This is a genomic window from Cryobacterium suzukii (assembly GCF_004403185.1).
In the GTDB taxonomy this organism is placed as follows: Bacteria; Actinomycetota; Actinomycetes; order Actinomycetales; family Microbacteriaceae; genus Cryobacterium; species Cryobacterium suzukii.
This window is the reverse complement of the sequence record NZ_SOHJ01000015.1, coordinates 1-57139: the sequence shown is the minus strand read 5'-3', so window position 1 is coordinate 57139 and position 57139 is coordinate 1. Positions and strand designations below refer to the sequence as shown.

Annotated in this window: 56 protein-coding genes, 4 tRNA genes and 2 pseudogenes (1 of these 62 cut by a window edge); 37 read left to right on the top strand and 25 right to left on the bottom strand. The window is 62.9% G+C overall.

Annotation, left to right across the window (positions count from 1 at the left end; translation table 11 throughout):
* On the bottom strand, positions 1-239 hold the start of the coding sequence (locus E3T39_RS15830; RefSeq protein WP_174845149.1) for a sugar transferase. Its footprint begins 1144 nt before the window's first position; the window shows 239 of its 1383 coding nt (coding positions 1-239); the start codon lies at positions 237-239; its stop codon lies beyond the left edge, outside the window.
* Between the two features lie 651 nt (positions 240-890).
* Here E3T39_RS15830 and E3T39_RS15825 point away from each other — a divergent pair.
* The 6 genes from E3T39_RS15825 to E3T39_RS15800 all read left to right on the top strand — a co-directional run bounded on the left by E3T39_RS15825 (position 891) and on the right by E3T39_RS15800 (position 6471).
* The gene (locus E3T39_RS15825; RefSeq protein ID WP_241979764.1) at positions 891-1940 is read left to right on the top strand and encodes a dipeptidase; all 1050 of its coding nucleotides are present in this window, start codon (positions 891-893) and stop codon (positions 1938-1940) included.
* Positions 1941-2027: 87 nt separating this feature from the next.
* Entirely contained in the window at positions 2028-2927 is a 900-nt protein-coding gene (locus E3T39_RS15820; RefSeq protein WP_134516887.1) for a hypothetical protein, read from the top strand.
* Positions 2920-4593, top strand: coding sequence for a hypothetical protein (locus E3T39_RS15815; RefSeq protein WP_134516886.1), 1674 nt, complete (start codon positions 2920-2922; stop codon positions 4591-4593). Before E3T39_RS15820 ends, E3T39_RS15815 begins: the two co-directional genes overlap by 8 nt.
* Positions 4594-4603: 10 nt before the next feature.
* Positions 4604-5110 (top strand): hypothetical protein, encoded by a 507-nt coding sequence (locus E3T39_RS15810; RefSeq protein WP_134516884.1) that lies wholly within the window; start codon positions 4604-4606, stop codon positions 5108-5110.
* Between the two features lie 151 nt (positions 5111-5261).
* On the top strand, positions 5262-5777 hold the full coding sequence (locus E3T39_RS15805) for a hypothetical protein (RefSeq protein ID WP_134516883.1): 516 nt from the start codon (positions 5262-5264) through the stop codon (positions 5775-5777).
* Between the two features lie 148 nt (positions 5778-5925).
* Entirely contained in the window at positions 5926-6471 is a 546-nt protein-coding gene (locus E3T39_RS15800) for a hypothetical protein (RefSeq protein WP_134516881.1), read from the top strand.
* 61 nt (positions 6472-6532) lie between these two features.
* Here E3T39_RS15800 and E3T39_RS15795 read toward each other — a convergent pair whose 3' ends face one another.
* The 6 genes from E3T39_RS15795 to E3T39_RS15770 form a co-directional block, all read right to left on the bottom strand.
* On the bottom strand, positions 6533-7078 hold the full coding sequence (locus tag E3T39_RS15795; RefSeq protein WP_134516879.1) for a hypothetical protein: 546 nt from the start codon (positions 7076-7078) through the stop codon (positions 6533-6535).
* 69 nt (positions 7079-7147) lie between these two features.
* Positions 7148-7444: a WXG100 family type VII secretion target gene (locus tag E3T39_RS15790; RefSeq protein ID WP_134516877.1), complete on the bottom strand. Its 297-nt coding sequence runs from the start codon at positions 7442-7444 to the stop codon at positions 7148-7150.
* Positions 7445-7707: 263 nt separating this feature from the next.
* Positions 7708-8373, bottom strand: coding sequence for a hypothetical protein (locus E3T39_RS15785; RefSeq protein ID WP_134516876.1), 666 nt, complete (start codon positions 8371-8373; stop codon positions 7708-7710).
* Between the two features lie 170 nt (positions 8374-8543).
* Positions 8544-8619: transfer RNA gene (locus E3T39_RS15780), tRNA-Phe, on the bottom strand.
* A 68-nt stretch (positions 8620-8687) separates the two neighbouring features.
* Positions 8688-8761, bottom strand: a tRNA-Asp gene (locus E3T39_RS15775).
* 85 nt (positions 8762-8846) lie between these two features.
* Positions 8847-8919: transfer RNA gene (locus E3T39_RS15770), tRNA-Glu, on the bottom strand.
* Between the two features lie 266 nt (positions 8920-9185).
* Here E3T39_RS15770 and E3T39_RS15765 point away from each other — a divergent pair.
* Together E3T39_RS15765 and E3T39_RS15760 are read left to right on the top strand one after the other, a co-directional pair.
* Positions 9186-10547 carry a M23 family metallopeptidase gene (locus E3T39_RS15765; RefSeq protein ID WP_241979763.1) on the top strand — a complete coding sequence of 454 codons (1362 nt, stop codon included), beginning with the start codon at positions 9186-9188 and terminating at the stop codon, positions 10545-10547.
* Positions 10540-11937: a C40 family peptidase gene (locus E3T39_RS15760; protein WP_134516874.1), complete on the top strand. Its 1398-nt coding sequence runs from the start codon at positions 10540-10542 to the stop codon at positions 11935-11937. The genes E3T39_RS15765 and E3T39_RS15760 overlap by 8 nt, the downstream gene beginning before the upstream one ends.
* Positions 11938-12103: 166 nt before the next feature.
* Here the strand turns inward: E3T39_RS15760 and ppa are convergent, their stop codons facing one another.
* The gene (gene ppa, locus E3T39_RS15755; protein ID WP_104126063.1) at positions 12104-12595 is read right to left on the bottom strand and encodes an inorganic diphosphatase; all 492 of its coding nucleotides are present in this window, start codon (positions 12593-12595) and stop codon (positions 12104-12106) included.
* A 44-nt stretch (positions 12596-12639) separates the two neighbouring features.
* On the opposite strand from ppa, the gene tilS reads away from it, so the two are divergent.
* From tilS to E3T39_RS15655, 21 genes are all read left to right on the top strand, one after another.
* Positions 12640-13620, top strand: coding sequence for a tRNA lysidine(34) synthetase TilS (gene tilS, locus E3T39_RS15750; RefSeq protein ID WP_134516872.1), 981 nt, complete (start codon positions 12640-12642; stop codon positions 13618-13620).
* Between the two features lie 22 nt (positions 13621-13642).
* Complete coding sequence (gene hpt / locus E3T39_RS15745; protein WP_134516870.1) at positions 13643-14215, top strand: hypoxanthine phosphoribosyltransferase; 573 nt, start codon at positions 13643-13645, stop codon at positions 14213-14215.
* An 84-nt stretch (positions 14216-14299) separates the two neighbouring features.
* A complete protein-coding gene (gene ftsH / locus E3T39_RS15740) occupies positions 14300-16309 on the top strand; it encodes an ATP-dependent zinc metalloprotease FtsH (protein WP_134516868.1) in 2010 nt (669 codons plus the stop codon).
* Positions 16310-16315: 6 nt separating this feature from the next.
* Positions 16316-16885 carry a GTP cyclohydrolase I FolE gene (folE, locus tag E3T39_RS15735; RefSeq protein WP_134516866.1) on the top strand — a complete coding sequence of 190 codons (570 nt, stop codon included), beginning with the start codon at positions 16316-16318 and terminating at the stop codon, positions 16883-16885.
* Positions 16882-17739 carry a dihydropteroate synthase gene (gene folP, locus E3T39_RS15730; RefSeq protein ID WP_134516864.1) on the top strand — a complete coding sequence of 286 codons (858 nt, stop codon included), beginning with the start codon at positions 16882-16884 and terminating at the stop codon, positions 17737-17739. Before folE ends, folP begins: the two co-directional genes overlap by 4 nt.
* Positions 17732-18094, top strand: a complete 363-nt coding sequence (gene folB, locus E3T39_RS15725; RefSeq protein WP_134516862.1) for a dihydroneopterin aldolase — start codon at positions 17732-17734, stop codon at positions 18092-18094. The genes folP and folB overlap by 8 nt, the downstream gene beginning before the upstream one ends.
* A complete protein-coding gene (folK, locus tag E3T39_RS15720) occupies positions 18091-18630 on the top strand; it encodes a 2-amino-4-hydroxy-6-hydroxymethyldihydropteridine diphosphokinase (protein ID WP_134516860.1) in 540 nt (179 codons plus the stop codon). The genes folB and folK overlap by 4 nt, the downstream gene beginning before the upstream one ends.
* A complete protein-coding gene (locus E3T39_RS15715; protein ID WP_134516858.1) occupies positions 18627-19097 on the top strand; it encodes a DUF3180 domain-containing protein in 471 nt (156 codons plus the stop codon). The genes folK and E3T39_RS15715 overlap by 4 nt, the downstream gene beginning before the upstream one ends.
* Positions 19090-19635, top strand: coding sequence for a PH domain-containing protein (locus E3T39_RS15710; protein WP_134516856.1), 546 nt, complete (start codon positions 19090-19092; stop codon positions 19633-19635). Before E3T39_RS15715 ends, E3T39_RS15710 begins: the two co-directional genes overlap by 8 nt.
* Positions 19632-21266, top strand: coding sequence for a PH domain-containing protein (locus tag E3T39_RS15705; RefSeq protein WP_134516854.1), 1635 nt, complete (start codon positions 19632-19634; stop codon positions 21264-21266). Before E3T39_RS15710 ends, E3T39_RS15705 begins: the two co-directional genes overlap by 4 nt.
* Complete coding sequence (locus E3T39_RS15700) at positions 21263-22024, top strand: Rossmann-like and DUF2520 domain-containing protein (protein ID WP_134516852.1); 762 nt, start codon at positions 21263-21265, stop codon at positions 22022-22024. Before E3T39_RS15705 ends, E3T39_RS15700 begins: the two co-directional genes overlap by 4 nt.
* Complete coding sequence (gene panC, locus E3T39_RS15695) at positions 22021-22893, top strand: pantoate--beta-alanine ligase (RefSeq protein WP_134516850.1); 873 nt, start codon at positions 22021-22023, stop codon at positions 22891-22893. Before E3T39_RS15700 ends, panC begins: the two co-directional genes overlap by 4 nt.
* Positions 22894-22942: 49 nt before the next feature.
* A complete protein-coding gene (lysS, locus tag E3T39_RS15690) occupies positions 22943-24466 on the top strand; it encodes a lysine--tRNA ligase (protein WP_134516848.1) in 1524 nt (507 codons plus the stop codon).
* Positions 24467-24472: 6 nt separating this feature from the next.
* A complete protein-coding gene (locus tag E3T39_RS16220; RefSeq protein WP_166784156.1) occupies positions 24473-24619 on the top strand; it encodes a hypothetical protein in 147 nt (48 codons plus the stop codon).
* A 34-nt stretch (positions 24620-24653) separates the two neighbouring features.
* Complete coding sequence (locus tag E3T39_RS15685; RefSeq protein WP_134464705.1) at positions 24654-24833, top strand: hypothetical protein; 180 nt, start codon at positions 24654-24656, stop codon at positions 24831-24833.
* 6 nt (positions 24834-24839) lie between these two features.
* Positions 24840-26303 carry a cardiolipin synthase gene (cls, locus tag E3T39_RS15680; RefSeq protein ID WP_134516846.1) on the top strand — a complete coding sequence of 488 codons (1464 nt, stop codon included), beginning with the start codon at positions 24840-24842 and terminating at the stop codon, positions 26301-26303.
* 192 nt (positions 26304-26495) lie between these two features.
* Positions 26496-29021 carry an ATP-dependent Clp protease ATP-binding subunit gene (locus E3T39_RS15675; protein WP_134516844.1) on the top strand — a complete coding sequence of 842 codons (2526 nt, stop codon included), beginning with the start codon at positions 26496-26498 and terminating at the stop codon, positions 29019-29021.
* 210 nt (positions 29022-29231) lie between these two features.
* Entirely contained in the window at positions 29232-29741 is a 510-nt protein-coding gene (locus E3T39_RS15670; protein WP_134516957.1) for an amino-acid N-acetyltransferase, read from the top strand.
* Positions 29742-29930: 189 nt separating this feature from the next.
* Positions 29931-34655, top strand: a complete 4725-nt coding sequence (locus E3T39_RS15665) for an ExeM/NucH family extracellular endonuclease (protein ID WP_134516842.1) — start codon at positions 29931-29933, stop codon at positions 34653-34655.
* 128 nt (positions 34656-34783) lie between these two features.
* Positions 34784-35431: a hypothetical protein gene (locus E3T39_RS15660; protein ID WP_134516840.1), complete on the top strand. Its 648-nt coding sequence runs from the start codon at positions 34784-34786 to the stop codon at positions 35429-35431.
* Positions 35432-35517: 86 nt separating this feature from the next.
* Complete coding sequence (locus E3T39_RS15655; RefSeq protein ID WP_134516838.1) at positions 35518-35925, top strand: dehydrogenase; 408 nt, start codon at positions 35518-35520, stop codon at positions 35923-35925.
* A gap of 58 nt (positions 35926-35983) precedes the next feature.
* On the opposite strand, the gene radA is transcribed toward E3T39_RS15655, so the two are convergent.
* Entirely contained in the window at positions 35984-37348 is a 1365-nt protein-coding gene (radA, locus tag E3T39_RS15650) for a DNA repair protein RadA (protein WP_134516837.1), read from the bottom strand.
* Positions 37349-37401: 53 nt separating this feature from the next.
* Positions 37402-38181, bottom strand: a complete 780-nt coding sequence (locus E3T39_RS15645; RefSeq protein WP_134516835.1) for an SGNH/GDSL hydrolase family protein — start codon at positions 38179-38181, stop codon at positions 37402-37404.
* A gap of 86 nt (positions 38182-38267) precedes the next feature.
* Here E3T39_RS15645 and E3T39_RS15640 point away from each other — a divergent pair.
* Positions 38268-38357 (top strand) — tRNA-Ser (locus tag E3T39_RS15640).
* Between the two features lie 358 nt (positions 38358-38715).
* Here the strand turns inward: E3T39_RS15640 and E3T39_RS15635 are convergent.
* Together E3T39_RS15635 and E3T39_RS15630 are read right to left on the bottom strand one after the other, a co-directional pair.
* Positions 38716-39528 (bottom strand): tyrosine-type recombinase/integrase, encoded by an 813-nt coding sequence (locus E3T39_RS15635; protein WP_134516833.1) that lies wholly within the window; start codon positions 39526-39528, stop codon positions 38716-38718.
* A 57-nt stretch (positions 39529-39585) separates the two neighbouring features.
* Positions 39586-41021, bottom strand: a pseudogene (locus tag E3T39_RS15630) (integrase core domain-containing protein).
* Positions 41022-41411: 390 nt separating this feature from the next.
* On the opposite strand from E3T39_RS15630, the gene E3T39_RS15625 reads away from it, so the two are divergent.
* Complete coding sequence (locus E3T39_RS15625) at positions 41412-41945, top strand: hypothetical protein (protein WP_134516831.1); 534 nt, start codon at positions 41412-41414, stop codon at positions 41943-41945.
* Between the two features lie 563 nt (positions 41946-42508).
* On the opposite strand, the pseudogene E3T39_RS15620 reads toward E3T39_RS15625, so the two are convergent.
* From E3T39_RS15620 to E3T39_RS15600, 6 genes and pseudogenes are all read right to left on the bottom strand, one after another.
* A pseudogene (locus E3T39_RS15620) lies at positions 42509-42760 on the bottom strand (transposase); the annotation flags it as partial.
* Between the two features lie 31 nt (positions 42761-42791).
* Positions 42792-43874: a hypothetical protein gene (locus tag E3T39_RS16215; protein ID WP_166784155.1), complete on the bottom strand. Its 1083-nt coding sequence runs from the start codon at positions 43872-43874 to the stop codon at positions 42792-42794.
* Positions 43862-44464 carry an ATP-binding cassette domain-containing protein gene (locus E3T39_RS15615; RefSeq protein WP_134516829.1) on the bottom strand — a complete coding sequence of 201 codons (603 nt, stop codon included), beginning with the start codon at positions 44462-44464 and terminating at the stop codon, positions 43862-43864. The genes E3T39_RS16215 and E3T39_RS15615 overlap by 13 nt, the downstream gene beginning before the upstream one ends.
* Before the next feature lie 4 nt (positions 44465-44468).
* The gene (locus E3T39_RS15610) at positions 44469-45470 is read right to left on the bottom strand and encodes a hypothetical protein (protein WP_134516827.1); all 1002 of its coding nucleotides are present in this window, start codon (positions 45468-45470) and stop codon (positions 44469-44471) included.
* A gap of 52 nt (positions 45471-45522) precedes the next feature.
* Positions 45523-46101: a hypothetical protein gene (locus E3T39_RS15605; RefSeq protein ID WP_134516825.1), complete on the bottom strand. Its 579-nt coding sequence runs from the start codon at positions 46099-46101 to the stop codon at positions 45523-45525.
* 11 nt (positions 46102-46112) lie between these two features.
* On the bottom strand, positions 46113-46424 hold the full coding sequence (locus E3T39_RS15600) for a lactococcin 972 family bacteriocin (RefSeq protein WP_134516823.1): 312 nt from the start codon (positions 46422-46424) through the stop codon (positions 46113-46115).
* A gap of 431 nt (positions 46425-46855) precedes the next feature.
* On the opposite strand from E3T39_RS15600, the gene E3T39_RS15595 reads away from it, so the two are divergent.
* The 3 genes from E3T39_RS15595 to E3T39_RS15585 all read left to right on the top strand — a co-directional run bounded on the left by E3T39_RS15595 (position 46856) and on the right by E3T39_RS15585 (position 48885).
* A complete protein-coding gene (locus tag E3T39_RS15595) occupies positions 46856-47074 on the top strand; it encodes a hypothetical protein (RefSeq protein ID WP_134516821.1) in 219 nt (72 codons plus the stop codon).
* Between the two features lie 167 nt (positions 47075-47241).
* Positions 47242-47574 (top strand): hypothetical protein, encoded by a 333-nt coding sequence (locus E3T39_RS15590; protein ID WP_134516819.1) that lies wholly within the window; start codon positions 47242-47244, stop codon positions 47572-47574.
* A gap of 129 nt (positions 47575-47703) precedes the next feature.
* Positions 47704-48885 carry an LCP family protein gene (locus E3T39_RS15585; RefSeq protein ID WP_241979762.1) on the top strand — a complete coding sequence of 394 codons (1182 nt, stop codon included), beginning with the start codon at positions 47704-47706 and terminating at the stop codon, positions 48883-48885.
* Positions 48886-49076: 191 nt separating this feature from the next.
* Here the strand turns inward: E3T39_RS15585 and E3T39_RS15580 are convergent, their stop codons facing one another.
* The 6 genes from E3T39_RS15580 to E3T39_RS15555 all read right to left on the bottom strand — a co-directional run bounded on the left by E3T39_RS15580 (position 49077) and on the right by E3T39_RS15555 (position 54542).
* Positions 49077-49844 (bottom strand): LCP family protein, encoded by a 768-nt coding sequence (locus tag E3T39_RS15580; RefSeq protein WP_134516815.1) that lies wholly within the window; start codon positions 49842-49844, stop codon positions 49077-49079.
* A gap of 602 nt (positions 49845-50446) precedes the next feature.
* The gene (locus E3T39_RS15575) at positions 50447-51553 is read right to left on the bottom strand and encodes an FtsX-like permease family protein (RefSeq protein WP_134516814.1); all 1107 of its coding nucleotides are present in this window, start codon (positions 51551-51553) and stop codon (positions 50447-50449) included.
* Complete coding sequence (locus E3T39_RS15570; protein WP_134516812.1) at positions 51550-52197, bottom strand: ABC transporter ATP-binding protein; 648 nt, start codon at positions 52195-52197, stop codon at positions 51550-51552. Before E3T39_RS15570 ends, E3T39_RS15575 begins: the two co-directional genes overlap by 4 nt.
* Before the next feature lie 2 nt (positions 52198-52199).
* Positions 52200-53279 (bottom strand): peptidoglycan-binding domain-containing protein, encoded by a 1080-nt coding sequence (locus E3T39_RS15565; RefSeq protein WP_134516810.1) that lies wholly within the window; start codon positions 53277-53279, stop codon positions 52200-52202.
* Positions 53276-53839 carry a hypothetical protein gene (locus E3T39_RS15560; RefSeq protein WP_134516808.1) on the bottom strand — a complete coding sequence of 188 codons (564 nt, stop codon included), beginning with the start codon at positions 53837-53839 and terminating at the stop codon, positions 53276-53278. Before E3T39_RS15560 ends, E3T39_RS15565 begins: the two co-directional genes overlap by 4 nt.
* A gap of 307 nt (positions 53840-54146) precedes the next feature.
* Entirely contained in the window at positions 54147-54542 is a 396-nt protein-coding gene (locus tag E3T39_RS15555; RefSeq protein WP_134516807.1) for a hypothetical protein, read from the bottom strand.
* Positions 54543-54773: 231 nt separating this feature from the next.
* Between E3T39_RS15555 and E3T39_RS15550 the strand changes: the two genes are divergently transcribed.
* Together E3T39_RS15550 and E3T39_RS15545 are read left to right on the top strand one after the other, a co-directional pair.
* Positions 54774-55142 carry a PadR family transcriptional regulator gene (locus tag E3T39_RS15550; protein WP_134516806.1) on the top strand — a complete coding sequence of 123 codons (369 nt, stop codon included), beginning with the start codon at positions 54774-54776 and terminating at the stop codon, positions 55140-55142.
* Positions 55132-55962, top strand: a complete 831-nt coding sequence (locus tag E3T39_RS15545) for a hypothetical protein (RefSeq protein WP_134516805.1) — start codon at positions 55132-55134, stop codon at positions 55960-55962. Before E3T39_RS15550 ends, E3T39_RS15545 begins: the two co-directional genes overlap by 11 nt.
* 174 nt (positions 55963-56136) lie before the next feature.
* Here the strand turns inward: E3T39_RS15545 and E3T39_RS15540 are convergent, their stop codons facing one another.
* Positions 56137-56604, bottom strand: a complete 468-nt coding sequence (locus tag E3T39_RS15540; protein WP_134516804.1) for a VOC family protein — start codon at positions 56602-56604, stop codon at positions 56137-56139.
* Here E3T39_RS15540 and E3T39_RS15535 point away from each other — a divergent pair.
* Entirely contained in the window at positions 56525-57007 is a 483-nt protein-coding gene (locus tag E3T39_RS15535; RefSeq protein WP_338145287.1) for a MerR family transcriptional regulator, read from the top strand. The genes E3T39_RS15540 and E3T39_RS15535 overlap by 80 nt on opposite strands.
* The last annotated feature ends 132 nt before the right edge of the window (positions 57008-57139 follow it).

Genomic DNA, 57139 nt, shown 5'->3' with positions numbered 1-57139 from the left:
CCGAAGGTCACAGCGCTGGCATTGATGACCTGCTTATACTCGCTCGCCCCGACACCGACGACGCGGGAGTCCCGAGTATGGAAAAGCTCGAGGGTCGTGAGCCAGGTCGCCACGATGAGCAGCGATACGAGCCAATAGTTGGCACTGAACGATCCAGGCACGGCTGGAATGCCGTCCACGCCAAACCGAAAGACCAGTGCAACACCAACCGCGAGAACAATGACCACAACATCGGTCATCCGCAGCTTGGTGCGGTACCGCCGAGCCCACATCAGCCCTGATGAAGGGGTGTCGACCGCAAGGTCAGCCTGCGCAGGCATCGCTTGGTCAACGAGCCGAAGTTTAGGGGGGCGCTGAAGCGGCCGAGATTGCGGAAAGGACGCGGGCGAATCTGATTCACTCATGCGTTATCCCCCTACAGTCGTACGTGAATGTGATGCCGGGTATGGTCATTGTGGTGCGGCGGTACCGGAGATTCGTGCAGCGGGTTTTGGGAGTGGTTCGGCTGATTGGGGTGGATGTCACGGCTTTATTCCCTGCAGTCGGGTTTACAGGAACAGATGGTCATAGTGACGAGGTGGCGATGCTGGCACCTGTCGTTGGATGGAGCGCGGCGTCGGAAGATGATTCTTTCTCAGCAACTTACTGGCAGAGACTACCCCGATTCAAGTCGGCGGCGCTGTAACCTCAACAGGGGTCAAAATCCCCTGTATATGGGAGCAAGCGGGGCCAGATGCATCCGCAGTCTGGCTACTCCCGTGTCTGGACTCGGTATCGCGGGCATAAATCAGGTTCCTGTCACGGCCGACTCGGTCGGCCGGGGCGCATTCAATGACCGAGGGTGCGGGTCCTAGGCTGGTATTGCGTCTCGATTGCCGGGAAGAGTTCACATGATGGTAAGAAATTCGAAATTCGCCGTTGTCGACGGCCACAACGACCTGGCCTGGCTGTGCCGGGAACACCGCGAATATTCGGTTGCCGGGCTGGACTCCGAGCATGATTCTGCCCTCAGCCGCTTGCAGACGGATATTCCCAAACTGCGTCGCGGAGGGGTGCAGGGCCAGTTCTGGTCGGTATGGGTGCACACCGACCTTGCCGGCACCGATTCGGTGCAGGCCACTCTCGAGCAGATCGATTTCATTCACCGCTTGATTGCCGCGTACCCCGACGACTTTGTGCGTGCCGTCACCGCTGATGACATCGAGGCCGCCCAGCACGGCGGAAGAATTGCGTCGTTCCTCGGGGTCGAGGGCGGCAATCAGATGAACAACTCGCTCGCGGTGCTGCGCGAATACGCCCGACTGGGCGTGCGCTACATGACACTGACCTGGAATTCGTCAACGGAGTGGGCCGACGCGGCCGTCGGCGAGGTGACACACGATGGCATCAACGATCGTGGTCGGGCCGTTATCGCGGAGATGAACCGCATCGGAATGATGGTCGATCTCTCGCACGTCTCCGCTGCCACTATGCAGGACGCCCTCGATGCCACAACGCTTCCCCTTCTGTTCAGCCACTCGTCGTGCTTCGCCCTCAATCCGCACCCGCGCAACGTGCCCGACGCGATTCTCACCCAGCTCGCCGCCAACGATGGTGTGCAGATGCTCACCTTTGTGCCCGCCTTCCTCTCGGCCGACTACCGCAGCTGGGAGGACAACGGGTCGGTGGGGGAGAAGCCGGTGGTGACCGTGGCGCACGTCGCTGACCACGTGGAGCATGCCCGCAGCGTGGCCGGCGTCGATCACATCGGTCTCGGCGGCGACTTCGACGGCTGCCCCGATATGCCGGTCGGACTCGCCAATGTGGCGGAGTACCCCAACCTGTTCGCCGAGCTCGAGCGTCGCGGCTGGAGCGACGCCGACCTCGCCAAGCTGGGCTCCCAGAACGTGCTGCGCGTGCTTCGCGCCAACGACCCCGCCTACCGCGCCTTCGTAGCCTAGGGCAGTTGAACCAGGTCGCATTCTCGATAGGCTGTGAACGAACATACGGGGGAACGCATAGTGACGAGTGAATCGTTGGGGGCGGGGATGTCTACTCCGCGGTTTCTGTTGACTGCTGACGAATTGCATTTTGTGCAGGATCACGTGCCGACGCTGCGATTACCGCCGAGATTTCGTCAGGAATGGGCCAGTGAGCTGGGCCCCGCCGAGGCCGTGGAGCGGGTGCGGGCGGCGCTCGCCAGTCTGATCGCCAAAGGCCTGGTCGCAGCGGATGTCCCGCGCGACCCGATTCCCGCGAACCTGAGCGACTGGCTTCTTGAGCCGTTCATGGTTTTCCTGTCGCTGCACATGGCCCCGGCCTGGGTGTTCGAGGTGTCCGCATGGACCCGAGAGTCGACCCTTTTGCTCGTCGCCTCGGCGCGCGGCGGTTTCGGCTCTTTGCTCGCGCGGGCACAGAACGTCGAGATCGCCGACGGGCGAGGAACGACCGGCGATCTGGCTGGCGTCGAGTTCGCAGTCGTGCCGTTCCCGGACCTTGCCGGCGAACTAGCCCTGGCCATCCCGCGCGGTGGAGAGGCCGGCGACAACGGGCCCATCGTGACGATGTCTCTGACGGATAGCCGCGGCGGCATTGAGGTTCTCCGCGCCCGTGACCCGCTCCTTCTGGAGGAACTTTCCCACCGAATCGGCGGTCCCGGCGCAGTGCAGGCGCTTTCGGGGCTTGCTGGCGACCTCAACGCCGGGTTCGAGCTTCGACTCTCGCGGGAGGACGGCATCCCCGTGCGGGTGCTTCGCTATGTGCGCGGCGCAGCCGGCTGGCGCAGCGTGGACGTGCGGGTGCCTGCAGGCGACGACGGCCTACCGACTGCGGAACAGGTGGTCGACTCCGGAACCATCACAATTGCCGCAGTGACGTACACCGCCATTCGGGCGGAAGTCGCTTCCCTCTGCGCAGAAATCACCCTGAAGGAGATGGCCCATGAGTGACTTCACGGTCACCGGCGGTACCAATACCTCCCCCCTCGTCGCGACTTTCGAAGACATGCGCACGTTCTCGACGGAGCTCGGTCAGGTGCAAAACTATCTCGCCACGGAGAGCCTGCATATCGCGGCCGTGGCGGCCGGCGGTGACTTGCTCGAATCGGCGATTCTCTCGCCGGCCACCTTCGCAGATGCTGAGACGAAGATCCTCCAGGCCGCCGCCGTGTACCTCGTCCAGACCGCCAGGGTCGCGGTGCTGCACCTCTTCATTGACGGCGCCATCGTCACCTACGAGACGGTGGAATCCGCGCTCGCCACGGCCGCAGGCGGCCTCTACTTCGTGGGCGGTTTCGCTGTTGGTGTCGTGGCGGTCGCTGGGGCCACGGTCGTGGCCGGTGGGGCAGCGCTCTACGCGGCCGGCGTTGAAGTTAGCTATCAGCTCACCGAGGTGGCTGACTCGGCCGGAGCAGCGGTGGACGCGATCGGCGACCAGGTAGAGAAGAACCCGTGGCTGCTCGCCACAGTGCTTCTGCCGGGCGGTGCGGGTGCGCTCATCACGCCCGGAGCGAGTGCCTTTGCATCTGCCTATTCACCAGCGGATGCCGCCACCGCTGCCAACCAGCGGCTCGCGGCCGAGTTCGCGGCCCTGCTCGCCAGCGCCCCCGATATGGACGCGATCCAAGCCTGGGCCAGCGAGCATACCGACCTCGTGCAGACGATCATCAACTTCGCTCCCGGGCTCCTTGCCGGAGCGACCTATGCCGTTGGCCCGCTGGCCATCGTCGGAACGACCTCCCTGACCGGTGCACCCTGGCCGCCCCTCAACTACGACCAGCTCGTGGAAGGCATCATCGCCGGCGGTGGCCGCTTCGGCGCATTCGACGACGCGACCGGCCAGCCGACCGTCGCTCCCATTGCCTTCACCGACTCCAAGGGAGCCCCGATCCCCCAGATCGTGCCGACCGACCTAGATACCTTGTTTAAGGGCGCCTGGGACATCGACAGGAACGGGAACGCCCCAGCTGGCTCCCCCAAAGGTTCTCCGGATGTTTTCTCCGACATTCGGCTTGTGGAACGAGTAGGAGTTGACGGCGTGAGTCACTGGATAGTCCAGATCCCCAGCACCCAGAACTGGGGGCTAGCACCCGGCACCGCCACGAACGACGTGCCGAGCGACCTGGCGTCCATGGCGCAGCATCAAACCGTGCTCATGGAGGCCGTCAAGAGAGCCATGGACCAGGCGGATGTGAAATCCCACGATCCGGTCATGCTCGCCGGCTTCAGCCTCGGCGGAATCACCGCGGGACTGATGAGCTCCGACCCCTGGATGAACCAGCACTATAACATCACGAACGTCGTCACCGCCGGTGCGTCGATCGGCAACTTCGACATTCCCGCTGACGTCAACGTGCTCTCCTTCGAACACACGGGGGACCTGGTCCCGGCAGGGGATGGGTCAGACAATCCGGCAACGACCAATCAGGTCACGGTGTACACCGACCCCCCGGGAATGGGCGACAAATCGGAACCGCACGACGCTCTGAAGTACGCGGTAACGGCCGGAAAATTCCAAAACTCCTTGGATCCCAACGCCGACACGTTCACCGCGTCCGCGAAGGGTTTTTTCAGCGGCAAAGAAGCGACAGTTCACGACTATGCAGCAACCCGATGAGGAACAAGAGATGAATATCCGAAAATCTTTGACCGGCGTTGTGATTGCTGTCGTAGCGGCGGCGGTGGTGCTGAGCGGCTGCTCGCTCCTGAAACCCGGCACATCCGCCGTCGCGCCGACCCCGTCCGCTGCGTCCACCGGGATCAGCAGTGATGCCGCTTTCGTGCTCTTGAACGCCGTTCCCGGCCTTAGCGACGCCACTGTTCAGTCCTCAATTTCGGGTTTGTCCACGTCGCTGATCATCGAGGTCTACGTCGATGATGAGGCCGCGATCACGGCCTCCGGGGTTCTTGATTACGTGCTGCGGGTTGGCTGGGCGACGTCTTTTGACCGCCAGCCTGGGAGCGTGATATTGACCGTGCGCAACAATGGCCGAACCCTCGACCTGCAAGCGCAGGCGAACCTGCTCGCCGGAGTCGAATATCCTACGCTCGCACCCTCGCACAGCGTCTATCTCGATGGTCCGGAGTACTTGGGTGCGTGGCCGGGCGTCGTCCCGACGCTGTCGGTAGGCTGAGATTTGTTCCGGGTGCGGGCGTCGTAGCCGCACCGGTTTTAGAGAGTTCTACGGTTCGCAGGCCGACGGCTGTGCTGCGTCCGCGAAGGGTTTTTGTGCGACGGTTCCGCGACCGCTTAGGATTTCGCAGCAACACGGTGAGGACCCAGAGATGAGTATTGGAAAACGTTTGATCGGCGCCACGATTGCTGTCGTGGCGGCGGTTGTGCTCAGCGGTTGCTCGAACCTAATGTTCGACCCCTCCAACAGCACATCCGCTGTCGCACCGACCCCGTCCGCTGCGTCCACCGGGATCGGCAGTGATGCCGCCGTCGTGCTGCTGAATGCTGTAACCGGCCTGAGTGACGCCACTGTTCGGTCCTCAATCTCGGGCTTGTCCACGTCGGCGATCATCGAGGTCTATGTCGATGATGAGACGGCGATCACGGTCCCCGGGATTCTCGATTACGTGCTGCGGGTTGGCTGGGCGACATCTTTTGATCGTCAGCCCGCGAGCGTGAAATTGATCGTGCGCAACAATGGCCGGACCCTCGACCTGCAAGCGCAGGCGAACCTGCTCGCTGGAGTCGAGTACCCCGCGTTTCCGGAACTCTATAGCGTCTATCTCGATGGTCCGGAGTACTTGGGTGCGTGGCCGGGCGTCGTCCCGACGCTCTCGGTAGGCTGAGGTCAGTGCCGATATGAGCGTCGTAACCGCACCGGTTTTGAAGAGCTCTGTGGTGCGCAGGCGATGGGTGGGCTGCGTCCGTGAGGGGTTTTTACGCGGCGGTTCCGCGACCGCTTGCGATTTCGCAGCAACACGATGAGGACCAGACATGAGTGTTCGAAAACGTTTGATCGGCGCCACGATCGCTGTCGTGGCCACGGCAGTTGTGCTCAGTGGCTGCTCGAACCTAACGTTCGACGCCTCCAACAGCACATCCACCGTCGCGCCGACCCCGTCCGCCGCGTCCACCGGGATCAGCAGTGATGCCGCTGTCGTGCTCTTGAACGCGGTTCCCGGCCTTAGCGACGCGACTGTTCGGTCCTCAATTTCGGGTTTGTCCACGTCGACGATCATCGAGGTCTATGTCGATGATGAGACGGCGATCACAGCTCCCGGGATACTCGACTACGTCCTGCGGGTTGGCTGGGCGACATCTTTCCCTCCCCAGGCCGGCTTGGCGAAACACTTCGACGCTGAGCCCGCGAGCCTGCTAATGACCGTGTGGAAAGACGATCACAGGGTCGAGCTGCAAGCTGAGGCGAACGTGCTCGCTGGGCTCGAGTACCCCACGTTCCAAACGTACAGCGTCTACCTCAGCGGTCCGGAATACATGGGCACGTGGCCGGGCGCCGTCCCTACGCTGTCGGTCGGATGAGGCCATGGCGGGAATCGGCGCTGACGCCGGATGGGTAGAAGCCAAAGCCAGACGGACTGGTCTAGCGGCGTGCGCCGCCCAGGGAGCGTTGCACGTCGAGCCAGTCCTGGGAACCGTCTGCCGGACGGTTGGGGACGGCCCGCACGATGTCCTCGGCGCGGGCGACGGCCTCCGGAGCGACGTCCGTGCCGAAGACCCGGAAGACGGAGACCTTGACGTTGTTGACCTGGTCGGGGATGGACGCGAGCACGGTCATGAACCCGGTTACGGCGTTTTCTGCGACATCGTGAACGACCTTGACGACGTTGCCGACGATCGAGCGCGCCTCGTCGAGGCGCTCACCCGCCCACTCCTGGGCCTGGTGGATGAGTGCCTTGACCTCGTCGACGGACCGCGCGTGGTTCGACAGGGCATCCGCTGCTGTGTCGAGTGCGGCAGCTGAACGACCGAGAGTGTCGGCGGTGACGCCGATTTCGGCTCGGAACGCCGTCGCGGCGACGGAGTTCCAGTTCATCGCCTCGGCCCGCGCCTTGATCGCTAGTGCGCGCGCCCGGACGTCGTCGCCGTGGGCGCGCAGGCGCGCCGAGTCGGACCTGACGACTGACATGTCTCCATACATTCGTGCCTCCAAACAGTGGCAGCCGCCGTGCAAGGCCGGCTGCCAGACATCGAGAGGTTAGCGGGAGAGGCGCGCGGCGAGCTGCGCGTCGACCTCGGACAGCGTGGTGGCCGTGGTGCGCAGGTAGTTGGAGAGCCCGTCGAGACCGCTGATCGTGGCGCGCGCACCACTCGTGAACTGCTCATAGGAGGCGTTGAATGCGCCGGAGGACTTGTCGGTGACGAAGCCGGAGCTCACGAGAGAGCCGATCAGGCTCTGCAACTCGGCGAGCTTGGTGTTGATGTCGTCGCGGCCAGCCACGAGGCGGTCTGCGGACGAGTTGAGTTCCTGATACGAGACGTTGATGTTGGCCATTTGATGCTCCCCCATATGAGCTGCATTGTGCAGATAGCCCCACGCTACCAGCCCGGACGCCACGCTTCGAGGATTCTCGACGTCGGATTTACCGATGATCCGATGACTGTTGGATAACCGCCCGGCCACACACATTACGAGCGGCGCATGTTCGTCTGGGGCAAGGCCCTGGGGTTGCGCAAACGTCGGTCCCTGGGCCATGAAAGAGTCCCGTGGAAGGTCGGGTTCGAGGGTCGCTGGGACTACGTCGGAACGAGACGAATTCAGATTTGTATTTCGGGCACCAGAGGTACGTTGGTGGTCGCCCGGCGATTGACGCGGTCGGCGAGAACGATGGCGATTACACCGAGCAGTACTGTGCCGCCGATCCGGGCAACGCCGTCCAGCCCCGTCAGGAGCCATGTCAGCAGATTGGGTCCGTATGCGGTGGCCGAGCCTCCGCCCAGCACTTGCAGTAGCAGCCAAGTCAGGGTCACCGCCGCCACAATCCCGGCTGGCACCCAGTTCCACGGAGCCGGCACGGCGCCGAGCCGGGCGATTTGCATGACCGCGACCAATGCGAGAGCGAATTGCACGAATGAGTCCGCGTAGGCGAAGGCCATGAGCGCGGTCGGAGCGGGGTCGTTCGAGAAGACGTCGCCAATAAGGCCGTACAGTACAGACCCAAGAAGAAGCCAGGCAGCCAACACAGCGAGAGCGGTGGTGCCAACGGGGCGGCGCGCTGTGACGCTGCCCACCCCACGCACGCCGAAGGCGAACACCAACAGAGCGGCGGAAAACAGGGCTGGTCCCACCATCTCGGCGTACGGGAAGAGCGTGGGCTGCGCGATCACCGTGATGACGACCGAGGCAAGCAGTAGCCCACCGCCGATCAACAACGCGAGGGAAGCCGGTGATGCTGCGTGATCACGAAGCTGTGAGTTTGCCATGCGCCCGAGTCTACTCAGAGCACGAGGGGTGTCCACCTGGTCGGTGTGGAGTCGAAGCTCTACGCGCGGGCAACTTCTGCTAGGCACGATCCGAGTGGGGCGTATCGACGTAGCGTTGAGAAAATTGACATAAAAAAAGCCACTCCCCAGTGTTTCCTAGGGAGTGGCGGTGGTGGCCCCGACCGGCGTCGATCCGGTGACCTTTCAATTTTCAGTCGAACGCTCTACCAACTGAGCTACAGGGCCCCGAAGCTGCGCTATAAACGCCTCTTCTAAGAAAAAAGCCCTTCCTTTCGAAAGGGCTATTTTCTTTGCGACCCTGACCGGACTTGAACCGGCGACCTCCGCCGTGACAGGGCGGCGCGCTAACCAACTGCGCTACAGGGCCTCGATGTGAAAATGTGAATCTGTGTGCGAGGCACTTGGTAAGACTATTCTATTTAATTTACTACTCCGTGCACGTACAGTTTGCGTAGCCCCAACGGGATTCGAACCCGTGTTAACGCCGTGAAAGGGCGCCGTCCTAGGCCGCTAAACGATGGGGCCGTGAGCCACAAAGTTCATGGCTGCCGAAGAGTAAGCATACGGACTTGTGGGGCGAAGGCCAAATCGGCGCGCGCAGCATCTGGATGAATGACAATTATTTTTCGACGCCAATTCGCAGCACGCCCGCAAATGGGCGGGCCAGCGGTTGTTTCGCGGGTTAGATTCGCCGTTAAGACTGGGTGAATCCTGCCCACCTTGTTACGCTCAAGAGTCTGCCTCGGCGCACGTGGCGACTGCTATAAGCCTGTTGGGAAACAATGATTCGCATGAGAACCGTGGCCGGCCGCAAAGCTGACCTGCCCACCCGCCGCTTGCGTACAACCAATCGGTGGCCCAGGCACACCCTGGCCTTGACCAGCATCATGGCCGCCATGACCCTGCTGGTCACCCTGATCAGCCCCGTAGCACCGGCGAGCGCCGTTGATTACCCCTCCTGGCAGGACCTGCAAGACGCCAAGGCGAACACGGTCTCGGCAGCGGCGCAGGTGACCGCCATTGAGAATCTGATTGCCGGCCTACAGGTGCAGGTGCAAGAAACCCAGGCCGCTGCCGAAAAAAGCGCCAGCGAACTTGAGGTTGCGCAGCAGGAATTTGACGACGCCACCCGCCGTGCCGAAGATATCCAGACACAGGCCGATACGAGCAAAGCCACAGCGGATGCCGCGACGAGACAGGCCGGTCAGCTCGCCGCCCAGCTCTACCGCACCGGCGGCACCGATCTCAGCGTGAACCTATTCCTGGAGGGCGAAGGGGACGGCGCCGATGCTGACCTGCTGCTGGCCAAACTCGGAAACATGAGCAAGCTCGTTGAGCGCAGCTCAGACGTCTACGAATCAGCGCAATCGGCCACGAATAACGCGCAATCGCTCGGCGACCAGGCCAAAGTCGCCCAAGCCGAACGTGAGACGCTGCGCGTCGCCGCCGAGGCTGCGCTTGCCGCTGCCCAAACTGCGGCCGAAGCAGCAGCGAACGCGCTCGCCGACTCTGAAGCCAAGAGCGTGGAACTCGAACAGCAACTGCAGTTCATGCTCGACGCCCAAGCCACTACAACAGCCGGGTATGAAGCCGGCGTCGCCGAACGCGCTCGGATTGAAGCTGCTCGTGTTGCGGCTGAAGCTGCGGAACGGGCAGCGGCAGCGGCCGCGGCCGCAGCAGCGGCGCGTGCTGGTAGCGGCGGTTCCGGTGGATCCGGTGGCTCGATGAGCAAGACCGGTTGGGCGGTTCCGGCCAGCGGCCGCATCACCGGTGGCTACGGCCCCCGGGCGGTCATCTGTAACGGCGGTGACTGCAGCGGAAGCTTTCATTACGCCACCGACCTCGGCACCGGCTGCGGTGCGCCTATCTACGCCGCCCATGCTGGCGTCGTCACCTGGGCTGGCCGCCTCGGCACGTACGGAAACTTCGTGAAGATCAGCCACGGCGACAACGTCTCAACCGGCTACGCCCACATTCGTAATGGCGGGTACAACGTGAGCGTTGGACAGTCAGTGTCGGCCGGGCAAGTCATTGCCAGTTCCGGCGACACCGGCGCAGCCAACGGCTGCCACCTGCACTTCGAAGTATGGATCGGTGGAAACCGCATCAATCCCGTTCCATTCATGGCCGACCGGGGAGCATCACTTGGCTAAGAGCACCACCTCTGCACACGCACGGGTTCGCACCAAGTCGAAACGACTGCTTTCCGCCGTAGCCCTCGGCGCGGTCTCGGCTGTCACAGCATCCGTTGCCGCCGCGGGCGGGGCCGCTTTCGCCGCCCCCGACTATCCGAGCTGGAACGACGTCGAGAAGGCCAAACAGAACGAGTCGACCAAGCAGGCCGAGATCGCGACTCTCGGAGAACTGCTCGACGGTTTGGCGAGCCAGGCAGCGAAGGCCGTTACGATCGCGCAGATTGCGGCCGAGGCTTACCGCGTGACGCAGGACGCACTGGACGCCGCCACCCTGCGCGAAACCAGCCTCAGCCAGCAGGCAGCAACCGCCGAAGCCACTGCCGCAACATCGAAAATGCGTGCCGGCCTCATTGCCGCGCACCTCGCCAAGTCAGGCGCCAGCGGTCTATCACTCAACCTGTTCCTAAACGGTAACAGCGCGGATAATCTGCTCAGCCAGCTGGGAACGGCCAGCAAGCTGAGCGAACAGTCGGAGCAGATCTACACCGAGGCTGTGCAGGACAAGAATGCGGCGGAGTCTCTCGGCGACCAGGCGGCATCAGCGACCGAGCAACGCGAACGGCTCACCGAAGAGTCCAAGACCACGTTTGACGCGGCTACGGCGAGTTCGAACGCTGCCGAGGTCGCCTATGACTCCCAGCAACGCAAGTCGAGTGAACTCTTCGAACAACTCGCCCTGCTCAAAGACACCACGGCCGAGGCCGAGCGCAGCTTTCACGTCGGCGAGGACGCGGCCGCTGCGGCCATAGCGTTCGCGCAAGCGCAGGCATCCGCCGCTGCAATAGCGGATGCCGCAGCCGCGCAAGCCGCGCAGCCCACTCAGCCCGCGCCTGCTCAGCCCGCGCAACCTGCTCAGCCCGTGCAGCCCGCTCGGGACGCCGGGGCGGCGGCCGGTTCAGGATCTGGTTCCGGGTCGGCCACGCCGGTCACGCCCGCTGCACCGGCCGCGCCAGCTCCTGTACCCAACGCCAGCGTCGTTGACACGGCGCTCGCGTTCGCCCGCGGCCAGCTCGGCGACCGCTACGTCTTCGGAGGCTCTGGCCCCGACGCGTGGGACTGCTCGGGGCTGACCAAGGCCGCCTATGCAGCCGCCGGCGTTTACATCGGCACCCACTCAGCCACGAATCAGTACAACACCATGGCCCAGCAGGGCAATCTCGTCTCTTTCGCCCAGGTTCAGGTGGGCGACCTGGTGTTCTGGGGCAGCCCGGGCAACTATTACCACGTGGCGATCTACGTCGGTAGCGGTCAGGTGCTCGAAGCCCCCAACCCCTCGGCGCGCGTGCGTGTGCACAGTATCTGGTCGTCGTGGGCCGTCGCACCGTACGTCGGCCGACCCTCCGCCTAGCTCCGGTTTCTCACCGCCGATGAGACCGCGCGGCGGCTAATTCGGGAGATCCGCGCGATGGCCGCAAGCCGCCGGTAAAAAAACTGCTGAATTAGCCCCGTCTGCGCGGCTGCAGACAGAACAAAGGCCCCCAGGACAATCCGGGGGCCTTCGTAGGGGGTAAGGGTTAGTGGCCCTCGTCGGCCAGCTTCGCAATGCCGTCGACCACGATCTGGTTGGCTTCGGCGGCGTCGCCCCAGCCCTCCGTCTTGACCCACTTATTGGGTTCGAGGTCCTTGTAATGCTCGAAGAAGTGCTCGATTTCCTTGCGGGTGTACTCCGGAATGTCGAGGACATCTTGAATGTGATCCCAGCGGGGGTCGCCCGCCGGAACGGCGATGACCTTGGCGTCGGAGCCGCCGTCATCGGTCATGTTGAAGACGCCCACCGGACGCACGGAGACACCCACGCCCGGGAACAGCGGGTAGTCGAGCAGAACGAGAACGTCAACGGGGTCGCCGTCGAGGCCGAGCGTGTTCTCGAAGTAGCCGTAGTCGGTGGGGTACATAAAGCTCGTATAAAGCACGCGGTCGAGGTACACGCGACCGGTTTCGTGGTCTACCTCGTACTTATTGCGGCTCCCGCGAGGGATTTCGATGACTGCGTCGTATTCGGCCATGGCTGGTTTCTCCCTTGATCAAAGTCTGCCGCTAACGTTACTGGATGGAATCTGTCCACCGCCCGCGCCTAACCCCGGCCCTGGCCGATATTCGCCGGGCCGTGCGTGGGCTGCTACCGTCGGACGGGCTCGTTCTGGTCGGCCTGAGCGGCGGCGCCGATTCGCTCGCGCTCGCTGCCGCGACCGCCTTTGAAGCCGGGCGGGCGGGCATCCGTGCCGGAGCGGTCATCGTCGATCACAATCTGCAAACCGGGTCAGCGGATGTCGCGGCGCGGGCCGCCGCGGCCGCCCGCGAGCTGGGCCTTGACCCGGTGCTGGTGTTGAGCGTTACGGTCGACAGCGAAGGGACGGGCCCGGAGGCGGCCGCCCGCACCGCTCGGTACACGGCTTTCGACCTGGCCCTCGAACGCACCGGGGCGAGCAGCGTGCTGCTCGGCCACACCCTCGACGATCAGGCCGAAACCGTGCTGCTCGGGCTCGCCCGCGGCTCCGGACCGACCAGCCTGCGGGGCATGGCTGCGCGAACCGGGCCGATTCTGCGCCCGTTGCTCGGCATCCGTCGGGCCCAAACCCGCCAATTCTGCGCCGATGCGGGCCTCGAGCCGTGGAGCGACCCGCAGAATTTCGACCCGCGTTACGCTCGGGTGCGCGTGCGGGAGACGGTACTGCCATTGCTCGAGAACGAACTCGGCCCTGGCGTCTGCCTGGCGCTCGCCCGTACCGCCGACGCGCTGCGCGAAGACTCGGACGCCCTCGACGAGCTGGCGCGCACGATGCTGCAGGAACATTTTGCCAACGGCACGATTGCGACGGCCGTGCTGGCGTCCGTGCCGGCGGCGGTACGGCAGCGAGTGATTCGGTTTGGAGTCGAGGCGATGTGTGGGGTGTGGCTGAATCGAGTTCAGACCCTGGCAGTGACGGCGCTCGTGACGGAGTGGCACGGACAGGGGGCGCTCAGCCTGCCAGGTATTAGAGTTGTACGGAAGGACGGCATTTTGTTGTTTTCCGCGCCTGGACTCACCTAATACAAAGGAATGCTTTTTCCACATGGAACCTCGCGACATTGATGGCGACCTCACCGAGATCCTGATCAGCGAGGAGCAGATTCGGGCTCGACTGGCCGAAATGTCACGCCAGATCGAAGCCGATTACGCCGGCACCGACCTGCTGCTGGTCGGAGTGCTCAAGGGTGCGGTCATGGTCATGGCCGATCTGGCCCGTGAATTGCATCACCCGGTGACCATGGACTGGATGGCGGTCAGCTCCTACGGCTCCGGCACACAGTCCAGCGGCGTCGTGCGCATTCTGAAGGACCTTGACACCGACCTCTCCGGTCGTAACGTGCTCATCGTCGAGGACATCATTGACAGCGGGCTGACCCTGTCGTGGTTGTTGGCGAACCTAAAAACTCGCGGCCCGGCATCCATTGAAATCTGCGCGCTGCTGCGCAAGCCGGATGCCGCGCGCGTCGATATTGACGTGAAATACGTCGGTTTCAACATTCCGAACAAGTTCGTCGTCGGCTACGGTCTCGACTACGACGAGAAGTACCGCAACCTGCGCTCGGTGGGTATTCTCGCCCCGCACGTTTACTCCACCGTTGCCGCGCCCGCGCTCTAATCACAGCCTGCGCACCACGTCTGAGTTTCCCTTTAAGCGAACACACGGCTTTCCCCTGTATTCGAGCGCTAGCCTGAGGTCACCATGAACGTCAAGAAGCTACTCCGCGGCCCGATTCTTTACATTGTGCTCGCCGTCATCGCCGTCTGGGTGGGGTCAAGCCTCATCACCATGAGCGGATTCCGTGAGGTCAGCACGCAAGAGGGCCTCGGTTACCTCAAGTCGGGCAACGTCGCCGAAGCCACCATCGTCGACGGCGAACAACGCGTCGACCTCACGCTGACCAAGGCCAGCGGCGACCTCGGTACCCAGGTGCAGTTCTACTACGTGGCCCCGCGCGGCGAAGAGATCATCACCGCCGTCACTGCGGCGAACCCCAAGGACGGCTTTACTGACGAGGTGCCGCAGCCCAACTGGGTTCTGGGCGTGCTCAGCTTTCTACTTCCCGTCTTGCTCATCGGTGCTTTCTTCTGGCTCATGATCTCGATGCAGGGCGGTGGCAGCAAGGTCATGAAGTTTGGCAAGTCCAAGGCCAAGCTCGTCTCCAAGGAAAGCCCGCAGGTCACCTTCGCCGATGTCGCCGGTGCCGACGAAGCCATCGAAGAGCTCGAAGAAATCAAAGACTTTCTCAAGGAGCCGGCCAAGTTTCAGGCGGTCGGCGCGCGCATTCCGAAGGGTGTGCTGCTCTACGGCCCTCCCGGGACCGGTAAAACTTTGCTTGCCCGCGCGGTTGCCGGCGAAGCCAATGTGCCGTTCTACGCCATCAGCGGCTCGGACTTCGTCGAAATGTTCGTCGGAGTCGGCGCCAGCCGGGTGCGCGACCTGTTCAGCCAGGCCAAGGAAAACGCTCCCGCCATCATCTTCATCGACGAGATCGACGCCGTTGGCCGGCACCGTGGCGCCGGCATGGGCGGCGGACACGACGAACGCGAGCAGACCCTCAACCAGCTGCTGGTCGAGATGGACGGCTTCGATGTGAAGGCCAACGTCATTCTCATCGCCGCCACCAACCGCCCCGACATCCTCGACCCCGCCTTGCTTCGCCCTGGCCGGTTCGACCGCCAGATCGGCGTCGACGCACCCGACATGCTCGGCCGCAAGCGCATCCTCGAAGTGCACTCCAAGGGCAAGCCCATGGCTGAGGGCGTCGACCTCGAAGTGCTCGCCCGCAAGACGCCCGGCTTCACCGGAGCCGACCTCGCCAACGTGCTCAACGAAGCTGCGCTTCTTACTGCCCGGTCCAACGCCCAGCTCATCGACAACCGTGCCCTCGACGAGGCCGTCGACCGGGTCATGGCTGGACCGCAGCGCCGCACCCGTGTCATGCGCGACAAGGAAAAGCTCATCACCGCGTACCACGAGGGCGGTCATGCCCTCGTGGCCACCGCGATGAACTTCACCGACCCGGTGACCAAGATCACCATTCTTCCGCGCGGCCGGGCCCTTGGTTACACGATGGTCATGCCGCTCGAAGACCGTTATTCGGTCACGCGTAACGAACTGCTCGACCAGCTCGCCTACGCCATGGGCGGCCGTGTCGCCGAAGAGATCATCTTTCACGACCCGACCAGTGGTGCCTCCAACGACATCGAGAAAGCCACGGCCACCGCCCGCAAGATGGTGACCGAGTTCGGGATGAGCAGCGTCGTCGGTCCGCTCAAGCTCGGCCAGGGCTCTGGCGAGGTTTTTCTCGGCCGCGACATGGGTCACCAACGCGATTACTCGGAGCGGGTCGCCGAGAGCGTCGACCGCGAGGTGCGCCAGCTACTCGAAGACGCCCACGACGAGGCCTATGAGGTACTCATCAAGAACCGCGTGATTCTTGACGAGCTTGCGACGGCCCTGCTCGAGCATGAAACGCTCGACCAGACCGCCCTCGCCGAGATCTTCGCCAATGTCGAGCAGTTGCCGCCCCGTCCGCAGTGGCTATCCAGTGACAAGCGCCCCGTCTCGGACGTGCCGCCGATTGCAATGCCCGCCCCGAAGGCCCCTATCGACGGCGACGCCGTTGACGGTGGCATCTCCAGCGGCGATGCAGTCCACGCCAAACCAAAACGCGCGCCGGCACTCAATCCCCGCCCCGCGACCGCCTAGGCGCTCGTGGCAGTGGACAGGGCGCGCATCCGGGCGGCCGTTTCGGAGATTCTCGCCGCAATCGGTGAGGACCCCGAGCGGGCCGGTCTGGAGAGCACCCCACGACGGGTAGCGGATGCCTACGGCGAGTTCTTCGCGGGGCTCGACCAAGACCCGCAAGATTTGCTGCGGGACTTCGTTCCGGTCGAAGGTAGTACCGGCGAACTCGTACTGCTGCGCGACATCGCCTTTCGCTCGATCTGTGAACATCACCTGCTGCCGTTTCTCGGCACCGCCCACGTCGCGTATCTGCCGCGGGATCGCGTCGTCGGCCTCGGACGGTTGCCCGCCGTGGTGGAGACGATCGCCGCCCGGCCGCAGTTGCAGGAACGTCTCACCGAGGAGATCGCTGACGCACTGCAGGAGGGGCTCGACCCGCTCGGGGTGCTCGTCGTGCTCGACGCCGTGCACGGCTGCGTCGGCACCCGTGGCCCGCGCCAGGCCGCGAGTTCTACCGTGACCATGGCGTCCCGCGGCACCCTGATGGAACCGACGGCCCGTGCCGAAATTATTGCGCTGATTTCGGCTGGCGGGTGACGCTCATCATGGGTGTGCTCAATGTCACCCCCGACTCCTTTAGCGATGGTGGCCAGTGGGCGTCAACGGATGCCGCCATCGAGCACGGACTGCTGCTGCACGCCCAGGGCGCCGACCTGATCGATGTGGGCGGCGAGTCCACCCGGCCCGGCGCCACCCGTGTCGCGCCGGAACAAGAACAGCTCCGCATCATTCCGGTGGTCACGGAGCTCGCCAGTCAGGGGCTGCGCCTGAGCATTGACACGCTCAATGCCTCCACGGCCCGCGCCGCCGCGAAAGCGGGCGCGAGCATCATCAACGATGTGTCGGGCGGGCTCGCGGACCCCGGCATGGCCGCCGTCGCCGCCGACACCGGCCTGACCTATGTCGCCATGCACTGGCGCGCTCATGCCCAGCAGATGGATGCTCTCGCCGATTACGGTGATGTCGTCACCGATGTCATCGCCGAACTGCGCGCCCGCGTCGACGCCTTGACCGCCGCCGGAGTGGCTCGGGAGCAGATCGTACTCGACCCCGGGCTTGGATTCTCCAAGAAGGCCGAACACAACTGGCAGCTCATCAACCGGCTCGACGCCTTCGCGGAACTGGGCCTCCCGGTCATGGTCGGGGCATCGCGCAAACGCTTTCTCGCCGCTGTGCTGCCGGTCGACGCGCCCGTGCTGGATCGTGACCTGCCAACGGCGGTGGTCAGCGTGCTGGCAGCCCAGGCCGGAGCCTGGGCCGTACGCGTGCACGACGTGGCCGCGACGCGCACCGCCCTCAACGTGCTCGCCAGTGTGCGCGAGTGGACGTCCCCGAGTCCCAGGCAGGTGCCCGGTGCCGCTTCGCGTCCGTCACAATGGACCCATGACTGATTCGATCACCCTCACCGGCCTGCGGGTGAACGCCCACCATGGCGTCTACGACTTCGAGAAAGAAAACGGTCAGGACTTCGTCATCGACGTGACCGTCTGGCTCGACTTGCTCCAGGCGGCCGCGAGCGATGACGTGACCCAGACCATCCACTATGGCGTCCTCGCCGAGGAGGTCACCGCAGCGGCTGCGCACAACCCGGTCGATCTCATCGAAACCGTTGCCGAACGCATCGCGAAGGTCGTGCTGGCCCACCCGCCGGCGCTGCGCGTGCAGGTCACGGTGCACAAACCACAGGCTCCGATTTCGGTTCCGTTCACCGACGTCGCCGTGCAGATCACCCGGTCGCGGCCATGACCGGTCGCAGCGAACGCGTCGTACTCGCCCTCGGCAGCAATCTCGGTGACCGGACGGCGACGCTGGCCGGCGCCGTGCACGATCTCGCCGGCCTAGCCGGTGCGACGCTGGTTGCCGTCTCGCCCGTGTACGAATCCGCCGCCGTGAAACTCGACGGCGTCGACGAGAACGCTCCGCGGTACCTCAACGCGGTGCTCACCATCGACTACAGCGGCGACCCGTACGCACTGCTCGACGCCGTCAACGCCATCGAGGCGGAGCACGGCCGGGTGCGCGCCGAACGGTGGGGCGACCGCACGCTCGACATCGACCTCATCGTGTTCGGACAGCGGATCGTCGATGACGACCGCCTGACCCTGCCGCATCCGCGGGCAGCAGAACGTGACTTCGTACTGGCGCCCTGGCTCGATCTCGACCCAGGGGCCGTCATCCCCGGCCGTGGACTGGTGCGCGACCTGCTCGCCGCAACCGACAACACGGTGCGCCGAGCAGCGGAAACCGCCGCCTTCGCACCGACGTTCGGATCACGGCAATGAAGCGCTCCCAGTCGACCGGGCTGCTCGCAATTCTGCTGGTCGGTCTCGTCGTCGGCTTTCTCGTCGAGATCGCCTTCGCGGCCTCCGGGGCCCCGATCGTTGTCCCGCCGGTGACCCTGCCGTTGACTCTGATTCTGCTGGGCACCGTGATCGTCAGCCTGGCGTGGAAGGTGCGCCAGGGCAGTAATCGTAAGGCGCTGCGCCGCATCGACCCGTTCTGGGCTATGCGGGTCGCCGTACTGTCGAAGGCGACCTCGCTGTCGGCGTCGCTGCTTTTTGGCGCGGCCCTCGGCATCGTGCTGTACATTCTCACCCGATCGGTGGTTCCCGCGGTCACGTCATTGTGGCTGGCGATCGGCACGGCCATCGGCGCGGCCCTCATGCTCACGGCCGGCCTCGTGGCCGAACACTTCTGCACCCTCCCTCCCGACGACGAAACCGACGACTCGGGAGGTACCCGTGCCTGATTACGAACCAAACCCGTCCGCCGGGCAGCAGGCTGAACCGGCACCTGAATCGTCCAATCGGCTCGAACTGGTCGAGACCGGCGAATGGAAGCGCGTCTCCCCGAAGTACGTGGTGGTGGAGATCGTCGGCACCATCGTCAACGCCGTCGTGGTCTGCGGCGGAGCGACCCTGCTCTGGCTACTGCTCGACCAGACCTGGGCGTTGTGGGTCGGAATCGTGGTCCTCGCCGTGTCAATCATCAACCTCGTGTTCGAGCCGCGCCGGGTGCGCGCCATCGGCTACCTGCTCCGCGCCGATGACCTGCTCTTTCGCCGGGGTATCCTCTTTCAACGCTTCGTGGCAGTGCCCTACGGGCGCATGCAACTTATCGATATCACTCGCGGCCCGATCGCCCGCTGGCTCGGTTTGGCCGATCTCAAGTTCGTGACTGCCGCTGCGAGCGCAGGCGTCTCTATTCCAGGGCTGGCCGAGGCCGATGCCGAGAGCCTGCGCGACCGGTTGGTGGAGCTGGCCGAGAGCCGCCGGGCGGGGCTGTGAACGAGGAGCCGGTTGCTCACGCACGGCCAGCCCTCACCGCACCGCGCACTGACCTCACCGACGGCGAGTGGCACCGCCTGCACCCGGCGACACCGCTGCTGCGCGGGGGCATTTTCATGGTGGCCATCATCGGTTTCATCATCGCCAACCTGCGTGAACGCCTCATCGACCTGTTCACCGGCGAAGAGAATTACGGCGGCGATCCGATCGACGCCATCTACGAGCGCGGAGCAACCGGCTGGGCTTTGCTCATCATCGGTGGCGTGCTGGTGGTCATTCTCGTGGTCTTCTATCTGTCCTGGCGCCTGCATACCTTTCGCGTGACCGGAGAGATCGTTGAAGTGCGCAGCGGCCTTGTTTTTCGCAGTAACCGCAAAGCCCGCCTCGACCGAGTGCAGGGCGTCAACCTGACCCGGCCGCTGATTCCGCGGCTGTTTGGCGCTGCCCGGCTCCAAATCACCGTGGCTGGGCAGGACGGCAACGTGGAGCTCGCGTACCTCGGCTCGAAACTTGCGGATGACCTGCGCCGCGACATCCTGCATCTGGCCTCCGGCCTGCGGCAGGCTAAACAGCCCGCCGCCGCACCCGATGCGCCGGTCACCTCAGCGCCGGCCGTAGACGGAATGCCCATTGCTCATTCCGCCCTCGGCGACTTCGCGACCGCGCGATTCAACGAGTTTCGGGCACCGGAACTTGACCCGGATGCCGCGCCGCCGCACTCGGTGGTGCGTATTCCCCCGCGGCGCCTGATCGGGTCGGTCGTGCTCAGCGGCTTCACCGTCTTTCTGCTGTTGGCCGGCATGGGCCTGATTATCAGCGTCATCGCTGGAAGCAGCGGCTGGGTGCTCGTGGCCGTGTTGCCCGGCCTCATCGGCAGCGTCGGTTACTATTTCTCCCGCATCACGAAGACACTGCGATTCAGCATCACGGGCACCCCGGATGGCGTACGGGTCGGATACGGTCTGCTCTCGACCAGCAGCCAGACCCTGCCTCCAGGGCGTATTCACGCTATCGAGGTATCGCAGCCGATTCTCTGGCGTCGGTTCGGCTGGTGGCAGATCAGCATCAACACGGCCGGGCAAGCCTCCGGTCGCAGCTCGACCCCGGTGACGGGAACCACGCTACTGCCGGTCGGCACCCTCGCCGACGTTGAAAAGGTACTGCAACTGGCGTTGCCCGACTTTGACACGGAGACCCATCGTGCCCTGATTGAAAACGGCATGCTCGGCGGCCGCAAGCGTGACGCCGGCATCGCCGATTTCTATAGCAATGCGCCCGCCCGGGCCGTCTGGCTGCGCCCGTTCTCCTGGTGGCGCACCGGCTGGGCCGTCTCGGGCAGCGTCGCCCTGATCCGGCGCGGCATACTCTCTCGTGACCTGATTCTGGTGCCCCTCGCCCGGATGCAGGGGGTGCGCATCAGCCAAGGCGCGATTCGCCGTCGCCTGCGCCTCGCGTCGGCCGCCCTGCACACGGTCGCCGGACCGGTCACCGCCTCACTCAGCGTCATCGACGTCGACGAAGCCCTCGTGCTGTTCGAGTGGATGTCCACCGGGGCGGTACGGTCGGCGCTCGCCGACACCAGCCACCAGTGGAGCCGCACCGCCCCACCAACCCAGGAAGCAACGGAATGAACGTCAAACCGGGACGCCTCGGCGTCGGTATCATCGGGGCCGGCCACGTCGGCCCCATTCTCGGCGCCGCGCTCGCAGGGGCAGGCCACGCGATCGTCGGCATCTCCGCGATCTCGCAGGCCAGCCTTGAGCGGGCCGAAGCTATTTTGCCACTCGTGCCGATTCTGACGGTGCCCGAGGTTGTCGAACGCAGCGAGTTGGTCATTATTGCGGTGCCCGACGCCGAGCTGGATAACCTCGTGAAGGGGCTCGCGGCAACAAATACCTGGCAGCCCGGACAGCTCGTGCTGCACACCTCCGCTCGCTACGGCACCACGGTGCTCGCGCCGGCGCAGGCCGCCGGCGCTATTCCGTTGGCCATCCACCCGGCCATGGCTTTCACCGGTACCAGCCTCGACCTGGCCCGACTCGCCGACAGTTACTTCGCCGTGACCGCCCCGGGCCCGGTACTGCCGATCGGGCAGGCGCTTGCCGTGGAGATGGGCGGCGAACCGCTCATCGTCGCCGAGGCCGACCGGGCCAGCTATGCCGAAGCCATCCAGATCGCTACCGCCTTCTCCACTTCGATCGTCGAGCAGGCCACGCATCTGCTCGCCGGGATCGGTCTGGAGCATCCGGGGGCTATCCTCGGTCCGCTGCTGCGCTCCGCGATGGAAAACGCTCTCGCGCGCACGAGCCCCGAACGGCTGGACCTCGCCGGGTTTGACCAAATTGAGCAGCGGCAGCATCCGCTTGACGACGACCGGGAGGTCGAATGAGCACCATCCAGGTAGTGAGTACCATTACCGAGCTGCACGACAGTCTGGGGCAGGCCCGCGACAGTGCGGCACTGACCGGTGGCGATACGCGCATCGTGCTCGTGCCGACAATGGGCGCCCTGCACGCCGGCCATCTCGCGCTGGTGCGACGGGCGCACGCACTCGGCGGCATCGTGGTGGTGTCAATTTTCGTCAACCCGCTGCAATTCGGCGCCGGTGAAGACCTCGACAGCTACCCGCGCACGCTCGACGCTGACCTCGCGGCCCTCGGAGCCGAGAACGTCTCGTTCGTGTTCGCGCCGAGTGCCCGCGAGATGTATCCCGGCGGAGCGAGCGACACCCGGGTCACCGCCGGCCTGGTCGGCTCGCTCTATGAGGGCGCCGAGCGACCGGGGCATTTCGACGGCATGCTCACCGTTGTAGCGAAATTGCTGGGCATCGTGACCCCGGATGTCGCAGTGTTCGGCCAGAAAGACGGCCAGCAGGCTTTTCTCGTGCAGCGTATGGTCGACGATCTCAACGTTCGCAGCACCATTGAGGTCGTCGAGACCGTGCGGGAACCGGGCGGGCTGGCACTGTCCAGTCGTAACCGCTACCTCGATGAGGCCCAGCACACCGCCGCGCAGGCCCTGTTCGCCGCGCTTACCGCGGCCGTGGAAGCGGCGCCGGCCGGCCCAGCCGCTGCCCTCGTTGCGGCTCACGCGCGCATTGCCGCCCAGCCGTTGGTTAAACTGGACTATCTCGTAATCGTGCACCCGGAAACCCTGCTGGCCGTGCACGACGATTATCGCGGGCCGGCCCGGTTGCTCGTGGCCGCGCGCGTCGGCAGGACTCGGCTGATCGACAACGTGTCGCTCAGACTGGGGTGAGTCGCAGCATCCGCTTTTTTGTGAAACGACAGCACCAACGGAGAACCGCATGAGCCAGAACCCCACGCCAGCCTCGAACGACGAAGGCTTCTCCGACGCGGAGATGAACGAGCAGAAGGCCGTGCGCCTCGGCAAACGGGACCGCCTGAACGCGGCCGCTGCGAGCCCGGCCGGCGGTGCGTACCCGGTGTCGGTTCCGGTCACCCACACCATTCCGGCCGTGCGCGCCGAATTCGGCGCGCTCGAAGCGGATGCCACCAGCGGCGTTACCGTGGGACTGGCCGGCCGCATCGTGCACCTGCGCAACACCGGCAAACTCTGCTTCGCGAGCCTGCAGAGCGGCGATGGCACCCGCATCCAGGCCATGGTCTCCCTCGCTGCCGTCGGCGAGGAATCCCTCGCCGCCTGGAAAGACCTCGTCGACCTCGGTGACCACCTGTTCGTGGCCGGCGAGGTCATCTCCAGCCGCCGCGGTGAGCTGTCGATTATGGTCGCCGACTGGAAGGTCGCCGCGAAAGCCCTGCTGCCGCTACCCAACCTGCACTCGGAACTGAGCGAAGAGACCCGGGTGCGCAGCCGCTACCTCGACCTGATCAGCCGGGAACAGGCCCGCACCAACGTGCTGTCCCGATCCAAGGCGGTGGCGAGCCTGCGCAAGACGTTCACCAACCTTGACTTCATCGAAATCGAGACCCCGATGCTGCAAACAATGCATGGTGGGGCATCCGCTCGGCCATTCCAGACCCACAGCAACGCCTTCGACACCGAACTCTTTTTGCGGATCGCCCCCGAACTGTTCTTGAAGCGGGCGGTCGTCGGCGGCATCGACCGCGTCTTTGAGATCAACCGCAACTTTCGCAACGAGGGCGCCGACTCCACTCACTCGCCCGAGTTCGCGATGCTCGAAGCCTATGAGGCGTACGGCGATTACAACTCCATCGCCGATCTCACCCAGAAGCTGATTCAGGATGCCGCCTTCGCGATTGCCGGATCACACGTGGTGACCTGGGCCGACGGCACCCTGTTCGACCTCGGCGGCGACTGGGATCGCATCGGCATGTACGACAGCCTGTCGACCGCCGCCGGCATCACGATCACCCCCGCGACGCCCCTCGCGGACCTCGTCGCGCTCGCCGAGCGTGAGGGCATCGAGATCGACCATCCCATTCACGGCAAATACGTCGAAGAGCTGTGGGAGCATTTCGTCAAGGGCGATCTGGTGCGCCCGACCTTCGTGATGGACTTTCCCATCGACACGAGCCCGCTCGTGCGCGGCCACCGCTCTGTGGCCGGCGTGGTTGAAAAGTGGGACCTCTACGTGCGCGGCTTTGAACTAGCCACCGGCTACTCCGAGCTCGTTGACCCGGTCGTGCAGCGCGAACGCTTCATCGAACAGGCGAGCCTGGCCGCCGGGGGAGACCCGGAGGCCATGCGCCTCGACGAAGAATTTCTGCGCGCGCTTGAGTACGGCATGCCGCCCACCGGCGGTATGGGTATGGGCATTGACCGCATGCTTATGGCGCTGACGGGTCTCGGTATTCGTGAGACGATTCTCTTTCCACTGGTGAAGTAGGTTGCGATGACGTATCTGCCCGACGATGAGCTCAAGTCCGATGACGGGGGGCGCAAACCGCCGTCGATGAACCGCATCGCGATCTGGGTGATCGTGGGTGGCGTCGGGGTCTATTTTCTCGGAACCGGCATCATTGGACTGCTCAGCAAGTAGCTGCTCTCCCAGTCTTTGCGCGTAAGCTGAGGCCGTGATTGAGAACTTTTGGGGTAACGCGCTTTTTTCGGTCGTGCCCACCATTGCGCTCGGCCTGATGTTCTGGTTGATGCTGCGCTCAATCCTGCGCGCCGATCGCACCGAACGTAAGGTGTACGCCCAGATCGAAGCCGAAGAACGCGCCAGACTCGGTCTCGACAAACCGGTCACCTAAGTACCGATGTTCGGCATCGACGGCCTGACCATCACCGTTCTGCTGGCCTTGATCGTTGACTTTTCCGTTCGTGTCGTGGCCATCATCGTGGTCCCGCGCAACCGCCGTCCGATGTCGGGTATGGCCTGGCTGCTGACCATCTTTTTCATTCCGTACCTCGGCGTGGTGCTTTTCTTGTTGATCGGCTACCGCACCCTTCCGAAAAAACGCCGATTAATGCAGGATGAAATTAACAAGTTCATTCTCGAGAGCACCGAGGGAATGGACCTGGTGCGGCGCGACCATCCGTGGCCGAGCTGGCTCGAATCGGTCGTTGAACTCAACCGCAACCTGGGGGCGATGCCCCTCGTCGGTTACAACACCGCAAGCCTGATCAACGACTATCAGGGTGCCTTTGACACCATGATCGCCGACATCGACCTGGCCAAGAAGTACGTGCACGTCGAGTTCTACATTCTCTCTCTCGACCCCACCACCGCGCCGTTTTTCGACGCTCTGGAGCGTGCACACCGGCGTGGAGTGAACGTGCGCGTGCTGATGGATCACATTCAGACGATGCGCAAGCCCGGCTTTCACCAGACCAAGAAACGGCTGACGGATGCCGGCATTCCGTGGCAACTCATGCTTCCGGTGCAGCCGTTCAAGGGCAAATGGCAACGACCAGACCTGCGCAACCACCGCAAGCTGCTGATCATCGACGGCCTGGTCGGCTTCATGGGATCGCAGAACATCATCGACCGCACCTACAACATGCGGCGCAACATTCGGCGGGGTTTGAAGTGGAAAGACTTTATGACCCGGCTGGAAGGCCCGATCGTGTCCGGGCTGGGCGCGATTTTCATCACCGACTGGTACAGCGAAACCAACGAGCTGCTCACGCGTGACATTGAGCCGGTGCATCCACGGCCGGTGGCCGATGCCCTCGACTGCCAGGTGGTGCCGAGTGGCCCCGGGTTCAAGGGCGAGAACAATCTGCGGTTGTTTCTCGCCTTGCTCTATTACGCGCAGGACCGAATCGTCATTACGAGCCCGTACTTTGTGCCGGACGAGTCGATCATGTACGCCATTACGACGGCCGTGCAGCGAGGCCTCCACGTGGAGCTTTTCGTGTCAGAGATCGGTGACCAAGCCGTCGTCTATCACGCCCAGCGTTCGTACTACGAAGAGCTGCTGACCGCCGGAGTGCACATCTACATGTACAAGGCGCCCTACATTTTGCATGCTAAGCACTTCACGATCGACGATGAAGTCGCCGTCGTCGGGTCGAGCAACATGGACCAGCGCTCGTTCAGCCTCAACATGGAGGTGTCACTCATGGTTCGCGGGCGCTCCTTCGTGCGCAACCTGCGCGTCATGGAGGACGAGAACCGCTTGAACAGCCGCGAGCTGACCCTTGAAGAATGGCGCAAGCAGCCGCTGCGCTCCACGATCCTCGACAACCTGGCCCGGCTCACGTCTGCGGTGCAGTAGAGCGGTAAGCGGATGCTGCGTGCGGGTCCGGAGCGGGGCATCCGTCACGCTGTTCATATAAAAACAACGGCGTGAAGGATGCTGCTCCGCAGCATCCTTCACGCCTACGGCGAACAAACGCCCGGAAGCGGCGCAGGCTGGCTACTCTCGATGTAACGGCACCAACTGCCCTGGCGCCAAGGGAGCGATCACATGTTTGAAAGATTTACCGACCGAGCTCGTCGCGTCGTCGTTTTGGCCCAAGAAGAGGCCAAGATGCTTAACCACAACTACATCGGTACCGAGCACATTCTGCTCGGGCTGATTCACGAGGGTGAAGGCGTCGCCGCCAAGGCTCTCGAGAGCCTCGGTATCTCGCTGGACGCCGTGCGCGAGCAGGTTCAGGACATCATCGGTCAGGGGCAGCAGCAGCCCACCGGCCACATCCCCTTCACGCCGCGGGCGAAGAAGGTTCTCGAGCTGAGCCTGCGCGAAGCGCTGCAGCTCGGCCACAACTACATCGGTACCGAGCACATTCTGCTCGGCCTCATTCGCGAGGGTGAGGGCGTTGCCGCCCAGGTTCTCGTGAAGCTCGGCGCCGACCTCAACCGCGTACGCCAGCAGGTCATCCAGCTCCTCTCCGGTTACCAGGGCAAGGAGCAGGTGGCGGTCGGCGCCAACGAGCAGGCGGCCAACACAGCCGGCAGCCAGGTGCTCGACCAGTTCGGTCGCAACCTCACCCAGATGGCCCGCGACAACAAACTCGACCCGGTCATCGGGCGCGAGAAAGAAATCGAGCGGGTCATGCAGATCCTCTCGCGTCGCACCAAGAACAACCCCGTGCTGATCGGTGAGCCCGGCGTTGGTAAGACCGCCGTCGTCGAGGGCCTCGCCCAGGCCATCGTCAAGGGCGATGTGCCCGAGACGCTTAAGGACAAGCAGCTCTATTCGCTCGACCTCGGCTCGCTCATCGCCGGCAGCCGCTACCGCGGTGACTTCGAAGAGCGTCTGAAAAAGGTCACCAAGGAGATTCGCACCCGCGGCGACATCATCGTCTTCATCGACGAGATCCACACCCTGGTGGGTGCGGGGGCCGCCGAGGGCGCCATCGATGCTGCGTCGATCCTCAAGCCGCTCCTCGCCCGCGGTGAGCTGCAGACCATCGGCGCGACCACCCTCGACGAGTACCGCAAGCACTTCGAGAAGGATGCCGCCCTCGAGCGCCGCTTCCAGTCGATTCAGGTCGACGAGCCGTCGCTGCCGCACACCATCAACATCCTCAAGGGACTGCGCGACCGCTACGAGGCACACCACAAGGTGTCCATCACCGACGGTGCCCTCGTGGCCGCGGCGAACCTCGCCGACCGCTACGTTTCCGACCGGTTCCTGCCCGACAAGGCCATCGACCTGATCGACGAGGCCGGCGCCCGCCTGCGCCTCTCGATCCTGTCGAGCCCGCCCGAGCTGCGCGAATTCGACGAGAAGATCGCCGTGGTGCGCGCCGCCAAGGAACTCGCCATTGAAGAGCAGGACTTCGAGAAGGCCGCCGGCCTGCGCGACGAGGAGAAGAACCTCCTCGGCGAGCGTCTGCGCCTCGAAAAGAAGTGGAAGTCCGGCGACGTCAAGACCACCGCGGTCGTCGACGAAGGCCTGATCGCCGAAGTTCTGGCCCAGGCCACCGGCATTCCGGTGTTCAAACTCACCGAGGAAGAGTCCTCGCGGCTCGTCTTCATGGAGAAGGCACTGCACCAGCGCGTCATCGGTCAGGAAGAGGCCATCTCGGCGCTCGCCAAGACCATCCGTCGTACCCGTGCCGGCCTGAAGGACCCGAAACGTCCCTCCGGTTCGTTCGTCTTCGCCGGCCCCACCGGCGTTGGCAAGACCGAGCTGGCCAAGGCGCTCGCCGAGTTCCTGTTCGACGACGAGGCCGCCATGATCTCGCTCGACATGAGTGAGTACGGCGAGAAGCACACCGTGTCGCGCCTGTTCGGTGCGCCTCCCGGGTTCGTCGGCTTTGAAGAGGGCGGCCAGCTCACCGAAAAGGTGCGTCGTAAGCCGTTCTCCGTGGTGCTGTTCGACGAGATCGAGAAGGCTCACCCCGACATCTTCAACTCCCTGCTCCAGATTCTGGAAGAGGGCCGGTTGACGGATGGCCAGGGTCGCGTGGTCGACTTCAAGAACACCGTCATCATCATGACCACCAACCTCGGCACCAAGGACATTTCGGGCGGACCGGTCGGCTTCCAGCTGGAAGGCGACAGCACCACCGGGTATGAGCGCATGGCCGGCAAGGTGAAGGACGAGCTGAAGAAGCACTTCAAGCCCGAGTTCCTTAACCGCGTGGACGAGATCATCGTGTTCCCGCAGCTGACCAAGCCCGAGTTGCTGCAGATCGTCGATCTGTTCATCAAGCGTCTCGGCGTGCGTTTGCTCGACCGTGACATGACCGTCGAGGTCACCGTTCCGGCGAAGGAACACTTGATCGAGGTCGGTTTCGACCCGACGCTCGGTGCTCGGCCGCTGCGTCGCGCGATCCAGCGCGAGGTGGAGGACCGTCTGTCGGAGAAGATCCTGCAGGGCGAACTCAATGCCGGTGACCACGTGCACGTGGACTACGTCGACGGCGAGTACATCTTCACCACGACGACCAGGGTTGACCCGGTCGGCGTGGGAGTGAACACGTCCGCAGCGATCGGCACCGGTCCGGCTACCCCCGACCTGGCCATCACCAGCGACTAGAGGTTTCGTAGAAATAGGCCCGGCAGATTCATCTGCCGGGCCTTTTCTGTGCCCGGGGCGGCCCTGCGTGTGCACAACTCCGGCAAATTCTGAAGCATCGGGTGAAGTTCCGCGTCATTCCAAGAGTTGCCGGTCGCAGCGAACGCGAATTGCAGGAATTATGCGCGGGGAGAGTCTGTGGAAGGGGATCAATAGACTGGAGGAGTGAATTTGGAAACGGGATACACGGTACGCCGCGCTCGTACGAGTGACGTGCCCGGCATCGAGGCGCTCGTCGAACCGCTCGTGCAGCAGCGCATTCTGCTCGGCAAGGACCGCGTCGTGTTCTACGAGGCGGTTCAGGAATTTCGGGTGGCCGTTGACTCCTTCGGGAAGCTGATCGGCTGCGGCGCCGTCCACGTCATGTGGGAGGACCTCGGCGAGGTGCGCACCCTTGCCGTCGACGCCCAGTGGCTCGGCCGCGGTGTCGGCTACACGATGATGCAACGCCTCGAAGCGGATGCCCAAGACCTCGGCCTCAGCCGACTGTTCTGCCTCACCTTCGAGGTCGGCTTCTTCGCTCGCAACGGGTTCAGCGACATGGGCACCGAAACCGTCGATCCGGCCGTCTACGCCGAGCTCGTGCGCTCGCCCGACGAGGGTGTGGCCGAGTTTCTCGACCTGGCTCGGGTGAAGCCGAACACCCTCGGAAACACCCGCATGGTGAAGAGGCTGAACTAGCGAATTTCGCTCGGATCGGCCGAATCGCGTATTTAAGAGTGCTCATACGAGCAAAATACGCGGTGTTTACCCCCCGGACATGGGCCGTCGCTAGGCTGCGATCAATTGCACCCGCCAAACCGTGGGCCGGGAGATCTTTCGATAGCACGACCCCGGGTGCAATGACACGACCTATGAATGAGGAGATCCATGTCATCCGCCGTTCGCCGCCGCTCCAGGCTGGTTTTCGCCACACTCCTCGGGGTGAGCCTCGCGGCCGCTCCGATCATTGCCCTACCGGCCAGCGCTAACACCGCCGGCACCGGAGTCGTCATCAATGAGGTGTACCTGAACGGGGGAAGCTCGGGCGCGACGTACCTGAACAAGTTCGTCGAGCTCTACAACCCGACTGCCGACAACGTGTCGCTCGACGGCACCTCCATTCAGTACCGTTCAGCCAGCGGATCATCGAACCCGACCGGGGTTGTCGCCCTGACCGGCACGATCGCTGCCGGCGGCTACTACCTCGTGCAAGGCAGCTCGAACGCGGCCAACGGTGCGGCCCTGCCCACGCCGGATGCCTCCTTCGGCACCTCCTTCGCCGCCGGCTCCGGCACGATCTTCTTCGCCAACCAGCCCACGGCACTGACCGCTCCCGCAACCGGGTCGCTCACCGGACAGACCGAAATCCTGGACCTGATCGGCTACGGAACCTCGAACACGTTTGAGGGAACGGCCGCAGCCGCAGGATCCGTTACCGCGTCGGTGAATCGCACGACGTTTGTCGACACCGACGTCAACTCCGCCGACTTCAGCTCGAAGGCGCCCACGCCGACCAACACGGCCGGCGACACCGGAACCCCGGTGGAACCGGAGCCTGACCCCGACCCGACCCCGGTACCCGACGAGCTCACCGCGATCGACGCGATCCAGGGCACGACCGATGCGAGCCCGCTCGCCGGAACCGTCATCAAGACCTCCGGCGTGGTCACGGCCGCGTACCCGACGGGTGGCTTCGACGGTTTCTACCTGCAGACCCCTGGTACCGGTGGCCAACTGAACCTCGCCAGCCACACTGCTTCGCACGGTGTCTTCGCGTACTCCAATTCGGCACGGGCCGACGTGCAGATCGGCGACCACGTGCAGGTAGTGGGCACCGTCGTGGAGTTCTTCGGTATGACCGAGGTGACCTTCGGCACCGTCGGCGATGTCGTCCAACTCACCGACCCCGCCGTGGCGGTGATACCGGCTACGGTCTCGCTGCCGACCAGCACTCAACAGCGGGAAACCCTCGAGGGCATGCTGCTCGCCCCGCAGGGTGACTTCACCGTCACCAATAACTACACGACCAACCAGTATGCCGAGATCGGCCTCGCCGCCGGAACGACGCCGCTCGTCGGCCCCACGGTGACGGCACGGCCCGGGTCGGCGGAGTACACGGCGGCCGTCGCGGCCAACGCCGCACGCGCCGCGACCCTCGATGACGGTGCGAGCACGAACTACCGTTCCAGCATCAACCAGGGAATCCCGGTTCCATACCTGACCGTTGCAGACCCGCTGCGCATCGGTGCGGCCGTGACCTTCACGACGCCCGTGATCTTCGATTACCGCAACTCAACGTGGAAATTCCAGCCCACCGAGGCGCTCACCGCAGCAAACGCCGCCACGGTTCAGCCGGCCACGTTCGCCAATACCCGCGCGCTGGCTCCCGAAGACGTGGGTGGGGACATCCGTCTCGCGAGCTTCAACGTTTTGAACTACTTCTCCACCGTCGGCGATTCCCTTTCCGGCTGCTCGTATTACAACGACCGGGCCGGGAACCCGATCACCGTGCGAAGCGGATGCGACGCCCGCGGCGCCGCGAACACCGTCAACTTTGAACGCCAGCAGGCCAAGATCGTCTCGGCCATCAACGCGCTCGACGCCGACGTGGTGTCGCTGGAGGAGATCGAGAACTCGGCCGCGTTCGGCAAGGACCGCGACGATGCTCTCGCCAACCTGGTGAACGCGTTGAACGCAGCGGCCGGCAGCACGGTCTGGGCCTTCGCGGCCTCGCCCACCGAGCTTCCCGCCAACGAAGACGTCATCCGCACCGCCTTCATCTACAAGGCTGGCACCGTAGAAACCGTGGGAGGGTCGAAGATCCTCACCGGGTCTGCCGCTTTCAGCAACGCACGTCAGCCGCTCGCCCAGGCCTTTCAGCTGGCCGGAGACACGGACAGCTCATTCCTGGCCATCGTCAACCACTTCAAGTCGAAGGGTTCGGGCACCGGCGTGGACGCAGACATGAACGACGGTCAGGGCGCCTCGAACGCCTCCCGGGTGAACCAGGCCACGGCCCTCGTTGACTTTGCAAACGGGCTGAAGACCAGCACGGGCATCGACCGGGTGTTCCTCACGGGCGACTTCAACGCCTACGACCTCGAAGACCCCATCAAGGTGATCACCGACGCCGGCTACATCAGCCAGGGCGCCAAGACCGGTGAGTACAGCTACGCGTTCGGCGGCACGGTCGGCTCACTCGACCACGTCTTCGCGTCTCCCGAAGCGGACGCCACCGTCAACGCCGTCGATGTGTGGAACATCAACTCCGTTGAATCGGTCGCGCTCGAATACAGCCGGTACAACAACAATGTGACCGACTTCTACGTCGCTGATGCCTTCCGATCCTCCGACCACGACCCTGTCATCCTCGGACTCAACCTCGCGGCCCCCACCGCGATCGAGCTCAACCTGCTCAACATTAACGATTTCCACGGACGCATCGACGCCAACACCGTCAAGTTCGCGGGAACCATCGAGCAGCTGCGGGCCGAGTACGGCGACGCCAACTCACTCTTCCTCTCCGACGGCGACAACATCGGCGCCTCGTTGTTCGCGTCGGCGTCGCAAAGCGACCGGCCCACCATTGACGTTCTCAACGCCCTCGACCTCGCAGCCTCCGGCGTGGGCAACCATGAATTCGACCAGGGTTTCGGCGACCTGACGGGTCGGGTGGTCGACGCGGCCGACTTCGACTATCTCGGAGCGAACGTCTACAACGTCGGCACGGAAACGCCCGCAATGCAGGAATACGCCCTCCTCGACGTGGCGGGCATCACCGTGGGTGTAATCGGCGCGGTCACCGAAGAGACCCCCGCACTCGTGTCACCCAACGGAATCGCGACCCTGAGCTTCGGCGACCCGGTCGCGGCTGTCAACCGAGTGGCATCTCAACTGATCGACGGCGACCCGTCCAACGGCGAAGCGGATGTGCTGATCGCCGAATACCACGAGGGCGCCGGCGCGGGAATCCCCGACGGCGCAACGCTCGAGCAGGAGCTCGCCGCCGGCGGAATCTTCGCGAGTATCGTGAACGACACTTCGGCCTCGGTCGCCGCGATCTTCACCGGCCACACGCACAAGCAGTACGCGTGGGACGCACAGGTCCCCGGCGCGGCCGATGGCGTGACTCGCCCCGTGCTGCAGACCGGCAACTACGGCGAGAACATTGGGCAGGTCGTGCTCAGCTACGACATCGCCTCGGGTGACACGACCACCGTGACCAACCGCAACGTAGCCCGCTCCACCGCGCCCGATGCTGACCTCGTGGCCACCTACCCGCGCGCTGCCAAAGTGCAGGCGATCACGAACGCCGCGTTGGCGGAGGCTGCGATCCAGGGCAACGTGCCAGTGGGTTCGGTCACCGCCGACATCACTCGCGCCTGCGTTGGCGGAGTCGCCCCGTGCGCCGAAAATCGCATGGCGCCCTCTTCTATGGGCACACTCGTCGCCAACTCGCTGCGCGAATCGCTGGCCGACCCGACCATCGGCGGCGCCGAGATCGGCATCGTCAACCCCGGTGGTATGCGTTCCGACCTCTCACTCGCTCCCGACGGTGTCGTGACGTATGCCGAGGCGAACGCGGTGCTGCCGTTTTTGAACAACCTGTGGACGACAAGCCTCACCGGTGCACAGTTCAAGACCGTTCTCGAACAGCAGTGGCAGACCAACGCAGACGGCACGATTCCGAGCCGTCCGTTCCTGCAACTCGGCTTGAGTGACAACGTGAATTACACCTTCGATGCCGCTCGTGCCGCGGGGGACCGTGTGACGGGTATTTGGATCGACGGTGCCGAGATTGATTCGGCGCAGTCCTACCGCATCGGTTCGTTCAACTTTCTGCTCACCGGCGGCGACAACTTCCGTGAGTTCAAGAATGGAACGGACACCCGCGACTCCGGCCTCGTCGACCGGGATGCCTGGATCTCCTACATCCAAGCCAACAGCCCGCTGTCTCCGTCGTTCAAGGCCAATCAGGCCTCGATCACCGGGGCCCCCACAGCCGCGGTCAACCCGGGTGACACTCTTACCCTCACGGTCGGAAGTCTCAACCTCACCTCGCTCGGCGCCCCGAAAAACACGCAACTCGCGCTGAAGTGGTCGGGTACCGACGTGGGTACGGCATCCGTTGATTCGACGGGTACGGCCACCGTGACCGTCACGGTACCGGCCGACGCGGTCGAAAACAGCGTGCTGGAGATGACAGCCGCATCGTCGGGTACCATCGTGCGCGTGGCTGTCGCGGTGGCCGTGACCGCCGAACCGGGCGAGGCGCCCACCGCTTCATCGGCGAAGGAACTGACGAAGAAACTCAAGAACGCGATCGACACCGACCAGAATTCGTATCGGGCCGGTAACAGGGTTGTGGTCGAGGTCGGAATGAAGCACGCCGGAGAATATGTGTCGGTGTGGGCCTACTCCAAGAAGAAAGCCGACGACCTCGGCGGCTGGTTGCTCGTGAACGCCGAGGGCACCGTGAGCTTCACTCTCGCCGACGACCTCAAGCACGGCCGCTACCGCGTCTCCGTGCAAAATACGACCGGTGCCGTGATTGGTTGGACCGATGTCAAAATCAACCACGCCAGGAAGCCGCTGACGAACGGACTCCGCTAGCCCCGTCGTTGCGATGGCCCGCCCGCACCGGTTCGGTTGCGGGCGGGCCATCGATTCTTCCGGCATCAATTGTTGCCGACACGCACACCATTACCGGCTTCTGGCACCGTCTTCAATAACCTTGGGGCATGTCGACGATCAAGCAATCGGTCGGCCGCCAGTCCAGCAAGGTGTACCGGCGCCGGCGTTTCGTAGTCGGGCTCGGGCTTCTCGCCGTGCTCGTCATTCTCTTCCTCATCATCGTGCGACCGGGAGCAAGTAGGGGCGACGCAGACGCCTCGAAATCACCCGCGGGCGCTTCGACCGATTCGGCTGCACCGACGGATGCCGCCACCACGATTCCCGCGACGGCCAACGCCGTCGACGGCGCTGCCTGCGACCCATCAGCGGTAGAGGTCGCAGCCATCACCGACGCGACCAACTATGCGGCCGACGCGCTGCCGCAGCTGTCGCTCAGTCTGACTAACATCGGAACCACCGACTGCGTCATCAACGCCGGTAACGCCAGGCAGGTGTTCACCGTGATGAGCGGCACGGACGTCTACTGGACCTCGACGGACTGCCAGACCAACCCGATCGACGCCCAGGTAACCCTCAAGCCCGGGGTCGTCATGCCTCTCGCTGCCCCGATTGCCTGGGATCGCACCCGCTCGGCCGTTGACACCTGTGCAGCCGAAACCCGCACCGCGGTTCCGGCTGGCGGAGCGTCGTACTACCTGCACGTGACCGTGGACGGCATCGAAGCGGCCGACCCGGCGCTGATGATTCTCAACTAGGGTCGGCGCCGGGGCTACGGTATCCGTTCGCTCGTGGCGTGTGCTGCCAGCTGGGCGCGCACGGTCGCGACTGATTGAATGAATGAGTGACCGATACGACTGCCAACACCCGCTCCGAGGCGCTCGCCGCCGCCCTGGCGGCGCAAGACGTCGTCGCCGTCGCCTATGCGCTGCGCAACGACTACATGATCGTGCCTCAACTCGTCGTCAACGGCGAGGCAGCGCAGGTGCGTGTTTTCGGCCGCGAAGGCTCCGACAAGCGGATGCTGCTGCTCTTTTCCGCGGCGGAGAACTACGTGCGTGTGGTTCCCGACGACATCAACCCGCAGGTTATGGTCTGCGATGGCCAGTGGCTGCGGGAGTTTCTCACCGTGCACGCCTCGACGCTGGAAATGGTCTTCTTCGACATCGCCGGGCCGAATGTAATGCAGGCGGCTCCGGCCGATCTGCTGAAGGCACTGAGCCCGCAGCTCGGCCACAGCGACGAGGAATAGCGATGGAGCGTCTGTATCGCGCGTTCAGCGCGTCACCGACCCGCTGAACCGCCGTGGCCTATCCCCACGCCCGATCGAGTTCGGCGTCGCGCGGATTGCGGGTCGTGCCGAGAGCGAGGGCAACCGCCGCGTGAATCGAGCCGCAGGCGGCATCGATCTGGGTGGTGAAGCCGAGGCGCACCGCCTCGTTCACTCGTTGTTTGGACATGAGCGCGCCGCGCACCTCGCCGGCCAGGCTGATCTCGCCGAACGCGACCACGTTGTGTGCCACGGCGAGCCCCGTGAACGCCGAGGCGATGGCGAGTGCTATCGCCAAATCGGCGGCCGGCTCATTGAGACGGATACCGCCGACCGTCGACACGTAAACATCTTTGGTCGACAGATTCATGCCCGCACGCTCCTGTAACACCGCGAGCAACATGGCCACGCGGGCTGAATCGACGCCGCTCGTGACGCGGCGCGGGTTCGGAGCCTGGGTGTCGGTGACGAGTGCCTGCACTTCGACCGGCATCGCCCGGCGGCCCTCCAGCGCGACCGTGACACAGGTGCCATCGACCGGCTCAGTGGCACGGCTCAAAAACAGCCCGCTCGGGTCGGGCACCTCGGCGATGCCATCGCCGGTCATCTCGAAGCAGCCGACCTCGTCGGTCGGCCCGAACCGATTCTTGAGCGCCCGAATGAATCGCAGCGACGTCTGGCGGTCTCCCTCGAACTGGCAGACCACGTCAACCAGGTGCTCGAGTACCCGCGGCCCGGCAATCGAGCCGTCTTTGGTGACGTGACCGACGAGCAGCACCGGCAGATTGCGATCTTTGGCGACCCGGATGAGAGTGGATGCGACTTCCCGAACCTGGCTGGGCATGCCCGGCGAGCCGTCGGAGAGTGCGCTCGACACGGTCTGCACGGAGTCGATGATGATGAGGTCGGGCTTGACCGCGTCGATCTGCCCGAGAATGACCCCGAGGTCGGTTTCGGCGGCGATGTACAGCTCGGGTTCGAGTGCGTTGGTGCGTTCGGCGCGCAGTCGTACCTGGCTCACCGACTCTTCGGCGCTGACGTAGAGCACGCGGCTCTTCGCCGCAGCCGCCTTGGACGCGACCTCAAGCAGCAGCGTGGACTTGCCAACGCCCGGCTCGCCGCTGAGTAGAATCACCGACCCGGGCACGATGCCCCCGCCGAGCACCCGGTCGAACTCGTTGATGCCGGTCGGCCAGTGGGCGGCGGCATCCGTTTCAACGTGGGTGATGGGGCGCGCGATACCATCCCCGACGAGTGTGATGGCCTTGAGCTTACGGGTGATGCCAGCCGTCTGGCCGGCGTCGACGACGGTGCCCCACTGCTGGCATTCGCCGCAGCGGCCCGCCCATTTCAGGGTGGTCCAGCCGCACTCGGAGCAGCGAAAGGAAGAGACGGATTTTGCCATATTTCGAGCCTAGCCGGGGCCACCGACAGTCGGTCGTGCGCGCGGCGCGTTCTCTAGTCGGCCTCGGTTGGCGTGTGGTTGACCGCCGCGAAACGGTGCGCGACGTCGGCACTCATGGCCGGAAGAAACGCCTCCGCCCAGGACCGATACCCACGGTCGTTGGGGTGAAAGCGATCCTTGGCGACGTGGGTCAGGATGCTGCGAAAGCCTGCCCGTTTGGTCGTCGCGTGCAGCGGAACCACCGTCAGCGTGCGATCGGCCGCGATCCGGCGAATGATCTCGTTGGCCATCGCCACCTTGATTTCATTGTGCGGCAGGTGAAAGCACGGGAGGTCGGCGACGAGGGCGTGCGGTGGCAGCGCGTCGAATACAGAGCGGATGCCAGTTTCAAAGGCATCAGGGTTCCATTGGGCGATGTCGTTGGCGCCGATCGCGACCGTGACGAGGTCGGGCTCGAGCTTGTCAAAGCGCGGAAGCTGATCGCGCACGGCCAAAGCAACAGTGGCACCCGACACGCTGAGGTTCACGACGCGCACCGTCCGTCCGGTCGCCAGCCGTACGTGATCGGCGAGAACGCCGACGTAGCTCTTGTTCGGGCTTGAGGCCCCGATGCCCTGGGCGGCACTGTCGCCGATCGCGACGTAGAGCAGTTCGCCTGGCTGTTTGGCGTTGTCGCGCCACCACGCCGAGTGCACCGGAAGGGTTTCGTTGAGAATGGCTTTCCGCTGTTCGAGGTCGCGTCGCCACCAGGTGGTGACGAGCACGATGCCTGTCGCGAAAACGGCTACTCCGGTAGCGATGGCAGAACGGATGCGTGGAGTCGGTGAGGTCACCCGCTGAGGCTACTCCGCGGCATCCGAGTGTCCGCTGCATGTTCGCCGATTCGCGCCGGACCCCAGTCTCTACTAGAATCGTCCGCGGTACCGTGTCCGAGCGGCCGAAGGTGCGACTCTCGAAAAGTCGTGTGGGGGAGACTCCACCGTGGGTTCAAATCCCACCGGTACCGCCACGAAAAACCCCCTACATCCCAGTGTTTTACTGGGGAGTAGGGGGTTTCGTTTTGTCTAAGAGGCCGTTTTGGCAACATTTTGGCAACACTTGAAAAAATTTCGGTGCGAAAGACGAGCATCGACGTGATGAAAAATGGCCTGTTGGGCCTCGTGCTGCGCATCGCAGAAGCCGCTCATGGGAGCAGGTTCAGGCCCGTTTTGCGTGGTTCGGATCACCCTGAAAAAGTGATGAGTGGCCGAAGTCGCAGGGAGGGCATCCGAGTCATCCGCTATGCCGGCCGCGCGAATTATCACCGACGTCCTGGTTCGGCCAAGGCGTGAAGGCCGCCGCAGCGTCAGGCTGATCGTCGGATCGCCTCAGTCGATGCTGAGAGTTCGAGCGTCGTCGAGTGCGTCGGCTACCGAGTCGAGGTCGTCGTCGAAGAGGTCGGCGTAGGTTTCGAGAGTCATAGCTGCCGACGCGTGGCCAAGCATTCGTTGGATGGCTTTCACATTGGCGCCGGCGGAGATGGCCAGGCTCGCTGCGGTGTGGCGCAGATCGTGCAAAGTCATTCGCGGAAACGTGCTGTCGGCAGTTTGCGATTTGCGCACCGCCGACACAAACCAACCACGCCGGGAATCGGGGCTGCGGACGTAGTCGAGGCCACTTCCGAAAAGCAGCTCGCCGCGACCACGGGTGCCCCCAGTCGAGTTTTTCATGAGTTCGACGAAGAGCGGATTGAGAAACGTTGGATAGGGGACCGCGCGCGCTTGATGCGTCTTGGGTGTGCCGACGTGGATAGTCCCACTGACGCTCACCGCATTTTCGTGCACCTGTATACGCCGTCGCACCGTGTCCACGTCGCGAATTCGCAACGCGGTCGCTTCACCCCAGCGCAACCCGGTATAGGCCAAGGCGAGAACGCGAGTCGAGTGCTTACGGGAGTTTTGCGCGAGCAGAGCGACCTGGCGGTGCGACAGATATGCGTGCTGGCCCTTTGTCTTACGCGGCAGTGTCACTCCCCGCGCGGGATTCGAGGGAATGCGCCGATCCTTCACTGCAACATCAAGGATCGCGGCCAGCACACCATAAATCCGCAAAACGGTCGTCGCGCTGCGGCCCGCAACCAGTGGCGAGTAGCGCTTGATGGTAGCGCCAGGCCAGCGACTTGGTGTGTAATCGCGTGACATCGTGGACAGTGGATCTCAGAACTTCGTGGACGCTGGGTCTCATGGCTTCGTGCACAGCTACCGCTCTGGCTCACCGAGCACTGCGGGGAGATCAGTCTGGCGCTGGGCGAACTGTGTCTGATATTCCGCGTTCTTGCGTTCCCAGGGCTTCGTCGGGTGGGTCACGCCAACGCCTTGGATGGAGTATGAGGCAACGTATCGGCCTCGGACGTTCAGCGCGACCATCGGCAGCGGGAAGGAGAACACGATCTCAGCGGTGACGGGATCGGTTAGCAAGAACGCGTCGTCTGTGATCGTCCGGTAGAACGTGCGGTCGGCGTACGTCGTCGGCAGGGAGACCTGGTAGCCCTGAAAGTAGACCTGCCGGTTGGCTTTGGTGACCTCCACGAGTGACTGATCCGCTGTTTGCGGCCGTGCGTTGTCGTCGGGCATAACCTGCCCTGTCTTGGAGATCGTCAACGGCGCCCGGTGAAGGTCTGACTGTCGTCGCGAGCGAGCCCGCCGGTACGCCGAGGCTTTCGCTTCAAGCACCGACAGCGGGATCGGCTCGGTCGCTGGCGTGTGCTCGAGCAAGTCCCACGCCGCCCGCGGCGTAGCTTGTTCGAGGGCTTGATGCGGTCGGCGGTTGTTGTAGTGCTCCCGGAAACGCTGGATCCGGACACGGAGATGCTCGAGAGTGGCCGGACGGTCGGCGTCGAGGAATCGGATCAACGTCTGGTGCGAGCGCTCGTTCTTGCCCTGTGTGGTGGGCTTGCCCGGCAGTCCGCTGATCGGCATGGTGCCTTTCGATGCCAGAAAGATCTCCACGGAGCCGATCGTGCCTGCGCGCAGCTGGTTGAACGCCAGCGAGTTATCCGATAACACTTCCTGGGGTGCCCCGCATGCGGCGATTGCCCGTTCGAGGACGTCCTTGGCATCAGCACTGTTCTCATGCCGCGAATACGCGTCGGTGCCCACGTCGTATCGGCTTGCGTCGTCGAGCAGTTGATATACCGTGACGGTTTGCCCGTTCGCCAGCCGGTACTCGAACGCGTCCAGTTGCCACAGCGACATCGCTGTCGCGCGCACGAACGGGATGTAGGACGACTTCGGTCGCTTCCTCGGTGACGCGTCTACCTGCCCGACGCTGGCCAGAAGACGTGCGATCGTCACCACCGACGGGACCTTTCCTCCGGGGAACCCGCTGTCCATGGCCGCTTCGTAGTAGATCGAGCGGGGACCATAATCCCAGCCATCAGTCTTGAGCTTTTTGCGGATCTTCACGACCTCATTCACGACGACCTGCCCATAACGCCGGGCCGGGACGTTTGGGGCGCGGGAGCGTGGGTGCAGCGCAGCAGCAGCCTCGTGGACAGCTCGTCCGCGGATCTTGTAGAACACCTCCGCGAGATCTTCAGAGAGAGGCAGAACCCGATAATCGACAGCGCGTGGGGCTGGGTCGGGTCGTATTTCATGATCGCGGCACGAGTCTGGGGTGAAAGAGAATTCGTCATTCCCTAACTATCATCGGCGCAAGTGTCTCCGATGCTGTGAGACATCGTGTCCACGATGTCATGAGATCGTGTGTCCACGATGCGTTGAGACAGGACACACGAAGCCATGAGACCCAGCGTCCACGAAGTTCTGAGATCCACTGTCCACGATGTCACGCGATTACACACCAAGTCGCTGGACTGGCGCTACCGTCAAGCGCTACTCGCCAGAGGACGCTCTCATGCAAGCCCACAACGCTAACAGTGTCGTCCGCTGGATAGACATTGTGAATCGAGGCATTCAGTCCTGAGCTTCCCGAAGGTGGATGCGGGCGCCGCCCGGAACGAAGACTAAGCGACCGATTTGAAGCAGGTTGCAGCACTCAGCCAAGTGAAAGATAACCTCGAAGCATGAGCATCGGATCTACTATTTTAGAAATAAGCGTGGCCCTAGCCGTGCCAGTCACGATTTTCGTCGGCTCGCGTCTCGTTCCGTCAATGCGGTGGACTCGTCGACTCGTTGGCGATTTGACTATCGCCGCTCAACTTCCTGCGGGCAGCCAAAAGTCTCAATTCGAGGTTTCAGTGCAACAGCAAGCAGAGCGTCTTCTGCTCTACCGCGCGAAGATGACCGGGTTGAATTTGTTCGCCCAAGCTTTCACGTTGTCCGTCTTCGCCGTGTCGATCGTTTTCTACATCGGATATTTCACGTGGTTTGCGCCGCCTAATTTTAGTTTTCCTGACTTTGTGGACAGCGTCGGATGGGCGGTCTTTCCGTCGATGGGTGTGGGACTCGTTTACGTTGCATTGCAGGCGTCGGGCCTCACGGTTCCGAAGCCAAGAAACCTTCCGATGGCGGCGCTCGGCGATGATATTGCTCTGCGCGAATGGGCTTTGAATGAACCGGGCAGGCTATTGCTGAAGCTGGCAAAGTCCACGGCGTAGCGTCACACGCGGAGGGTAGTCATCGGCGGAGAATGTCAAGAGACGACGCTTCCGCGCTGATAAAGGATCGCTGAGTAACTTTTACATGCGTGCGATTACCGTGGCCTGGCCCCTTACCCGGTCGTTTACCTCGGCAGGGGGCGCGCCGGGGTAAACGACCGGGTAAGGGGTCTCTTTCCCTGTCCCACCGCCACCCCCTCGCTGCGCTCGCTTCCCAACCTCCCACACCCATCGTTCCTCAGTGTGTAGGAGGTTGGGAAGTAAAGGGGTGGTGGTGGGACAGGGAAAGAGGAGAAAAAAGTAGAAGAAAAAAAATACATAAATACAAGAACAAAAACAGAAACAAAAAACAGAAGAGAAAAAGACAGAGAACAAAAACAAAAAAGCAGAGAAGATGAAGAACGAGAGACAGAAAAAGCAAGCCAGAATGAGCAAGAAATGCGGCAGCTGGGAGCGGTAAAGCAAGCAGTGAGCAGACCAGAAAATGAACCGTCCCGGGTTTCATGCCGCCGTTTTGTTGGCGGCTGCGATTTTTTATCGGGCCGTTTGTTGGCTCTTCGCAATTAGGGGTGTAGTTGGGGTCGGAATCCGCCGGCTTCGAGGAGCGAGCGGGCGATGTAGTGCGTCAGGTTTCGGAAGCCTGAGGCTGTGCCGCGGAGGTGATCGAGGCGTCCGTTGATGGCTTCGGTTGGGCCGTTGGAGGATCCGGGTCTGTCGAAGAACACGAGGATGTCGGCGGCGCTTTGTTTCAGGGTTCGGCCGAGTCGGTGGAGCTCCGTCAGGAGCTGCGGGACGTCGTGGCTGATCGAGTCGATGACCGCTTCCATCATGGTCTTTCCGGTCCTTTTACCGGTCTTTGAAATACTGAAACAACCTGTTCTCGCGGACCAACAAGAATGGGAGGCTCGTGCCGACGATGGCGCACACCGACAGGACCAAGAAGTTATTGCGAAAGATCTCGATCGGCGTGATAGAAATCGTTCCGACATAGGAAGATGCCACTGCCGCGATTGGTGCCGCGATCAGTAAGGAAGATAAAATAGCCGCCAATGTCTCCGTAAATGCGATCGCCCAGAGGTCCGGCTTTCTAAAACCAGCGTGTAGCAACGAGGCTATTTCCAGTTTCCTCCGCAAACCAAGGAAGATCATAAAAACGAGCGCAGCGAGTCCAGCCACTACTGTCAGTGCAGCGGTAGGTCGAGCAGAGAATCTTCTGAACCCGTCAAAATTCTGCCCTAGCGTACTGTTGACTTGACTGTATTCGGCCGAGTTGGCGCTTCCGTCAGAGTGTAGCGTTTCTGATGATCTCAGAAGCTGAGTGAGATTCTGTTCGTTCGGCCAACTCTCCGCCCAGCATTCGTCAAACTTCTCTTGCGAAGTCGACGGAACAACGACCGCGTATCGGAGATCAGACCTTCGCCCATCAGAGGGAAAACTGTAGACCCCACCTATTGAGGCAGCACCGGCCGTGGTAACAAGTAGATCTCCGGTTGTGTATCCAAGAGCGATCGCAACCTCTTGCGAGATAAAGACCCCCGAACTGCTTGCGGGGGGATTATCGGGAAAGAGCAGAGTAATGAACGATGAGGTGACGGTGTATGTAGGGATCTCCGACGCAGGAAGGGCCGATGCTGTCACCTTCGTGTCAGAAACGCGGAGAGCTCCGGCGCGGAGATTGCCGTGATTCAGGGCGGTACAGGTCTGAGGACTAATGTTCCCATCAGAACGGATTGTCTGGATACTCGCTCCGGCTCGCTGAAATTTCGCAGCATCCAACTGGATCTGATGGGCATAAGAAGTGTCTATGAAGAATGTGATCAACAAAGCAGCCGAAACAAAGCCCGCGACCATCAGAAACCGTGATGTCCCCGAGGCTACATTTCTGGCTGCCTCTCCGAGTACAACCCGGCAAGGCTTCATTGAAAACATCCCAAGTCTATTCGCTGGGTGCAGCTATCTTGCGTCGCACGATCATGAGTAGCCACCACGACGATTGATCGCGGCGATGAAAGCTGCCTAATCGACGCGTTGACTGCCTGGGCCGTGTGCGTATCTAGCTGGGCGGTCGGCTCGTCAATCAACAATAGCTGTGGATCGGCTGCAAGACCCCGCGCTAGCATTAGCCTCTGGGCTTCACCCCCGGAAAGCTTGCGGAATTGCAAGTGGGCCACACCCTCAAGACCAAAACGTTGCAGGTTTGCACGCGCCCTATCCTCAGCAACGACGCGAGAATTACCCTGTGCCAAGTACGGGTGCACTACGTGATCTAGTGCCGTCCTATGAGCAATTCCATGAGGGTTCTGAAAGACCCATCCCTGGCGTTCTATCCCTTCCCAAGTCACTGATCCAGTAGTTGGCGCTAGCCACTTGGACACTATCGAAAGAAGGGTACTCTTCCCCGACCCGGATGGGCCCACGAGAGCGTAAGTCTCTCCTGGCAACAGAACAAGACTGAGATCTGTGAAGAGGTGCGCATTATTGCTAAATGCGTGGCCAACTCGATCCAGTCGCACTCTCATAGAATCACCCACAAGTTGTCTGGTCCTGTTCGAGCAAAGCAATCTCCTTGCCAGCGATTGATTCGCCCTCGTTCAAAACAGTTGACCCGAGAATAGATGTGAGTATCGTGACGGAAAGTGAGGTGCCGTCTTTCAAGGTGATGCAGGCAGAATTCCCGTCGACATCATGCAGGGCGGCTGGCGGTACAGTCGTAGCCCTAACGCCTTCAACAAGACGGGTCGAAAGAGACAGACGTTCCTGCCCTTCTTCTAGTTCGGCATATTCTGCCAGCGACGCTATCGCGGCAAGGGCCTCAGACTCGACGATCGGTTCAGAGATATTGAAGGCGAACTCTTTGGATCCAATTGAAATGACGCGAGAACCATCAATTGCCTCGGCGTTGAACGACTCAAAGCCGGCCGAGATCAGTTGAGGCGGAAGTATCCCGAGGGGCGCCCCAAACGATATGGAAGCCCCAAGGGTGCTGGCACAAGATTCCAAAGGACCAAGCCCAGGGGGCAGCCAGATAGAGGTGGCGGGGTCAAATGTGCCAGACCGGGGTAGGGTAGTCCGACCGATGTTGGTGAGGGCGCTTGCATAGGATCGGGCTGCACTGGTGTCCCATTCTGAGTCGGCGGAAACCTCGTAGCCAAGCGCAGCCAACGACCCCTTCAGAGCCTTTGCATCAATTCCTTCGTCGCCCGGATTTAGGGTTCGCCAAAAGGGTACTTCGCTGGCGACATTCAGAAGCGGTTCGCCATCAACGCTGAAATTTGATGCACCTGACGCCAAAGTGAGGCCGGCCAAACACGTCTGGTGCGTAACAGTCCCGCTGACGGGTGAAAGCAGGCTCACAGCTGGGGCGATCTGCAGCCGGAACTCGGCATCTTGTCTGTCGTCAATCGACATTTCGGATGCATTAGCCCATCTGATAAGCGTTGGTTTCTCAAGGCCTTCAGGTGGTTCGGCGGGGCTGACTACCACTCCAAGCAAAGTGCCGATCGAGAAAACCGAGAGAAAGGACACGATTAGGATCCCTGCGCCCGCTCTTGGAAGCGTGATGCCACGTGCCACTCTTTTATTGACTTCTACTGGAATAATTGAGCGGATCGGTACGGCAGCCTTCAAATTCGTCCGTCTCGATCATCGCCGATAAATTAACGCCATTCTCGTAGTCGGCAATTGAATATCCATTGTCAACAACCCCAGTGTCCTGAAGGCATTTGAGGACGATGTCCGCCTCGTCAAGTCTGGCAGGGTTCCTAACAATTGCGTCATGCAGGGCCAGGACATCAACGCCATTTTCTGCATTGCAGGCTTGTATCTTCTCCTGTGATGTTTCTGGACCTGAATAAGAAAGCTGCCCATTTGTCTTGAAGCTCGCAGTCAAGCCCAGTGAGGTGAAACAATCGATAAGCTTCGATTGGAAATAGGAATACTCTTGTTCAGTGATCGATTCGTCAACTAGTGCCAACGCAACGTCATCACTTGTTGCGTTCTGAAGCGCGGCCTCGAAGATGTCCGAGTAGGGTCCGGTGAATTGTCCGGTGGTGTTAGTCGTCTCTTCGCGAGGACTGGCGCTTTCCGCTGCTGAGCAGCCGGAAAGCGCCAGTGTCGCGAGGAGAGCGAGCGCGATAGCTCGCGGCGCTCTGATCATGTCCTTAGTTGCTAGTAGGTGTTCCAGTACGCTTTTTCAACATTGACCCAATAGTCAGGTTTCGATGCCTTCGCCCAGACGCCCTTGATTTGCAGGTCCTGAGTGCAGTTGTTAGCCCACGATCCGTCGCACACCGTTGCGCTGTGGGTTTTCGATGAGTGGTAGTAATTGGAGTAGGCGGTCCCGCTGGAGTCACCCCACTGCCAGGTCCCCCCGCCCACATTCTCCACGTGATTGGCGGCAAAGGCCGCGGTCGCGGGTACAGCCGTGAGCAAAGCGAATACCGTAGCGGTGACGAATAGGCCTTTAGTAATTTTCTTCATTTTCCCCATTTTCTTTGGCTCCGCGTGAGAGACGGATGCCTCCCCCCGAGATTGAAAATAACACAGGCTTGGTCCTTGCACAACCATAGTTTCACTGAATGGCGAGGCCACTGGCCATGACTTACTGTTCTGTGTCCGCCCGGCACGCGTGGCGCAGTATGTGTGCCGGCACTTTCCGTAGCTCCTCATTTGGTGGCGGGCAAGTCAGAACTACGGGTTGCCCGCGCACAATATGCACATCGATGTGGTGAGGAAGCGCTCAAAACGTCCGGGCGTTTGCCCAGCTAAGTGAGACTCCCGACGACCAAGGGCAGGAACAAGGGAATCAATCTGCATCAGAAACACATCCATTTCTCGGAGATAGGGGAGATAGCGGAGATATATCTTGGCTAGGAGAAGTGTTATGGCTTATTGGTTAGCGAATTGGAACCGTGGATTTTGATCAGCAAGCCAAGACCGACCTACTAGAAGCAGTCGAAGCCCTCCGCGTCGAGGCGGAGGGTCCCGCGCCTGATACTGGTGCCGTCGTCAAGAAGGCAGGAAGACTCAAGGCTGCTGCTGCGAGCATCGGTATCCCCGCGCTCAGCTCTGCCGTCGGCGGAGCTGTCGAGGCGTTCACATCGCTGGCAATTGGCGGTGCATTCGGCTGACCTGAAGACGTGAGTGAGGCGCCAGTTGGGCTAACGCTGTGTCGCCAGCGGCGCCCGCCAGTGTTGACCCAGTCCCGGCTGAATCGTCGTATTGCTCCGGACCCACCGGCATCCTCATCGGGGCAGAGACGACTGACATCGTCGTCAATCGGTACCCAGACGAGTCGTTGCTCACCGGCGACGCGCGCTTGTATCAGCCCGCATTTAGCGTGCAGGCGATCGCTGCGGTCACAGACGCCAATGTCGCCGTCACCGCGGCAGACCAGACACATGTCGGGGATGAATTTGACGTGGCCGCCGAAGGTCAGCCCGCGAACCGCGTCCACATTCTGGACGTCTTTGGAATTCGTTCCGTTGCAGTGGACCTCCCCACCTCGTTTCCGGGGATTATCGATGATGCAGGGATGGAAATGGCCTATGGGGCTATCGCCCATTCCGATCCCGATTCAAGCACCATCACCGAGATCGTCGCGCCGGCGTATCTGTTCTCTCTCGCATAAGTCCCGATGCTGATCAAGAGTGAGGATGAGAGATGATTCGGTCATTGATTGAACGCAAGGAAACGGGGCTGTGTGGTTGACGCGGGCAGGCGAAGCAAACGGATCGTAGGAATTGCCCGGCACGGACGGTTGAAGCGCTCGAATCCGTATGTCACCGCCCTCAAACTGGTGGCGGCCGTGCTGACTGTTGCCGTAGTGAGCACGTCGGCTGTGGCTGCTGTTGCGGTGTGGAGCTTCAGCAAGACCGTTGACGACAACGCGATCGACATCACCGTTGGCGACACGGCAGCGCCCGTGCCACAGCTCGAAAGCTACGAAAACGGCTTCAACATTCTCATGGTCGGCATCGACAACGACGCGACGCAAAGCGCGGCCTACGGCGAACGCCAGGGCACCCTCAACGATGTGAACATTCTCGTGCACGTGTCCGCAGACCACAGTAGCGCTGTCGTCGTGAGCATCCCCCGCGACCTCATCGTGCCGCACCCCACGTGCACGGATGCCGAGAGCGGTACCGAGTTTTCGGCGATGGCCGCCCGCCCCGTCAATGAGGCCATGTCCCGGGGCGGGCTACCCTGTGTGGTCAAGACCGTGTCCGAGTTGACGGGGCTGACCATCCCGTATGCCGGACTCATCTCGTTCGACGGGGTCGTGCAAATGAGCGACGCCGTCGGCGGCGTTCCCATCTGCCTCACTGCGGCCATCAACGACGACTCTGCCGGACTGTACCTTCCCGCCGGCCCGAGCATCGTCGCTGGCGACACCGCGCTGGCGTTTCTGCGCAGCCGCGATGGCGTCGGCGACCGCAGCGACCTGGCGCGAATTTCCTCCCAGCAGATCTACATGGCCTCACTCATGCGCACCGTGCAGGGCAACGGAACACTCACGAACATTCCGACCCTGATCAACCTCGCCAACGCTGCGGCCATCAATATCAAGCTGTCGACGTCCCTCGCCGATATCGACACGATGGTGTCGATGGCCTTGGCGCTCAAGGACATCGATCTGGACCGAATGCTGTTCGTGCAATATCCCGGCACGACCGGAGATTCCAACTATCCGGGAAAGGTCGTTCCTGCAGAAGCCTTAGCCGCAGAGATATTCACCAAACTATCTGCCGATCAGCCCTTCACCCTCCCGGGAACGACGTCCGCTCAGGAACCGACAACGGATGCGCCGGTACCGGTCGAAACGTCAACGCCTTCGGTCGACACCGCCGTCCCCGCGCCAGCACCGACCGTTGAGGCCCTGAACGGGCTCACTGGCCAGACAGCGCAGGACGAATCGTGTGCCGAGGCCCGCACCGGGTGACGGCGGTCGGCAACACGCGGCGATGACAACGATGAATCAGGACCTCGGTGTGTGCGGCACGCCACGGACGCTGGTCCCCGACCGTTGGCGTTCCTTACGGGACGTCCCTGGCCGGAATCTGATGAAAGCCCACCACATCGCGAGAAGCGGGACCGGGCTTCGGTGTCAGAGCATTGCAGCGGAATTCAAATTCAAGTGAGCGCAGTGGCGATCAAGCCGCGGATGTAGTCGTAGTCCGGGTTCTGCGGGTCGACGCCATTATCTGGAACCAGCTCGACGGTACCTACCGATAGGTCTCTGGTCTTGCCTGCCAGGTTAGCGAAGTAGCCGAGCATTCCCTGCGGTACGTCGGTCTTGACGACCTGCTGGCCGGCCTGGGCCACACCTTGGAATTTTGTGAGCACGTTCGCCGGGTTGAACTGTTTGAGGATCGCCTCCTGCAGGATGCGCTGGCGGGCCATGCGGTCGTAGTCGCTCGTTCCGTGCCTGGATCGGGCATACCAAGTGGCGTGGTAGCCGTCCATATGCTGCTTGCCCGGCTCGAACCACTCGGCGACGTCGTTCAGCGCCTCATCGCCGCCGAGCGGAACACGGTCGGTGACAGTGATGTCTACGCCGCCGAGGGAGTCGATCAGGTCGGAGAAACCTTGCATGTCAATAAGCACGTAGTACTGGATCGTGAGGCCGGTGATTCCACTGGCGGCGTCGCGCATCCCCTCAATGCCTGGATCGCTGTTGTCGGCCGAGGCATTCGGGTGCATCTCCGGGCTCTTCAGGGCAACCTCGGTATAGATCGAGTTGAGCATGCAGACATCCACGTCGCAGCGATTGCCGTAACCGTAGCCGTCCGGGTAGACCGCATTCATGGCGAGTCTGCCGGGAACGGCACGTCTTCCGACTTTTACGAGCTCCATTCCCACCGCCCCAAAGTCGTCATACGCAGCAGGAAAGAGGAGCATGCCAGAGTCGCTTTCTACGTGAAACGCAGCTACTGGAGGGAACGAAGTTCCCCAAGGCCCAATCACCGGTGTCTGGAGCCGAGGCTGTGCGCCCAGTCAGCACGAGATCGTTGCAAGTACGGCCAAGTTTCTGGCACGGAACAGTGCGCCCCCAAATCGTCCCCATGCTTGCACCGTATCGCTACAGCGAAAGCAACATCGACTTCGGGGCGACTGCACCAAACTTCTGGCGCTGACGCATTGAATCGCACGAAGGACCGATAAGTAACCTCACTCATAGGCTGCACCGGCACCGAACAAAACCGTCATCCCTATCCCACAGTCGACGGCTCAAGCTGGATTCCCAAGGCAAAAAGCGCAGAATGACGCCTGCGCCCAAGCCTTCACCGGGTGACGGTAGTCGAACCGGACCTTGAAATTGATGAAATACGACGTGGGTGTTTCCAGCCCGACACGAACAATGCCCTGTCATCCACCTGTGGCGTCCCATACGCCGAACCCTCTACGGGACAGTCTGGCCGAGCTAGGTGTCCCTGGCGATCAATCCTCCATCAGCGATGTCGGCCCCGTTCGTTACCTGTCCCTAGCAAATGCGCCGCCGGTTACGGTACCCGGAGTTCCTTGAGCGGATCGCGACGGGCGGCCGCCAGCGCGGGTACCAGTGCCGCGATCACGCCGATGGTAGTCGACAAGAGTGCGACCGCGCCGACGAAGTCCCAGCCGGGGAGCGGATCTCCCGAGGCGGTCAGCCCAATCGACGCCGCAATACTTCCGATCGTGGCACCGACCAGGGCGAGGGCGCCGGTTTGCGTCAGCAGCAGGACGATGATCAGGGTTTGGGAGGCGCCCAACGCGCGGCGACGGCCGAAGTCCTTGCGGCGCAGCATCACCAGGCCGTAGAGAATCGCAGCGACGAGTACCGCGGTCAGGCCGAAGATCACGATGACCAGGCTGCGACCGAAGGAATCCAGTTGTCCTTCGACCATCCCACGGAGCGCGGCCAGGTTTTCGCTGGTGGTAAGGGTGACTTTGGTCGGATCGGTGACGCCGAGCACCGATTGCGCTGCTTCGCTGACCGGCGCAACCAGGTCTGGCCGGTCGGCGATGATGACGAGCACGGACACGATTCCCCGGGTGTCGGCGGTTTGCGGGGCGATAGCGAGCGGTTCGAGGAAGGCAAGAAAGTCCGGCGTGGTCAGGCGGCCAGTCACCGCAAAGTCGATGCCGGAACCGTCGACAACGCCGCCGACGGCATCCGGCATCCCCAGGCCCGCCAACGCGGATGGTGACGCCCACACCGAGGCGTCAGCCACCGGCGGGAGCGAGGTGATTCCGAGGTGCTCGAGCTGACTGCTCCAGACCAGGCGCAGCGGGATCTTCGTCGCGCCCGGGAACTGAATGTTGGTGACGTCCTGCGGGCCGCCGAACGCGCCCGCCCACTGGATCCCATCGATGTGAGCTAGCCGCTCCAGCACGGTGGCATCGAGTCCCGCGTCGGGCTCGGCACGGATGACGATGGACCGCGTCCCCTCGGAGTCGATCGATCCGAGCACGGCCTGCTCGGCGCCGACCGTGCGGCCCGTGGTCAGCAGCACCGTGGCGCACATCCCCGCGACCATGACGATCGTGACAATGGATGCGACGGGTTGCGCCCACGCTGTCGCCAACGCTTCCCTCACCACGGCCGCCCAGCGGCCTAGCGCGGTCATAGTTCGAGGCGGCGGTCGCAGCGCGCGACCAGGGCCGGGTCGTGGGTGACGACGATGACGGCTGCGCCGCTGTGGGCCTGCGCGTGCAGGGCATCCACGACGAGGTCGGAGGACGCCGGGTCCAGGTTGCCGGTGGGTTCATCCGCGAGCAGAATCTGCGGGTCGTTGAGGAGGGCCCGGCACAGGGCGATGCGTTGCGCTTGCCCGCCCGACACCTGGCCAGGTTTCGCTCCCGCCCGCAGCGCAACACCGAACTGGGCCATCAGCTCGTGCGCCCGCCGAATCGCCGGCCCCCGCGGAGTGCCACGGTAGAGGGCGGTTTCGATGATGTTGTCCAGCACCGTGCGCGTCGCGTCCAGGGCGGCATCCTGAAACACGAAGCCGTACTGGTTTGCGCGGAGGCTCGCGCGGTCGGCGTCACGCCGGTGGGCGGCATCCCTTCCGTTGATGGTTACCTGCCCCGCGGTGGGTTTGAGCATCAAGCCGAGCACGTAGAGGAGAGTGGATTTGCCGCGCCCGGACGGGCCAGTGATGGCAACCACTTCCCCGGCGTGGAAGTCCGCGCTCCAGTCCGAGAGGATCGGCGCGGACGGCACGTAGCCGAAGGTGATGCCCTGGGCGGCGATCCGAACAGTATCAACCATTGCTACTCGGCTGTCGCGGGGACGCGCACGGAGGTGCCGTCGGCGACGCCGTCGATGATGGACATGCCGCGGGCGCCGGTGACGACCGTCACCGGATGGTTGACACCCGAGTTGTCGACGACCGAGGCGGTACCGTCGGCGGCGCTGAGCAGCGCGGCGCTGGGCACGATCAGGCCGGCGATGGATTCCACCGTGACGATGCGGGAGGACAGCAACGACTGTTCGGTCATGGGGATGCTCGCGCAGGCATCCGCGCAGATGAGGGCACCGTCCTTACCGGCGAGGGTGATGACGATCATGCCGGTCTCATCGGCCAGCTGTTCGGTGACGAACCCTTCCCAGAGGCCGCCGTCGATGCTGGTGATTTCCACCCGTGTTCCGGTCGGCATTAATGCGGCCTGCGATTCACCGACCGGAACCGTGAACACCGGCGCCGGCGGTAACGCCCGCACCACGTTCTCCCCGCCAGCCAGGAGCGCCCCGCGGGCGATGATCTCGGTGTCGAGGGCGACCTGCGTCGGCAGGGTCGGCACGAAAATGACGTCACCCGGCTGCACGACGCCGTCTGCGGGGACGCCAAGTGCCTTTTGCCACGCCTTCACCGCGGTCTTGGTACGGGCACCGAACTTCCCATCAACGGCACCGGTGTAAAGGCCCAGGTCGGTCAGTGCCTGTTGCAGCTGCGTCACGTCCGCTCCGGCGGCGTCCTGTGCCAGCGCGCGGAACGCGGGGATCTGTCCTTGAGCGATCACGACTGGTCGCAGGTTCACGGTGTAGAGCGTCGCCCCGGCCGCGACGCTTTGGCCCGCGGAGACGTTCACCGAGGTGACGGTCCCGACTGCCTGATTCGATCCAGCTGGCTCTGGAGTCCACTGGGCCACCGTGTTCAGGTTGATGCTAGACCCCACCTCACCCGCAACGACCTCCACCAAAGTGAACGCGGTCGTAGCCACAACATCCCTCGGGGGTGTGAGCGCTGTCGCCGCCGCCCACCCCACACCGGCGCCAGCACCGACTGCTACGAGCAGACCGGTGACCCAGCGCGCCCAGCGCGGTGAGCGAACCGCTGCTGCGTCACTCATGTGAAATCGACGGGGAGCTGCGGGCACTTCTTGTTGATCGTATTCCATTCAGACTGTCCGCCCCCCGCTACGCCTTCGTAGAGGTTCCAACCACCGGTCTCGGCATAAGTATCGATGAACGTTTCCCGGCTCGGAGCCTCCGGAGTGTCATACCCTTCGGCCGCTAAGCAGGGCTGGAGCTCGTCGGTGAAGTAGTCAAATAGCTTCCCGAGACGCTCATCGTTCAGCGGCACATTGAACTTCGGATCCATCGGATATTTGGCGTTGCAGGTATACCAAGCCAGGGCATGCGCTCCGGCTTGAGACTTTTGGATCCCGCCCGACTCCACCCCACCATCCGCTGTGGCCCGCATATCCGGCCAGCCCAAATCGTGCATGCAACTCTCCATTGTGATTGCCCAGTCATCGGAGTCGGTGAAGCGGACGATGTCGATCTCCGGACGCTCAGCATCCGGCGACTCCCGCAATACCCGGTCCCATTCCCAATCGAGTTGTTCTTGACCCGCGACGTCGAGGGTGAGCGACAGCGAGCTCGCTGGCGCTTTAGAGCTGGGGGTCACTGGGCCAGGGGTGGTGTTCGCACAACCCGAGAGTAAAACGAGCGCGGTCGACGTCAGTACAAGCAGAGCCGCCCACGACTTACGCGACCTAACGATGGCGAGCATTTTCCCCCAAATCAGGCCCGGTTACACCAGACCAGTCTTGTGGCGACACTAGCGAGGATTGGTGAACAGCTGGTGTCGACGCTCGGCGGCCGCGACCTTGAAGGCAGATGGGAATGGAAGCGAAGAGTCGTAACCACCATCACCGCCTGTCTGTCATCGCCCGCAAGGGGAACCACCAACGGGACGGCCTGGGTCTAATTCTTCAGAGGGATTCGTGCCAGGACCGTCGAGTGGCGAGCCGGGTGGTCAGAAAGAGCGCAGCGCCCAGGACTCCGAGGATCGCGGCGAACGTGATTCCCCAGTCCCACACGCTGGTCTGGGTATGTACCAGGAGGAGTTCATGCTCGCTCGTGAAGTAGGAGCATTGGACCCCCACGGGGAAGGACGAAAATGCGCCGTCCGTAGTCCAGCCTGCTGAGGGCAGAGCCAGATTACCTAGCTCGGGGTTCTGATAGCAGGATTCTCCGATGCCCGCATGAGAGATGATCGCGAGCTGAAGCCCTGTCAGGGCGATGAGGGCCAGCGACGGAATGCCGAGGATCCAGGACCGTGCAGTCACGGCGAGGAGCACGGGAAAGGCCGGTCTTTGCAGTTGCATTTCGTGTACCCCCTTATTCACAGAGTACGTGCTGCCAGACACCGGGGTAGGCGTTTGAAGAAGTCACCAGCGTGACAGATTCAGTGCCCGTAGCCGAACGCTCCGCGGGACATCGAGCCTAGGCGGCCGTGATTGGTTGCTGAACGACATCTGCGCCCTAGATCGCACAGTGTTTGAGCGCAGATGAAATTTAGTTGTTCATATCTTGTCTCGCAAGGTATAGTCAGCCGCATGGCTGAGAATCCGACTAGTACACAACTCCGGCGAGGGGTCGTGGGGCCGTGCATCCTGGCTCTACTGTCGTCGGGCCCACGTTTCGGGCTCCAACTCGTTCGGGAGCTGGATGACGTAGGTCAGCTGCTCTCCAGCCAGGGAACGGTTTACCCGCTCCTTAACCGACTGCACGATGCCGGTTTCGTCACGAGCTATTGGGAAGTCAACGAGACCGATCGGCCACGCCGGTACTACCAACTCACGGAGGGTGGCCGTCTGGAATTGGCATCCTTTCAGGAGGACTGGGAGCGATTCTCCGGTTCCGTCACGTCGCTCCTGGCCACCATTCCCGAGAAACACAATGACAGGACCCGCGATGACGTCTGACACCGACCACCGACTTGTTACCCAGTACTTGCGCCAGTTTGACGCGGCTGCAGGGTCGCTCTCAAACGCTCGACGGGCGGTACTTCGCGAGGAAATCGCCAATCACCTGCGCGAACTCGTTCAGCCAGACCTGTCGGATGCGGACGCATCCGCGGCCTTGTCCAGCTTCGGGTCACCGGCCGACATTCTCGGGCAAGAACTCGACGTTCTGCCGCCCCTCGGGGCTTCGCAGCGTCGTCAGAGACGGGTCCGCCGGACCGTTGCGATTGTGGTCTCAGCCGTTGCCGCGGCAATCCTTCTGATCGTGCTACTTCCGCTCCTCTTCGTTGTCGCTCCCGTCCCCGTCGCGGGCCCGGACGGCGAGGTCACATCTGTGGTCAACGCCAATCCTCAGGGTCCCGCTCGGGTGACCGTGGGGACGGGCTACTTTGAGTATCAAGCGGCCATCGAAGCGATCGAGGATCCGCTCCCGGCGGGTGCCGTTTATCCAGCCGGCGTTCCAGAAGATTTGGATTCGGGCACGAGCTCAACTGGCGTGATGCAATCGGGCGCGGGGTACGTCGTCGCTCAATATACATGGCTGTGCGCGTGGGAATCCGAATATCTGACGGCGATGGCCCAGGAAGATGCCGAACGTCAAGTTGCAGCGGAGGCCATGCTCACGACGTGGTCCACCAGTGAGTTTTATATGACAACCGATCCGAACCGAGACTGGGTGGCGAGCGTTTTGGAGCCGGTTCGGTTCGGTGACTCTTCAGGCGTCGTCCGGGATCAGCCCCAGTCCTGCTCGCAAGCGGGAATCATTAACGTCCGAGGCTAGACCGAGCATCACGCGTGCAAGGCGTCACCCCTGGCACCCTGACTTATGCCGATCGGGGCTGGGATCCGCCAACCCTCTGCGGGACAGCGACCGTATCCGGACACACCGCGGACATCCGCCGCACGGCGGTCAGGTGTTGGCTCGGCAGATTGGTGGTCATCTGACTCTTCGCCGTTATCGCGAGTCGGCTTTTCCAAATCCGGCTCGTTGTGCCCGTTCGGGCACCTCCTCCAGCTCCTCGAACACGGTTATCTGGAGCCCGGCGGGTGCGTCGAGTCGGGAATTGAGTGATCGCCACGGTGTCTCGCGTGGTTCACCAATAATGGTGGCCCCGGCCGCAGCCAGTTTGGTGGTGACACCGCGTCCGTCGGTTACCTCAAATGCAAGCCGAATGCCGGATCCTTGGCGTTCCCCGGTCTCGACTTGGTCGATCATCCGCTTCTGGGCTGGGTTTGAGATTTCAAGGGTCGCCCGGCCAGCATCCAAAATCGAGACACGCGCGTCGCCGTCTCCTTCGAATGCGACCTGCTCAGGCAGTCTAAGGGTGTCGCGGTAGAAGGCGATGGCGGCGTCGAAATCCTCCGCCTCCACAATGACGCGAAGCTGGAGGACGCCGGCAGAATCGTTCGTGTGTGTACTCATGATCGCTACACTAAAACCTGACATCCATGTGAGGGGCAAGCGGCTGATGAGAATTGGCGAACTGGCCAGAGCAACCGGCGCAAGCCCGAGATCACTCCGATACTACGAAGAGCAGCATCTGCTCTCTTCGAACCGTTCGACCAGCGGTCAGCGGTTTTATTCGCATGCGGCGCAGGAGCGCGTTCTTCTTATTCAGCGTCTATATCAAGCTGGCCTGTGTAGCTCCACAATCGCAGAACTTCTTCCCTGCATCACGGATCCTGCGGCACGAACACCCCTACTGCGCGATCGACTCATCAGCGAACGGGCACGGATCTCAGCACAAGTCGACTCCTTGCGCGAAACGCTGGCCTCCTTGGACGCCGTCGTGAGCGCACTAGGAACTGTCGACTCTTCCAACTGATTCCCTTAACGTGCCCGTTAGCCGAAGGCGGATTCAACCGGTCGTCGCAACGATGGGCTTTTCTGGCTCTGACAATAGTCGTTGCATGGCTTGAGCGGGTGTGATGCCGCCGAGCGTTTTGCGGGGTCGATT

Coding starts and splice junctions, on each gene's coding strand:
- E3T39_RS15825 (WP_241979764.1), top strand. CDS start 891: ATGATGGTAAGAAATTCGAAATTCGCCGTTGTCGACGGCCACAACGAC.
- E3T39_RS15820 (WP_134516887.1), top strand. CDS start 2,028: ATGTCTACTCCGCGGTTTCTGTTGACTGCTGACGAATTGCATTTTGTG.
- E3T39_RS15815 (WP_134516886.1), top strand. CDS start 2,920: ATGAGTGACTTCACGGTCACCGGCGGTACCAATACCTCCCCCCTCGTC.
- E3T39_RS15810 (WP_134516884.1), top strand. CDS start 4,604: ATGAATATCCGAAAATCTTTGACCGGCGTTGTGATTGCTGTCGTAGCG.
- E3T39_RS15805 (WP_134516883.1), top strand. CDS start 5,262: ATGAGTATTGGAAAACGTTTGATCGGCGCCACGATTGCTGTCGTGGCG.
- E3T39_RS15800 (WP_134516881.1), top strand. CDS start 5,926: ATGAGTGTTCGAAAACGTTTGATCGGCGCCACGATCGCTGTCGTGGCC.
- E3T39_RS15795 (WP_134516879.1), bottom strand. CDS start 7,078: ATGTCAGTCGTCAGGTCCGACTCGGCGCGCCTGCGCGCCCACGGCGAC.
- E3T39_RS15790 (WP_134516877.1), bottom strand. CDS start 7,444: ATGGCCAACATCAACGTCTCGTATCAGGAACTCAACTCGTCCGCAGAC.
- E3T39_RS15785 (WP_134516876.1), bottom strand. CDS start 8,373: ATGGCAAACTCACAGCTTCGTGATCACGCAGCATCACCGGCTTCCCTC.
- E3T39_RS15765 (WP_241979763.1), top strand. CDS start 9,186: ATGAGAACCGTGGCCGGCCGCAAAGCTGACCTGCCCACCCGCCGCTTG.
- ppa (WP_104126063.1), bottom strand. CDS start 12,595: ATGGCCGAATACGACGCAGTCATCGAAATCCCTCGCGGGAGCCGCAAT.
- tilS (WP_134516872.1), top strand. CDS start 12,640: ATGGAATCTGTCCACCGCCCGCGCCTAACCCCGGCCCTGGCCGATATT.
- hpt (WP_134516870.1), top strand. CDS start 13,643: ATGGAACCTCGCGACATTGATGGCGACCTCACCGAGATCCTGATCAGC.
- ftsH (WP_134516868.1), top strand. CDS start 14,300: ATGAACGTCAAGAAGCTACTCCGCGGCCCGATTCTTTACATTGTGCTC.
- folB (WP_134516862.1), top strand. CDS start 17,732: ATGACTGATTCGATCACCCTCACCGGCCTGCGGGTGAACGCCCACCAT.
- folK (WP_134516860.1), top strand. CDS start 18,091: ATGACCGGTCGCAGCGAACGCGTCGTACTCGCCCTCGGCAGCAATCTC.
- E3T39_RS15715 (WP_134516858.1), top strand. CDS start 18,627: ATGAAGCGCTCCCAGTCGACCGGGCTGCTCGCAATTCTGCTGGTCGGT.
- E3T39_RS15700 (WP_134516852.1), top strand. CDS start 21,263: ATGAACGTCAAACCGGGACGCCTCGGCGTCGGTATCATCGGGGCCGGC.
- panC (WP_134516850.1), top strand. CDS start 22,021: ATGAGCACCATCCAGGTAGTGAGTACCATTACCGAGCTGCACGACAGT.
- lysS (WP_134516848.1), top strand. CDS start 22,943: ATGAGCCAGAACCCCACGCCAGCCTCGAACGACGAAGGCTTCTCCGAC.
- E3T39_RS16220 (WP_166784156.1), top strand. CDS start 24,473: ATGACGTATCTGCCCGACGATGAGCTCAAGTCCGATGACGGGGGGCGC.
- cls (WP_134516846.1), top strand. CDS start 24,840: ATGTTCGGCATCGACGGCCTGACCATCACCGTTCTGCTGGCCTTGATC.
- E3T39_RS15675 (WP_134516844.1), top strand. CDS start 26,496: ATGTTTGAAAGATTTACCGACCGAGCTCGTCGCGTCGTCGTTTTGGCC.
- E3T39_RS15665 (WP_134516842.1), top strand. CDS start 29,931: ATGTCATCCGCCGTTCGCCGCCGCTCCAGGCTGGTTTTCGCCACACTC.
- E3T39_RS15660 (WP_134516840.1), top strand. CDS start 34,784: ATGTCGACGATCAAGCAATCGGTCGGCCGCCAGTCCAGCAAGGTGTAC.
- radA (WP_134516837.1), bottom strand. CDS start 37,348: ATGGCAAAATCCGTCTCTTCCTTTCGCTGCTCCGAGTGCGGCTGGACC.
- E3T39_RS15635 (WP_134516833.1), bottom strand. CDS start 39,528: ATGTCACGCGATTACACACCAAGTCGCTGGCCTGGCGCTACCATCAAG.
- E3T39_RS15625 (WP_134516831.1), top strand. CDS start 41,412: ATGAGCATCGGATCTACTATTTTAGAAATAAGCGTGGCCCTAGCCGTG.
- E3T39_RS16215 (WP_166784155.1), bottom strand. CDS start 43,874: ATGTTTTCAATGAAGCCTTGCCGGGTTGTACTCGGAGAGGCAGCCAGA.
- E3T39_RS15615 (WP_134516829.1), bottom strand. CDS start 44,464: ATGAGAGTGCGACTGGATCGAGTTGGCCACGCATTTAGCAATAATGCG.
- E3T39_RS15605 (WP_134516825.1), bottom strand. CDS start 46,101: ATGATCAGAGCGCCGCGAGCTATCGCGCTCGCTCTCCTCGCGACACTG.
- E3T39_RS15600 (WP_134516823.1), bottom strand. CDS start 46,424: ATGAAGAAAATTACTAAAGGCCTATTCGTCACCGCTACGGTATTCGCT.
- E3T39_RS15580 (WP_134516815.1), bottom strand. CDS start 49,844: ATGCTCCTCTTTCCTGCTGCGTATGACGACTTTGGGGCGGTGGGAATG.
- E3T39_RS15575 (WP_134516814.1), bottom strand. CDS start 51,553: ATGACCGCGCTAGGCCGCTGGGCGGCCGTGGTGAGGGAAGCGTTGGCG.
- E3T39_RS15570 (WP_134516812.1), bottom strand. CDS start 52,197: ATGGTTGATACTGTTCGGATCGCCGCCCAGGGCATCACCTTCGGCTAC.
- E3T39_RS15565 (WP_134516810.1), bottom strand. CDS start 53,279: ATGAGTGACGCAGCAGCGGTTCGCTCACCGCGCTGGGCGCGCTGGGTC.
- E3T39_RS15555 (WP_134516807.1), bottom strand. CDS start 54,542: ATGCAACTGCAAAGACCGGCCTTTCCCGTGCTCCTCGCCGTGACTGCA.
- E3T39_RS15550 (WP_134516806.1), top strand. CDS start 54,774: ATGGCTGAGAATCCGACTAGTACACAACTCCGGCGAGGGGTCGTGGGG.
- E3T39_RS15545 (WP_134516805.1), top strand. CDS start 55,132: ATGACGTCTGACACCGACCACCGACTTGTTACCCAGTACTTGCGCCAG.
- E3T39_RS15535 (WP_338145287.1), top strand. CDS start 56,525: ATGGCGGCGTCGAAATCCTCCGCCTCCACAATGACGCGAAGCTGGAGG.
- E3T39_RS15540 (WP_134516804.1), bottom strand. CDS start 56,604: ATGAGTACACACACGAACGATTCTGCCGGCGTCCTCCAGCTTCGCGTC.